Raw genomic sequence first — 57,055 nt, 5'->3', positions numbered from 1 at the left:
GCGCAGGTCGATGACGAAACCCTTCAGCTTGTCCGCCGGGATCTTGGAGACGATCTCGTCGATGCCCTTCTGCAGGCCGTCAAAGGTCTGCTCGTTGAACTGGGTCACGCGGACATAGCCAACGTCGCCCTCCTCGCGCCAACGCACGGAGCGGATCTTGATGACGTCGCGGGTGATCTTCAGAACCAGCGGATCGGCCCGGCCCTCGCGGCGCAAGGTGACCTCGATGTCGGTCTTGACGGGACCGCGCATCTTTTCCACGGCCTCGTTCAGGGTCAGGCCCTGAACCTGTTCACCGTCGATGTGGGTGATGAAGTCGCCAGACAGAACACCAGCCTTGAAGGCCGGAGTGTCGTCGATCGGGGAGACAACCTTGACCAGGCCCTCCTCCATGGTCACCTCGATGCCGAGGCCACCGAATTCGCCGCGCGTCTGCACCTGCATGTCGCGGAAAGTCTTCGGCGACATGTAGCTGGAGTGCGGGTCAAGCGAGGTGAGCATGCCATTGATGGCCGATTCGATCAGTTCGGCATCATCGGGCGCCTCGACATAGTCCGAGCGGACACGCTCGAACACATCGCCGAACAGATTGAGCTGGCGATAAGTGTCCGACGCGGCCGCATTGGCTGCACCACTCAGCCGCAGAGGCAGATTGGAGGCCGTCGTTGCGACAATAGCGCCGACCAGGATACCGGTGCACAGCAGGGTAGCTTTCCGAATCATCCGCGTACCTTTTCTTCCTCCGTGCGGGCCCACCAGGGTGTGGGGTCGATCGCACTGCCATCTTTTCTGAATTCTACATACAGGACAGGATCTGCCGATCCCAAGGCAATCGTCGAGGCGCTTGCCCAATGCGTGGAACCCATCACGCCCACCGGCTCTCCTGCCAGCACAAACTGCCCCGGTTCCACATCGATCCTGTCCATCCCAGCCAGGAGGACATGATAGCCATCGCCGGCATTCAGGATCAAGAGTTGGCCAAATGACCTAAAGGGACCCGAGTACACCACCCAGCCATCGCCGGGCGCTGTAATGCGCGCACCGGCCCGGGTGGCGATGGACTGGCCTTCGGTCACTCCGCCAAAATCATCCGCCTGGCCGAAATCCTTCAGCAAGGTGCCGGAAACCGGGCGCGGAAGCTGGCCTTTTGTGTCGGCAAAGGCGATGGCCGGGGCCAGTCGTCCTGCGTCGGCAAAGGGGTCGGTGCTTCGCCGGCCACCGGCCGCGCGCTGTTCACTTGCCCGGGCTGCAGCTTCCGCAGCCTCACGGGCAGAGGCGATTTCAGCTTCAAGGCTGGCGATCAATTCCTTGAGAGATCCAGCCTTGCCGGCCAGTTCCTCGGCACGCTTCTGTTCGCCCGTCAAAACGCCGGCCGTCGCCTCACGCTGCTGACGCTTGGCGGCAATCAGCAGTTCAAGACGGGATTGCTCTTCCGCAAGCCGCGTCGAATCACCGACCAACCGTTCCTTTTCGGAGACAATGGAGATCTTCAGACGCGTCAGTTCCTCGAGGTCGGAGGCAAGCGCCTCGGCCTCGATGCGCAGATCCGGCATGACGGCGTTCAAGAGGATCGCCGATCGGACCGCAGCCAGGGCATCGGCAGGCCGCACCGCCAGCGCCGGCGGCGGACGCCGACCAATGCGCTGCAGGGAGGCCAGCACTTCGGACAGCGTTCCCCGCCGCTCCCAGAGGGAGACACGCACCGCGTCCTCGTTTTCCGCCAGTCGTTGCAAGCGCCGCTCCGTGTTGGCGAGATCCGCCTCTAGTCCCTTGATCTTGGCCGCCGTGCGCAGGACGGCAGCATTGATTTCGGCACTGTCGCGGTCAATCGCGGCGATTTCTTGGGCGATCTCGCGCTGACGGGCCGCAGACAATTCAATATCGCGTGACAGCGCGGCAAGTTCAGCTTCCCGCTCGGCCTTGCGCTGGCGCGCCTCGATCTCGACCGGCGTCAGGCCGGGCTGGGTTTCAGACGCTGTGGTTTGCGGCGCTGTGGTTTGAGGCGCCGTGGTTTGCAACTCAGTCGCTTGGCCGGGACCGCCGGTTGCAAAGATGCAGGCAAGTCCCAGGAGCGCAGCAAGTTGTCTTGCGCGGCTCCCGCCGATGCCCCGCCCTTGTCCCCTGCCTAGCACGCGTTGCTTGTCCCGGCCTTGCGCCATCCGGACAATCCCGGAGGCGCGCATCACATCCCCCAAGCATCAGGCGGGGGCGTTAAGGAAGTGTTTACCAAGGTAACCACAGCGCCAAGCTTTGCGCCGTTTTCCCCGCAGAAGAGTGATGCAGGTGAAATACGGCAGCATGCAGGCAGACCACCTGCCTCGAACGGCCAGATGCCGCATGGGCAAGTCTTGTGCCCAAGGCGCTGGGATGCTGGCGCATCGCGCCCTGGCGAGGCTCAGACGCCGCACGGGCAAGTCTGATACCCAAGGCGCTAAGATGCTGGCGCATCACGCCCTGGCGAGGCTCAGACGCCGCACGGGCAAGTCTGATACCCAGGGCGCTAAGATGCTGGCGCATCACGCCCTGGCGAGGCTCAGACGCCGCACGGGCTCAGTCAGACCCGATGATAGGGATGACCGGACTGGATGGTGAAGGCGCGGTAGATCTGCTCGGCAATGAGAATGCGGACGATCTGGTGCGGCCAGGTCATCGCCCCGAGCGCCAGCACCACGTCGGCGCGGGCGCGCATGTCGGGTCCATGACCATCAGCGCCGCCGATGGCAAAGGCGATTTCCGGCGCGCCTTCATCCATCCAGCCGCGCAGACGGTCGGACAAGGCGGGACTGGTCATCGTCTTTCCGGTCTCGTCCAGCACAACAAGTCTGGCGCGTTGCGACAGGGCCGCGAGCAGGGCGGTCGCTTCCTCGGCCTTGCGGTCCTCGGGCCGTGCCGCGCGGCTTTCAGGCAGTTCGAGCATGTCGACGGAACTGACGCCCAGCCCTTTGCCGGTCTTGCGGGCGCGGTCAAGATAGCGGTCGAGTAGGTCCCGGTCGGCGCCCGCCTTCATGCGGCCGACAGCGGCAATCATATAGCGCATGAAAGATCAGCCTCCGGCGGGAGCAGTCCCGCCGGCCCAGGGCCGCACGTCCGGCAAATCAGCCGACGTAGTGCGGCGTTTCAGTCGAATCGGCCGCCCACATCCGTTCCAGGTTGTAGAACCCGCGAACTTCCGGGCGGAATACGTGGACGATCACGTCACCGGCATCGACCAGCACCCAGTCACAATGGGACTGGCCTTCGGCGCGCGGGTTGCCGTAGCCGGCTTCCTTGATATCGCGCAGAAGATGATCGGCGATAGCGCCGACATGACGGTGCGACCGGCCGGAGACGATCACCATGTAATCGGCCAGGGCGCTCTTGCCAGCAATCTCAAGGGAGACAACGTCTTCCGCCTTCGCGTCATCAAGACTGGCGAGGATCGTTTCAATCAGCGTGCCCTTGGCTTTGTCGCCGAGTGCGGACTGAAGAGGAGCGGTCGGAGCCTGCCCCTCGCTTTCAAAGGTCATGTTCAGGTGTTCTGCCTTTCAAAAACAGTTGTGGCGGATGCGCACGCCTTGCCGCCGTTCACCAACAGGGTGGCAGTGTTTCAGACCTTGCCTGCCACCTGCCAACAAGAATAGCTGCCGGGACCTTACAATTTCAAGACAGATGCCTTGCCATCGTTAATGCCCGTTTACGGCAACTGTGCAGATTGCGCCAGTCACCGTTGCCCGGCTTCCCGTCGCAGGACCGTCGAGGATGTCGGATCCAGAGGCGCATGCAGGAAAACCCAGGCCGGTGCCGGGCATCGCATCAACAGTCCGGCCTCGTTTTCCGGAACCCGGGCCCGACTGTAAACTTGAGCCATAGGGGCAAACAGCGGCGAAAGCGAGGCGCCCGGGCGGTTTACCACCGCTATCGGTACGGTTTCGACAATGTCGCGCCAGTTTTGCCAGCGGTGGAAGCCGGCAAGATTGTCGGCCCCCATGATCCAGCAGAAGGAAACGCCCGGCCGGCGATGCAGGATTCCGGCCAGCGTGCTGGCGGTGTAGCTGGTGCCCAGAACCGCCTCATAGGCAGTCACTTTCATGCGCGGATGACTGGCAATTGCAGACACCAGCTCGATGCGGCGCTCCAGCGGCGCCAGATTGCCATGGTCCTTGAGCGGATTGCCGGGCGTAACGAGCCACCAGACCTGGTCCAGCCCCAGCCGCTGCATCGCGGTTTGCGCGACAAGCTGGTGACCGGAATGAGGCGGATTGAAGGACCCGCCGAACAAGCCGATGCGATTGCCCGCTTCGGCATGCGGCAGGTTCATCCACGCGGGGTGGACCCCAGAAGGGCAGTTCAGCTCATGCATCGACGGGGTCATCCTTCCCGCGGGCCAGCCTCACGGCCGTGTCTGTCCCTCGCCGCGCACGCGGTACTTGAAACTGGTCAATTGTTCAACACCAACCGGCCCCCGCGCATGCATCCGCCCCGTGGCAATGCCAATCTCACCGCCCATGCCGAACTCGCCGCCATCGGCGAACTGCGTCGAGGCATTGTGCAGGACAATGGCTGAATCCACTTCCGACAGGAACCGCTCCGCTGCCGCCGCATCCTCGGTGAGGATGCAGTCCGTGTGATGCGATCCGAAGGTCTCGATGTGGTCGATGGCCTCGTCCAGACCGCTGACAACACGCACGGACAGGATCTTGTCGAGATACTCAGTCGTCCAGTCCGCGTCGGTTGCCGGGATGGCCTGCGGACATAGGGCCAGGACCTCGGCATCGCCACGGATCTCGCAGCCCAGGGCCGAAAGCTCGGCGACAACGCCCGGCAGAAGCGTTGCCGCGATGGCGCGGTCGACGAGCAAGGTCTCCAGCGCGCCACAGATGCCCGTCCGGCGCAGCTTGGAATTGATGATGATAGACTGCGCCTTGGCCGGGTCGGCCGCGCGGTCGAGAAAGATATGAACGATGCCTTCGAGATGCGCAAAGACCGGGACCCTCGCGTCACTCTGGACACGGGCCACCAGGCTCTTGCCGCCGCGCGGCACGATAACATCGAGATTGCCGTTGAGGCCGGCGAGCATTTCACCGACTGCGGCGCGGTCCGCCACCGGCACGACCTGAATGGCATCGACCGGCAGGCTTGCCGCGGCAAGCCCGGCCTGCAGGGCCTTGTGAATGGCCAAGTTGGAATGCAGCGTGTCCGACCCGCCGCGCAGGATGACCGCATTGCCCGCCTTCAGGCACAGGGCGCCGGCATCGGCCGTCACATTCGGGCGGCTTTCGTAGATGACGCCAATAACACCGAGCGGCGTGCGCACGCGCTCGATCTTCAGGCCGTTCGGGCGCTCCCAGGCGGCGATGGTGCTGCCGACCGGGTCCGGCAGCGCTGCAATGTCTTCCAGTGCCCGGGCAATTGCCTCGATCCGCGCCTCCGTCAGGGTGCCACGGTCAAGGAAAGCGTCGGTCTGGCCATTGGCGCGCATGGCTTCCAGATCGCGCGCGTTGCCGGTCAGAATGTCCGGCGTTGCGGCGCGAAGCGCGGCGGCCATGGCGAGCAGGGCCTGGTTCTTGGTCTGCGTGGAGGCCAGCGCAAGGGCGCGGGCTGCGGCACGCGCCTTCCGGCCCATGGTCGCCATCAACGCCGCGACATCGTCGCCCTGGCCTGCCGCATCCTTGATCTTGTCCAGCATCGTCCCCATCCCAATCTGTCAGTCGGCGGTCCGTCCGTTCAGTCTTCAGACGCGCGGCCGGATGCGCCGCGATCCCTGCTTATCCTGCCCGCTCGAACGGGGCGTCATCCAGTGCCAGGTCATCGCGGTGGATCATCTCCGCCCGCCCGGGATACCCGACGATAGCCTCGATCTCGCGGCTGTTGCGGCCGGCAATCATCCGCGCTTCCGCTGCGTCATAGGCAATCAGCCCACGGCCCAGCACCCGGCCTTCCGGCGACAAGACCTTGACGGCGTCGCCGCGCGAGAAATTGCCCGCCACTGCGACCACACCGGCCGGCAGCAGGCTCTTGCCGGACTTCAACGCGGAGACTGCACCGGCATCAAGACGAATCTCGCCGCGTGGCTCCAGATGGCCGTTGATCCAGGCCTTGCGGGCCGTTGCCGGCGTCGAGGCCGCGAGGAACCAGGTGCAGCGGGTGCCAGTGTCGATGGCCTTCAGCGGGTTCATCACCTTGCCCGAGGCAATGGCCATGATCGTGCCGGCGGCTGTGGCGATCTTGGCGGCATCAATCTTGGTCTTCATGCCACCGCGCGAGAGTTCCGATCCGGCGCTGCCGGCCATCGCCTCGATTTCCGGCGTGATGCGCGGAACTTCCGGCAGGAACACGGCGTCCGGATTGGTCGCCGGCGGGGCAGTATAAAGGCCGTCGATATCCGACAACAGCACGAGACAGTCCGCGCTCATCATCGTGGCAACGCGCGCGGCAAGCCGATCGTTGTCGCCATAGCGGATTTCCGAGGTGGCGACGGTGTCATTCTCGTTGATGATCGGCACCGCGCCCATGCGCAGCAACGTGCCGATGGTGGCGCGGGCGTTGAGATAGCGCCGGCGCTCCTCCGTATCGCCAAGCGTCAGCAGGATCTGACCCGCCTTCAGCCCCTTGCGACCCAGACACTCGGAATAGGCCTGAGCCAGCGCAATCTGGCCGACCGCGGCCGCCGCCTGGCTTTCCTCAAGCTTCAAGGCGCCCTTCGGCAGGCCGAGGACCCCGCGTCCCAGCGCGATCGAGCCGGAGGACACGACCAGAACCTCACAGCCCTTTTCGACAAGGGCCGCGATGTCCTCGACAATGGCCTCAAGCCAGGCCCGGCGCAACTCGCCGGCCTCGACCAGCAGCGCCGAACCGATCTTCACGACAATGCGCTTGTGATCGGCAAGCTGACGCAACTCTTTCACGGACGCCATCCCTCTTCAGGCCGCGCCGGAACCTCGTTGGCGGCCTGCTGCTTGTCCTTGTCGATGGCGCGGATGATCATCCGGAGCGCCGTCTCGACGTTCTCGCGGCTGGCCGAGGAGAGGATCAGCGGCTGGCGACCGCAGGCGGCGGCCAGCGAAGCAATCCGTTCTTCCCTCAGCTCCGGCGAGAGCGCGTCTGCCTTGGACAGGGCGACAATCTCGGGCTTCTCGTCAAGCCCATTGCCATAGGCTTCCAGCTCGCCGCGAATGATCCGGTAGGCATCGCCTGGGTCTTCCACACCTGATCCATCGACCAGATGCAGCAGGACGCGCGTACGCTCGACATGGCCGAGGAACCGGTCGCCGAGGCCGACGCCTTCGTGGGCGCCTTCAATCAGTCCCGGAATGTCGGCGAGAACGAAGCCGCGACCGTCCAGCTCGACCACACCGAGGTTCGGGTGCAGCGTCGTGAAAGGATAATCCGCGATCTTCGGCTTGGCCGACGACACTGACGCAAGGAATGTCGACTTGCCGGCATTCGGCAGGCCGACAAGACCGGCGTCGGCGATCAGTTTCAGACGCAGCCAGATCCATTTTTCCTGGCCTTCGAGGCCCGGGTTGGCGTGGCGCGGAGCCTGGTTTGTGGACGACTTGAACTGGGCATTGCCGAAGCCGCCATTGCCGCCGCGGATCAAGAGCAGGCGCTGGCCGACCTCGGTCATGTCGGCGATCAGGGTCTCGTTGTCTTCTTCGAGGATCTCGGTACCGACCGGAACGCGCAGCACGACATCCTTGCCCTTGGCACCCGAGCGGTTGCGGCCCATGCCATGAATGCCGGTGCCGGCCTTGAAATGCTGCTGATAGCGATAGTCAATCAGCGTATTGAGTCCATCGACACATTCGATCCAGACGTCACCGCCGCGCCCGCCGTCACCACCATCGGGGCCGCCGAACTCGATGAATTTCTCGCGCCGGAACGAGACGGCACCGGCGCCGCCATTGCCGGCGCGCACATAGATCTTGGCCTGGTCGAGAAATTTCATCGTGTGTCCGTTCCCCTGGCGCGCTCCGCGTCAGGTGTTACTTGATCCCAGAAAGTCCGCGCGCTCAAGGCGCAAGCGGACGGCCGGTACGGCGGCGCAGCGCGACAGGCTGCTGCAATCCTCCGAACCGATGATAGCAAAGCCCGCCTTGCGCAACAGCGCGACCGAAGCGGGATTTTCCTGCATGACAGACGCTTCCACTGCCGCCACCGCGCGGGTGGCAAACAGCCAGCCGAGTGCGGCCCGCACCGCTTCGCCCATCAGTCCCTGCCCCCAGTACGGGCGGCCAAGCCAATAGCCGATGACGGGTGTTTCATGCAATGCCCGGAAGGAAAACGCACCGACTAGACCACCGTCATGGTCAATGGCGAAGCCGATTTCCTCGATATCGGGCCAGCGCGCTGCGTTTGCTTCGGCACTGCGCAGTTTTTCCAGCCCGTCGTCCCGGTCATAGGGATGCGGCACCCGGGACAGCATCTTGGAGACGTCATAGTCGCCGAGATACTCCGCCACCCGGTCAATGTCAGAGGCAGCCAGCGGCCGCAAGGTCAGCCGCCGGCTGTCGATCCGGATCGTCATGCCGGCAACCTCCGGTCCTCGAAGGACGCCCGGTCGAGGCGCACCACGATGTTGCGAACCTTCCTGTTGAGCGGCCGGGCAAAGCGCTCGGTCACCGCTGTCGGCAGGAAACCTAGCCGGCGAAGAACCGCGCGCGAGGCTGCATTCTCTTCATAGACACGGGCCGCAACCGCCGCACAGCGGTGAGTCTCGAAGGCCCAGCCAAGTACCCGTTGCGCCGCCTCGGTCGTATAACCGAAGCCCTGGAACGGCCGGCCGAGCCAGTAGCCCAGCGTCGGGCATTCCGCGGCTTCCGTCAGATCGCCGGGCGGATCGATGGCAATGAGACCAATAAAGACGCCGCCAAGCGTGATTGCGAAGACCGCCGGGTCCTTCAGCGGATTGATCTTTTCCTGCCGGGCAATCAGCTGTTCCGCAGCCCCTTCCTCATAGGGCCAGGCAAAGCTGGTCATCCAGCGGGCAATCTCGAAGTCCTGACCGCCGAGACGGGCAATCGCCTCGGCATCACCCGCCTCCAACGGGCGCAGGACAAGCCGGCGTGAACGCAGAACGGGAAGGCTCATGCGACCCTCCCCCAGTGCTTGAGTGCACGCCAGACCGACCGTTCGAGCGCAAACCGTTCGATGGGAACCGAGCCGCCGGCGCCGAGCGAGCGGGCCATGCTCTGGTCCCGGTACTGGAAGCCGCACTTCACCAGCACCCGCCGCGAGGCCGCGTTGGTGACGCGGCAGTCCGCCAGCAGCTCCCGCATGTCGCCCTGGGCAAAGGCATGGTCGACAAGCATCTGCAAGGCCTCCGTTGCAAAGCCCTGGCCCCAGAACGGTTCGCCTAGCCAATAACCGACCTGAACCGGACCGCCCGGTTCGAGCGCGGACCAGGTGGCCTGGCCGATCAGCCGGCCGGTGGTCGCCATGCGAATGGCGAAGCTGGCGTGGGTGGAATTGAGAACCGCACTGCGCTGGACCATCCGCCGCGCATCTTCCAGTGTGAAAGGGTGCGGCATGGTCGCCAGATGCGAGGCAATCTTGCGGTTGTTGGCGAGAAACACGATGTCTGCCAGATCGTCCGTTCGCGGCAGGTCGAGCCGCACGCGGACACCTTCCTGCGGCATCACGGCCGCACCGAGACAGCTTTCGTCGAGATATCCTTCGCTTTCGAGAACCATGGCTTCCTCCGGTCAAAGTGAAATGAAAAAGGGGAGATGGCGTCCCATCTCCCCTTGAACTTTGAACGGATCTTTCGAGCCGCCGGGTCGATTAGGACGCCGGCGATCGATGATGCACTCGGCGTTACTCCGCTGCCACCGCTACCGGCAGCACGTTGATAGTGGTTCGGCCGTTGGATTTCGGCTGGAATACAACTTTACCTTCGACGGTTGCGAAGATGGTGTGGTCCTTGCCCATGCCAACGCCGGTGCCCGGATGCCAGGTCGTGCCGCGCTGACGCGCAATGATGTTGCCCGGAATCACGGCTTCGCCGCCGAACTTCTTGATGCCCAGACGGCGGCCAGCGGAATCGCGGCCGTTACGGGACGAGCCACCTGCTTTTTTGTGTGCCATGACGAAACTCCTCGTCTTCTCTGTTCAGTTGGAACCGAAGTGGCGGCGATTACTCGCCAGCAGCTTCCTCGGCCTTTGCCTTCTTCGCCTTCTTCGCCGGCTTTGCGTCGCCGGTCACGATGCCAGTCACCTTCACGAGGGTGTAGGCCTGACGATGACCGTTGCGGCGACGCGAGTTCTGGCGGCGGCGCTTCTTGAAAATGATGATCTTGCGGTTGCGGGCCTGGTCGACCACTTCCGCAGTCACGGTGGCGCCGGCCACGAAGGGCGCGCCAACGGTGGTTTCCTCGCCATTGCCGAGCATCAGGACCTCTTCAAAGGTCACGGTGGAGCCGGCTTCGGCGTCGAGCTTTTCGACCTTCAGAAGGTCATCCTGGGCGACGGTGTACTGCTTACCGCCAGTCTTGATCACTGCGAACATGTCTCGCACGTCCTTTTTTTCGTTCTGATGACGTATCCGACACCCTGGTCCGGCAGTCAGATATCCATCGGCGCCGCAGCGCGACGCGTCCGGGACCTGATTTTCGGGAGCTTTCAGGCGCTGCCGATCCAGCGGCAGAAGCCTCAAAGGCCAGAGTTTCGAACAGCCGATCGCCCGGGCACACGTGTCCCAGTCCATCGAGCGGTTGCTGTATACCCCTGAGAAGCCGCCGAAGTCAACGCGCTTTTGCCTTCGCCGCCAAAGGTATTTGGCCTCAAGGCAGGCAGCGCACCGCGATTACCAGACGACTGTCCAGACAACTGGCCACGCAACCAGAGAGGCTATCAGGGCGGCGCAGCCGAGGCCGACCACGGCCGCCTCGGACAACCATACCGATCACGGCCCACAGCATCTTCACCCGGCAGGCCCGAGCGTCCAAGCCACTCCAAGACAGAGCACCCAAGGCTGCGTGAGACCGGCAAGCCTCTGATGTACGCCGATTATCCACCGTTCGGGCCGACCCAGAACCTTATCCCGCAAAATTCCGAATTTGCCTCTTGCGAGCCTGAAAACCCTTGTCTATGTTCCGCGCCACTTGAGACCCATTCATCTTGAGTGCCGCGGAGAGGTGCCAGAGTGGTTGAATGGGACGGTCTCGAAAACCGTTGTGCGGGCAACCGTACCGTGGGTTCGAATCCCACCCTCTCCGCCATTATTTCTTTTCCGCTTTCCCAAACATCTGCATGAACAGCTCCTCGGAACGGCGGATGCCTTCCGGGGTGAGTGTGACGGACTTTGCGGTGTTGACCGGGTTGGCGATGAACCCTTGCCGATGCAAGCGGCTCAATGTGTCCCAGTCGAAGCTCTTCCAGGCGCGGTTGCCATCGTGCAAGGTCAAGAACAACAGACCAAGAACAGCCGCGTCGACCTTGTCTTCATCGATTTCCATCGCAGTTTCTCCCCTTCGGACCGGACGAACCGGCACCATTGTCCTTCCAGCTCGAGACTTGACTCGTTTGCAGTGACGCAAAGACATCACCTGCAGTGCATGCCACCGCAACAGGCCGTTTGAACGGCACAGCAACCGAGGCTTCAGCCTGCAAACTATAGTAAAAATTCGCCGGGGCCGGCACGATCTGGCCGCATAGGAACTGCTGCTCACTTGAACGGCAACACCCGCAGGGCCCATACTGAAGCTGCGTCGGTTTTGCCGGGTCCGCAAGTTCAGCACCCAGCCTCGCAAGCGAGGCGGAGAACTCAGCTGCCGAATTTGTTCACCCCCTTCCAATTGGGCTTCTGAACCATGTCCGCCAGCCATCCCTTTGCCGCCTTCCGCCGGGAACCTGCTGACTTCCGTGACCATGTCACCGAACATGAGCTGGTTCCGGGCGAACTCGGCGAAGGCCTGACAAATCACGAGGACTGGTTTGTCTGGCGGAGCGGACATGAAGTCCGGATTTATGACCGGATCTGCGATCACAACGGCGGTCGGCTGATCTTCAACAACAACCGCATTTCCTGCCCGATGCACGGCTGGAGCCTGGATCCGGCGAGCGGCCGCTACCTGAATGTCGACTGTGCCAAAACTCCGGTGCTCGCCACCAGAGTTGAGGACCCGCAAGCGCCCCTTCGGTTCGAGCTGCGCAAACCGTCCCGGCAGTTGAAGGGATTTACGCGCTCCATTCCGGTCGAGGTCGAGTTTCTCAACCACGCCTGCCTCTTGTTCCGCGCGCCGGGGATCTGTTTTGCCACCGACCCGTGGCTCCTCGGTCCGGCCTTTTGCAACGGATGGTGGCTGAGCCTGCCCTCCCCTGTCGATGCACTGGACCGGATCAATGCCTGCGACTTCCTGTTCATCTCGCACAACCACCCGGATCACCTGCACCGGGAGACGCTGGAACAGGTCCGGCGGGACATGCCGATCCTGACACCTGCGTTCAGCTCAGGGTCAACGGAACGCTATCTGCGCGATCTCGGCTTTGCCGATATCCGCACCGAAGGCTTCGATACCCGCCTCGTCGACGACGTGAATGAAGTGGCGATATCGATCCTCAAAAGCGGTGATTTCCGGGATGACAGCGGCCTGTTGCTCGAGATTGGCGGCTTTTCCGCCCTGCTCGCCGTCGATGCCAACTTCATCGATTTTCACCGGTTTCCGGAGGCGGTCACGCTCTATGCGTCGTCCTTTGCCAGCGGCGCCAGTGGTTTCCCGTTGTGTTTCGACAACTACAGCGATGAGGAAAAGCAGGGCATCGTGACGCGCAATCGCAATGTGGCCCGCTACAGCAACACGCAGATCCTGTCACGCCTGCGCCCTCAGGCGTTCCTGCCCTATGCCGGCTTCTTCAGCGAAGCGGCACCGCGGGATGACTATATCCGGACCAACAACAGGAAGAATTCCGTTGCCAGCTATACGGGGCCCTGCAGCGACCACGGCGTGGTGCTGCTCGATGTGACACGCCGCAACAGGTTCCTGTTCACGGGCAACAAGCTTGCCGAGCAGGGGCAGCTGGGCGTTGCCGTGATGCCGCCGTCCGATGTTGACGCGTATCTGCTGGCGGCTGCGGCCGACTACAGCGACCTCAGCCCGGACGAGGTCGAAACCTATTTCATGGAATCGGACTTCCGGCGCGCCCTGAACCTGTGCATCCGGCTCACGGACGATGCCTTCGAGACCGGAGACGAGGCGTATTACTGCCGTTTCGGGCCAGACGGTCCGGAGCAAGCCAAGACACTCGACCGGCGCGGCTTTGAGGCCCTGCTGGAACAACTGGACACGTATCTGTCGATCCGGATCCGCCGCGCCGAGTTTATCCGCGTGATCCGTCTCGGGCTCCCCTGGGAAGATCTGTCCATCGGCTTCCAGTGCCGGGTCAAGCGCCAGCCGAATGTCTATCATTCCGACTTCTGGTACCATTTCTCCAATGTCTATGTGAATGATCGGGTGCGCCGCCAGTCGCTGAACTGCGACGCCTGCCTGAGGCTGCAACACGAATTTGTGGTGTGAGCGATTGACCGATGATGCCAAGCAACTGGAATGGGACGACGCCTACCGCCGTGGCGACAACTTCCTGTTCTATCCAAATGAGGAAGTGGTGCGCTTCTTTGCCCGCCATATTGCCAAGCGGACCGGTGTTTCCGAGGTGAGCTTTCGTCAGGGCTTCAATTCCTCAAGCCGCGTCCTCGATTTCGGCTGCGGGATAGGGCGTCATGTGCGCTTCCTGCTTGACCTGACGCTTGATGGTGTCGGCATTGACCTTTCGGCGGAGGCTGTTGCGGTTGGCCGGCGCTGGCTGGTCGAGGCCGGCTATCGCGACGCGGCAGGACGCCTGACCGCCGGAGACGGACGGGAACTGCCTTATCCTGCCGCCTCCTTCGATGTTGCCTTGGCGCATGGCGTTCTTGATTCGATGCCTTTCGACATCGCACTGGCCTGCATTTCCGATCTCGCCCGGGTGATCCGGCCCGGCGGCCTGTTTTACCTGGACCTGATCAGCGGCGATGACAGCGACTGCGAACCGGGTTTTGCCGGCGAACTGGTCGTGGACAAGGCACATGAGCGTGGCACGGTTCAAAGTTACTTCGACGAGGCGAAGATCAACCGATTACTGGACGGAAACTTTACAGTGCGTGAACTCGTTTTCGTGCATCGATCCGTCCTGACAAGCTCAAGTCATGGCAGCCGATACCATGTCATTGCCGAGCGTCTGGCCAGCTGAACAGGCAAAGACTGACCGCCAGGCGTCAGGGCTCCCAGTTGCTGCCAGCTTCGCAAGGTCTTGCCAGAACCGACCCTGTGCCCGCTTCAATTTCCCGATAAAACCGGCTGGCCCTTCGCAAATTGCGCAGGCTATTGCGCAACAAGCCAAGCAGCGGCGGTTCCCCGTCTCAAGTACAACGTGCATGGTCTGCGGCTGTCGCCGAAATATCTGCGTGCAAACGCCTCCCGCAAATCCAGCGCTGGCGACGCGGCAGTCTGCGGAACTTGCCCACCTAAGCATTCCTGCGAAGGGCCGCGCCTCAAGTTGCCTGCACGACCGGCGGGCGCCACCGTTCCTGCCGAAGGTTTGGCTTGGCACTATTGCCTATGCTTCAAAAAACTCACCATACGGCAGTCTTAACTTTTTTGCATCGCATCATTGCCATGTGCTTAAGAAATTTTAAACCATGACAAACTCAAAAATTCAATAATACATCAGGATTAAATCTTAAATACTACATATAAAATTTCTGCCTAGGTGAAATTATCCTAGAGTTCTTTTATTTTTAACACATCAGTAACCTCGTTTATTGGATTCATTTTTACGTTTTGCGGCAAGTCTGCGTTAACGCTCAAGCCTTTCGGGCGGCATTGCGAGAGTTCCGCATCATGGATTTGTTCAAACGTTTGATCCCCTGGCTCCTGTCCGCAGGACTGGTCGCTTTTCTGGTCACGCTGCCGCTCGGAACCCAGTCCCAACTGGTGCTTGGCCTGGTGCTGATTGCAGCGCTGTTGTTTGTCTGGCGGGTCTGGCGCGGTGCGAACCAGCGCATGATGATGATGTCGATCGGCACGCTGCTGGTGTTGCGCTACCTGTATTGGCGGGCCACCAGCACCCTGCCATCGATGGGCGACATGGCGGATTTCATCCCGGGCATGATCCTGTTCTCTGCCGAGCTGTTCTGCATCGGCATGTTGTTCATCAGCCTGTTCGTCGTGGCCAATCCACTGGAGCGGGCACCGGCGCGGCGCCTTTCCGATGACGAGTTGCCCAGCGTCGACGTTTTCATTCCGACCTACAACGAGGATGTCCATCTTTTGTCAGCAACGCTGGCAGCAGCGCGGGCGCTCGACTATCCGGCCGACAAGCTGAAAGTCTATCTGCTGGATGACGGCGGTACGGACCAGAAATGCACCCAGGAGAATGTCATTGAGGCGGCGGCGGCCCGTCGGCGGCGGGCCGAGTTGATGTCCCTGTGCGTGGAGCTTGGTGCAAGCTACCTGACACGGCAGAAGAACCTCTCGGCGAAGGCCGGCAACCTCAACAACGGCCTCGCCCATTCGACAGGGGAACTGGTGGTCGTGTTCGATGCCGATCACGCCCCGGTGCAGGAGTTCCTGCGCGAGACCGTTGGCCATTTCCGGGAAGACCCGCGCCTGTTTCTGGTCCAGACGCCGCATTTCTTCCTCAACCCGGATCCCGTCGAGAAGAACCTCTCGACCTGGCTGCGGATGCCATCCGAGAACGAAATGTTCTATTCCGTCATCCAGCGCGGTCTGGACCGCTGGAATGCTGCGTTCTTCTGTGGCTCTGCCGCGGTCCTGCGCCGGGCGGCACTGGTGGAAGCAGGCGGCTTTTCCGGAGTTTCGATCACCGAGGATTGCGAGACCGCCCTGGAGCTGCATTCGCGCGGCTGGAACAGCCGCTATGTCGACCGGCCGATGATCGCCGGCCTGCAACCGGAGACCTTCGCCTCGTTCATTGGCCAGCGCTCGCGCTGGTGCCGGGGCATGATGCAGATCCTGCTGCTGAAGAACCCGCTGCTGAAGCGTGGGCTCAGCCTGCCGCAACGCCTCTGCTACCTGTCCTCGGCGCTGTTCTGGGCCTTCCCCTTCCCGCGCCTGACCTTTTTGGTGGCACCGCTCCTGTTCATCTTCTTCGATCTGAAAATCTTCATCGCCAATGGCCAGGAGTTCGTCGCCTATGCGGTGACCTACCTGATCGCCAACATGATCCTGCAAAACTATCTGTACGGACGTGTCCGCTGGCCCTGGGTGTCGGAGCTCTACGAATACATCCAGTCCTTCTATCTGGCGCCTGCCATGTTGTCGGTATTGCTCAATCCGAAGAAGCCAAGCTTCAACGTGACGGAAAAGGGCGTGACCACCAACCGGGACTTCCTGTCCTCGCTCGCCACGCCTTATTTCGTCAGTTTCGCAGTGCTGGTGGTCGCCATGGCCTATGCGGGCTGGCGCTATGCAACGCAGACCCTCGACAATGACCTCCTGGTCGTGGTCTGCATCTGGAACGCCATCAATCTCGCCCTTGCGGCCGTCTCGCTGGGTGTTGTCTCTGAACGGTCTGAACGGCGGCGCAACCAGCGCCTCACAGTCAACCGGACCGGACGGCTGGATCTTCCCGGTGGCAGTCTGGCGGTGCATATCCAGGACGCGTCAACGACCGGCGCCAGGGTCAAGCTGCTGACGCCGGGGATTGACCTTCCTGCCGGCGAGGGCCTGCTGGTCGGCCGCCTGCATGTGGAAACGCTGGATGGACAGAACGTGACAGGTGGCATCCCCGTCGCCGTCCGCCGCACCATTGCCGAACCGGACAGCCTCGCGGTTGGCCTGCAGTATCTGAAGCCCGCGCCGCATCACTACACGATCATTGCCGAGCTGATGTATGGCCAGGGCAAGCCCTTGTCTGATTTCTGGAACCTGCGCCGTGCGGGCAAGGGCGTGCTGCGCGGCACCTTGATGTTCCTGCGCATGTCGCTGGGTCAGACGATCCGCGGGCTGCAGTTCGGATGGCTGGCCCTCAACCGCCCGGAACCTGCCGCCGCGGAGCCACCGACGCACCCGCCCCGCGCCCAGGACGGCGGGGGCAAGGTGGCCGCTTTCAAGACGGTGGAGGGATAACATGTTGACCTCCCTGAAAACCCTCCCCGTCCCCGGCAGCCTTCTCCTGCTGCTGCTGCTCGCCGGCACAGCCTTGCCATTGCCTTCAGATCACGCGCTGGCTGAGGCGATGGCAGCTACAGCCCCGGCACCTGACCGGACCTTGCGACCCTTGCCGGCCCTGGCATCCGGCTTGCGGCTGGCCGGTGAGAGTGATCATCGCGAATGGCCGGTGTATCTGACGCGCAAACAAGCCGGACAGGCTGCCGTGTTTGAACTGGCGCTGACATCGGCGGTTTCGGTGATGCCGGAAGGCTCCAGCCTGCGCCTTGTGGTCAATGGCCAGACGCTGGCCGAACGGCCGATCCACGCTTTCGGACAGCCACAAAAGATGCTGTTCGAACTACCGTCGGGCGTGCTTCAGCCCGGGCTGAACGCAGTGCGGCTCTCCGTCAGCCAGCGGCACCGAGTTGCCTGTGATGCGGCGGCGACTTACGAACTGTGGAGCGACATCGATCCCGCACGAACCGGCCTGAGGTTTCCCGACAGCGCGCTCGGACTTGAAAGCCTGCCAGATCTGGCCGCCCTCGCCCCGGACGGTCGCGGCGCAATCCGCCTGCGGATCGTGCTGGCAGATGCCAGCGACATGAAGGCCCTGTCGCGCTCGGTTGCCGTCCTGATCCGGATCGCCCGGGAGACCGGCATCACGCACCCGATCGTCGAAGTGACCGGCAGTGCGCATCACAGCGACGGCCTGACCGTGATCATGGGAACGCCGGACGAGTTGCGTGCCCTCGGCAGTCCGGCCATGCCGCAACCCGGCAACCTGACCCTGGTGGAGAACGGGGGCGGTGTCACTCTCGTTGCAGCGGAACTGGATGCGGCGGGACTCGACAACCTTGCGCAGCGGATCGGCAGCGGTGATCTGTCGGTTGCCGCAAGGACCGGAACGCCGGACGGACTTGCGGCCCTGCGACGGCTGCGTGCAACTGCGGTTGAGCCAGGCACCACGTTGACGCTTGCCGATCTCGGCGCCCGCACCAGCGAATTCAACGGACGCCTGCAGCGCACCCGCTTCGACCTGCGGCTGCCGGACGATTTTTTCCCTGCGGAGACTGGCAGCATCAGCCTGTCCCTGGCCGGTGGCTATGCGGCCAATCTTGAGCAGACAAGCCAGATCGTCGTGCGGGTAAATGGCAAGGTAGCGGCCGGGTTGCCGTTGGCCGACCCAAAGGGGGACGTGTTCTCGGACAAGGTGCTGCGGCTGTCCCTGAAGGCCTTCCGGCCCGGGCTCAACACGGTGGAAATGACCACGCAGACTGATACGCAGGCAGACCGGCACTGTGACACGCTCGCCGCGCTGCAGGATCCGCCACGTTTCCTACTGGTCGAGGAAACACGGATCGACATTCCATCCTATCCGCGCCTGCTCGGCCTGCCCTCGCTCAACGCCAGCCTTGGCGGCGGACTGGCGCGGCAAGCGAAAGGCAATGTTCCGATCTATGTCCCCTTTGCAACGCCGGACATGCTGTCCGCTGCCGCCACGTTTGCCGTGCGTCTGGGCATCGACATGGACGGTTCGGCAAGGACCACGGTGAAAGTCGGCCGTCCATCTGTTGCCGAAGAGGCAGCGATCCTGATCGGTGCATTCGGGGACCTGTCGCCGGCGGCGCTTGCCGCATCCGGGCTTGATGCCGAGCGGTTGCGCGCCGCCTGGACCGGCCAGAACATCGATGGTGCCGCGCCACAGATGGTCAATGCCACCAATCCGCTGCAGCGACGGGTGGTGTCGCTGCAATCGATCAGCCGCAATGAACCCGTGATGACCGGCTCGATCCGATCACCGCAGGACCCCTTACTTCAAATCATGCCGGGAGCGCCCGGACCTAGCCCCGCTGCTGGCCCTGAAGGGTTTTCCCTGCCCCAGGGACCGTCAGGGACCGAGGTGATGCGGCGGTGGGAAGAACAGCAGCAGGGCCGTGACCCTTTGCGCAACACGCTGTCAAAGATGGAGAACGCCGTGTCCGGCCTGTTCTTCGCCCCGCCCATCCCGCACAGGCACCTGGCGCCGGGAACAACCCTTGTCCTTGCGCAAGGATACCCTCAGACCGGCAGCGACAGCTTCTGGACCATTGTGACAGCGCCGAGCACGACAGCACTGGCCATAGCGGTCGAGGATATCGTGGCGCCGCAGAACTGGCGTCAGCTGGTGGGCCAGGAGGCCCGGTACGACATGCAGAGCGGCCTCATCGAAGCCGAGGACAGCGCGCCGCATTTTCACGTCGTCACTCAGCCCGGATCCCTCGCCAACTGGCGGCTGGTGGCTGCCGGCTGGCTGTCGGGCAATCCGCTGATCTATGCCGGCTTGTTGCTGCTCGCAGCGCTCCTTCTGGCCGTGACGACCGGCCGCGCCGTGCGCCACGACGGCAAGGGGACGACCTGATGCGCAAGATGCTTCTTGGGTTTGCGGCTGCCGCCCTTGCTGGTGCAGCCATTGCCGCATGGTGGCTCGGCAACGGGCCGGAAGACAAGGTTGAGATCGCCGCAATGGACACGGCAAACCCGCACCAGACGAAGCCAGGCATGACAGCCGTCGCCGCCACCTTGAAGATCCTGCCTCGCCCGTTGCCCGGCAGCCTTGATGCTCCGGACCTCTGGGCCGACTACAAGCGCCGTTTCATTTCACCGCAGGGCCGGGTGATCGATACGGCCAATGGCGGCATCAGCCATTCCGAAAGCCAGGGCTATGGCCTGCTGCTGGCTGTCGCAGCTGATGACCGGCCGGCCTTCGACCTGATCCGGAGCTGGACCATCGCCAATCTCGACGTGCGCGACGATGGACTGGCGGCCTGGCGCTGGGAGCCGCGCGCGCCCCATGTGCGCGATACGAACAATGCCACCGATGGCGATCTGCTGATTGCCTGGGCTCTGGCCGAAGCGGGACGACACTGGAACGACACGGCCCTGAGGTCCGAGGCCATTGCCCGCGCGGGCGCCCTGCGCCGCCTCGCGTTCCAGGACAGTTCGGGCCGCCCGATGCTGTTGCCAGGCGCGAGCGGTTTTTCCGCAGACGAGCGGCCAGACGGGCCCGTGGTCAATCCGTCCTACTGGGTTTTTCCGGCGTTTCCCGTACTTGCAGCGCTGGATGGTGGACCAGATCAGTCCGTCGACTGGTCTGGCCTGCGCGAAAGCGGGCTGGCCCTCTTGGCAAACAGCCGGTTCGGGCGCCAGGACCTGCCTGCTGAATGGGTCGCTCTGGGAAGGGGCACCCCGCGTCCGGCCGACGGATTCCCGCCCCTGTTCGGCTATAACGCCGTGCGCATTCCGCTGTATCTCGCCTGGGCAGGCCCGAGCGAGCGCCAGCAGCTGGCCCCCTTCGCCGCCGCCTGGAGCCAGCGCACACCCGAAGTTGTCGATCTCGTCACCGGACAGGTCGGCGACCCGCTGGCGGATCGCGGCTACCGCGCCATCGCCGATCTCGTCAGCTGCGCCATGGACGGCACACCGATGCCGAAAGATGTGCTGCTGCCGTCGGACGAACCCTATTACCCCGCCACCTTGAGAGCCCTCGCCCTCATTGCCGTCAAGCAGAGGTATCCCGAATGCTGGTGAGATCCCGTTTTCTCGTGGGCGCTGCAGTCCTGCTGCAGGTTTCGGTCGGAATGAACACATCGCCTCGCGCCCAGAGCCTTGCGAGCGCGCCGGAAACCCTGCCCGATCCAACGCTCGCAGCCAACGCCCTGCCGACAGTCGACGAGAGCGCGCTGCGCTATTATGCGGCACAGAACAACCGGGAACGGGTCGAGGCGGAAATCCGCCGGCTGCGCACCCTGCATCCGGGCTGGAGTGCACCAACCGACCTTTACACCGGCGCAAACCGGGCCAACCCGCATCAGGACCTGTGGGACCTGTTCGCGCAGGACCAGCTGGACATGCTGCGGGCCGAAATCGCCCGCCGGCAAGCCGGCGACGCCGGGTGGCAACCGCCGGCGGAACTGATCGAAAAAATGGCCCGCAAGGAAACCCGCCTGCGCCTGATCCAGGCCTCGGACGCCCGGCGGTCGGCCGATGTCATCGCCGCCGTCGAGACCGATCCCATGCTGCTCAGCGTCGCGGACCTCGACGTGCTCTGGCGGGTGGCGGAGGCCTATGCGGCCTCCGGTGCGACAGCTGAAGCCTTTGATCTGTACCAGTTGCCCCTGCGGGCCGGCGACGTCAGTGCCGACCACAAGCGTGCCAGCGTGCAAAAAGCGGTTGCAAGTCTGCCGCTGAGCGAGGCGGTTCGGCTGCTGGAAGGGATGCAGGCGTCAGGGGGTGCACCGGGGTTGCGGCTGGAAGATGTCGAAATCGATCTCGCCCGGCGTTGGGCCTCGGACTATCTTGAGCTTCGCCAGGATGTGGCGCCGCCGGAGCGGCAGGTGGCTGTCCTAGAACGTGCCGCGGACACTGGCCCGGACATGACCAACACACGCCTGCTTGGCTGGCTTGCCCGCCGCGCCGGGCGCCATCAGGAAGCGCTGACGCTGTTCGAGCGGGCACAAGCAGCAGTTAGCGGACCTGCCGCCGCCGACGTGGCCCTTGGCCGGGCGCTGTCGCTGGCCGGGCTTGGGCGCGGCGCGGAAGCTGAACAGATTGCCCGCAGCAACCGGCTGGCCCTGCCAGCCCTGGAAGAGCTGTTCATCGGACTGGTGGCGGAGGACCTGGCTTCGCCCCACCCCCGCCCCGCTGACACCGGTCGCCTGGAAGACTTTGCCGAGGCCGTGCGAAACCGCCAGTCCGTCGCCGGTGCCTCGGCGCTGGCCTGGTATGCCTTTTCGCTGAAACAGCATCAGGCCGCAGCCGCCTGGTTCGAGACGGCCCTCCACTGGGGCGGTGACGACAAGGCGGCGGAAGGGCATGTCCTGGCCACGCTTGGCCTTGGCGACGTCAAGGCGGCGCAGGCTCTCCTGACCGGCTATGTGCCGCGCTATCCGCATCTAGCGAGCCTGTCGCTGACCGGACCAGGACAGGCCAGATCTGCCAGTTCAGGTGGCTCCGGTATCCTTGCCCGCGCGGAAAAAGCCCGCAAGGCCCGAAATCCTGCGGCCTGCCTGCGGCTCGTCGAGACCGCAGCGGGTGCCGAGGCAGCCCTGATGCGCGGCTGGTGCCTGATGGATCTGAACCGTCCTGAAGAAGCGGCGCTGGCCTTTAATGCGGCGATGTCCGGCCCTGGCAGGGTGTCGCGTGATGCGGCCTATGGCAAGTCGCTGGCTATGCTGCGGGTCGGTCGCTCGTTCGATGCGGTGGAGGCCGCGCAAAGCGTGGCCCAGCCGCAGGAGCGCCGGCAGGAGATCGCCAGCGCCGCCCTGGCCCAGGCCGCAGCAAGCGCGTTTGATGCTGGCAATTACCCCAGCACACTGGCGGCACTCGACCGGCGCCGGCTGCTGGTGCCCGAGCCGCGTGACCTGATGCTGTTGCGTGGCTGGGCCCTGATCCACACGGGGCAAAAGACGGCCGCAAGGCAAGTGTTCACCCTGCTCGACCGGCAGCTCTCGTCCAGGGAGACGCGCGCAGGCCTGCAGGAACTCGACCCGATCCTGATCGTGGACAGCGAATGATGACGAAGACCGCACACTCCCTCTGTTTCGCGCTGTCACTTGCCATGCTTGGCGCCGCTGGTTGCGCGCAGGTGCCTTCAACTGTGACGGCCTATCATGACGCGGCCCTGTCTGCGTTAACCGACGCCGCGCCGCGCGATGTCGGAACCGCAATGGCTCTGGCGCGCCTGCCAGAGGCCGCCGGTCAGGTCATCGCAGTGACGCAGAGCCGCTCCGGCGGCATCGAACGGCAACGCATCACCCTGGCCGGTGACGCCGGCACGCTTGGCGAGAATGCCATCGAAATCCGGCTTGTGCCTGGGAAAGCGCAGCCCGCGCCCTCGGCCGCAACGCTGCAGCAGGAAATGGCAGCAGCCTTTCCGGGCCGCACATTGCGCCTGTCCACGCGCTTACCGGTCAACGCCTATGGACCCTTCGGCATCGCCAGTGACAATTCCGGATGCAACTACCTGTGGCAGGATCTCCAGCGCAGCTCGGGCGAAGCTTCACTCTTCCAGCCGCGCAAGGACGGGTTGGCCGAGATTCGTGTTCGGCTGTGCCGGTCAGGCCTCACAGAAACGGTTGCCGTGGACCTGATGCAGCGGCTGCAGCTCGCCGTCCCGGGCATCTCGTCCGCCAACCTTCTGTCGAGCCTGCAAGCGCCGGGCATGAGCCTGTCACCAGCACTTGCCAGCGTCGACACCTTGCTCGCTGCGCCAAACCAACCGGACACAGCCATATCGCCGGCCCGGCCGATGCGGCCAGCCTCAACCGCGCCAAAAGCGCAACGATCCCCATCTCCGGTGCAAGTAGAGGTTCCGGTTGTGGCCACGGCATCTCCGGTGCCCGTCACCGTTCCGCTTCCAGCGAAGGTGGCCCCGGTAGCACTGCCGACCTCGGTCGTGCCGCCGGTCGCTGCCACGGTTCCGCTGCCTGGACCGATCGTCGCGGCTCAGGCTTCAACGAATTCCTTGGTGCGACCGATTCCGCTGCCTTGACGGTCAATGCTGGCTGGCAGGCAAATGCACCACAAGTCCGTCCTGCGCCGCAGTGAGCTTCACCTGGCAGGACAGACGGCTTTCAGGACGCGGGTCGATCACACATTCGATCATCGCCGTTTCCGCTTCATCAGCCGGCGGCAGCAGGGCGAGCTGGCTGGCCTCGATGTAGCAGTGGCAGGTGCCGCAAGCACAGGCCCCGCCACACTCAGCCGCGATTTCTTCGATGCCATGGGCCACGGCGGCGGCCATCAGCGTCTGGCCTTCCGTGGCCTCAACGTCCTGCCGCGCGCCGTCGGCAGAAATGAAGGTGATGCGGGGCATGGGTCTCTGGCTCCGTTTTCCGGGGTCTGATGTCTGTTTGCTTTGGAAGCTGTACGCGGCAGGCGGTCCGGGGATCACCTGCCGCGCGCAATGGGGCAAAAGAGGTAGAGGCTATCAGGTGGGGTGATGCCCCGGGCCGCAGGGGAGGCCGCCGCCCTTGTTTCCTCTCTTGTCCCGATCAGGAACTTGCCTTGTCGGCAGGTTTCACGCCGGCGTCAGCCGCAGGTCGAGCCGCTTCGGCCCGCGCACCGACAGGCCGCGCTTGTAGGTGACGGCCGGATCGGCCAGCTCGATCGCGCGGGTGCGCGCCAGCAGCGAGCCGAAGATGATCTCCATGTCGAGGCGGGCGAGATGGTTGCCGAGGCAGAAATGCGCCCCGCCGCCGAAGGCCAGGTGCCGGTTCGGCTTGCGCCCCACGTCAAAGCGATCCGCCGCCTCGAAGGCGGCCAGATCGCGGTTGGCAGCGCCATAGAGCAGGCCGAATTTGGTGCCGCGCGGATAGGGCGTGCCGGCGATGGTCACATCCTCGGTGGCATAGCGGTGGAAGAACGGCAGCGGCGACTCGTAGCGGAACATCTCCTGCACCGCCGTCGGCAGCAGGGCCGGCTCGGCCTTCAGCCGCTCCGCCTCATCCGGGAACTTCAGGAGGCAATGCATGCCAGATCCCAGTACGTCGATCGTGGAGCCGTGGCCGGCCATCAGGATCAGCATGCAGGTGGAGATGAATTCGTCCTCGCTGAACTGGCCCGCGGCCTCGGCCCTGATCAGCTCGGAGATGAGATCGGCGCGCGGGGCCTTCAGCCGCTCTGCCTTCAGTGCGATCAGATACTCATAGAACTCCGTCGTCGCGGTTTCGGCGATTTGCTTGCGCGCATCCGAGCGGTCGATGTCAAAGAACTGGACGATGTTCTCCGACCAGATGCGCAGCTTCGGGCAATCCTCATCCGGCACGCCCAGGAGGCGGCCGATGATGTGGCCGGGCACTTCGGCGGCCAGGTCCTCGACGAAATCGATATCGCGCTGCTCGAGCAACCGGTCGAGGAGGCGCGTCACATAGGCCTGAATGTCATCGCGGAGCTTGGCCACCATCGCCGGCGTGAACAGCCGGAAGACCGCCTTGCGCAGCCGGTCATGCACCTCGCCGTCGCTGTCGAGCAGGCTGAACTGCACGAAGCGCGAGTGATGCGGCATGTCATGCCAGTTGGCCGCACGCTGCTGCGCCGCGATCTCCTCCGGCGACACCAGCCCTTCGAGGGAACGCACCATCGTCTTGTCCATGACAAGGGCAGAGACATCCGCGAAGCGCGACGCCAGATGGATGTCGAAATCCGCGAAATAGGTCAGGCCATCCCGCGCGCGCAGACGGGCATAGGCAGCATAAGGATCGGCGGCAAAGGCCGGATCCAGCGGTGCGAAGTTGAGCCCCTCGCCCGATGCGTCGGCGGGTGCGGTGAGATGCGGCATGATCGAACTCTCCCTCGATTGACGAAAGATAGCGTCCACTTCCATCAGGGAAAATGCAGACCTCTCGCATAAACTGGACAAAACTCGCATCTTCTCACATTGTGGCGGCCATGGTGAACACGCCGCCGGAACAGACCAACGAGGAAATCGTCTTCCATACGCCGGGCAGACTGGCCGGTGCCCTGCCTTATGCGTTGCAGGTCGCCGGGCTTGGTGCCGCGCACCCGGGGCAAGAGCCCGTGCGCAAGCGCTACCACGACCACGTGCTGCTCTATGCGCTTGCGGGCAAGGGCCGTGTCGAGATCGGCGGCGCGGTGCATGTGGTCGAGCCAGGTCAGGTGCTCTGGCTTGACACTGCTCGCCCCTACGCCCATGGCGCAACTGGTGAGGCCCCCTGGCGCTATCTCTGGATGGGACTGCGCGGAACCGGGCTCGATGCCCTGTACGGGCTGCTGGAAGTGAGCCGGCTGCCGCTGTTCGCTCCCGAGCCTGGAACGCACATGGAGGCGGCCTTTGCGAGTGTTCTCAGACTGGCCAGAGAGGGCGGACCTGCCACGGACGTGCTGGCAAATGCGGAGGTTGCGCTCATCGTCGCGCGGCTGGCGGCGGGGCGGCCTGTGCAGGCGCAAGGACCAAACGACCGGCGCATCGCCGCGCTGACGGAGCAGATGCGCGCCAACCTTGTCCATCCGTGGCGGGTCGAAGACCTGGCAGGCTACAGCGGCCTCAGCCCGTCGCAATTGTTTCGTGCCTTTCGCGCGGCCACAGGCACGTCGCCGATGGATTTTCTGCGCCATGAGCGTATCACGGCGGCCAAGCGCACCCTGACGGACAGCACACTGTCCGTGGCGGACGTGGCCGCCGCCTGCGGCTATGCCGACCCCTACCACTTCTCTCGCGATTTCCGGCGTCTGGCCGGGACTACACCTACCCGGTTCCGGAGCTGGTTCCGTTAACGGCGGGCAATCTGGTGGCCAAGCTGCCGCGATCAGGGATCTGGTTTCAGGCGGTCCCGGCCGTTGCGGCCCGGCCACGGCGGCGCATCTGTCCGACGCGGGTCAGCACGGGGATGCTCAGAAAGATGACCCATTGCGGCATGTCCGTCAGATTGCCAAGGCGCATGAGCCCATAGCCGATGAACAGCGCAGCAAAGCCAAGCTGAAGTCCAGACAGAACCGCCTCCAGCGCCGTGTCGCAGCGGCAAGCCAGAACGGCAAGCCCGGCGGCGAGCGCGACCAGCACCACCGTCACTGCGTGCCACAGCACCGAAACGAAAGCATTGAGCTTCGGGTCGACTGTCGCCGCCAGCAGCGGATCATGCACCTCCGGCCCACCGCCGACAACATGGAGGACAACGGTGGCGGCCATGAGGACGGCGGCGCCCATCGTCGGGGCGGACGGACGGGCGGTGTGAGAATATGATGGCGACATGCGGCTCTCCATTCCATACGGATGCGTATGGTTTGCGCTTTGATCTTGCCGATGTCAATACGCCGCCGTATGGTCGCGTCATGACGACGCAGCGCCCCCCTGAACAACCGACTGGTCAATCCGGTCGGCTGACGCCCGAAGCCTGGATCCAGGCGGGCTTCCGGGCCTTGGCCCGCAAGGGCCCTTCTGCCCTCAAGGCGGAAGCGCTGGCGCGGGATATCGGGACAACAAAAGGGTCCTTCTATTGGCACTTTGCCGATATCGCTGACTTCAAGATGCAGATGCTGCGTCATTGGGAAGAGCGCGCATTTGACGATATCGTCGGCGAGCTGAACGCTTTGCCCGATCCGCGACAAAGGTTGCGGCACCTGTGTGCGCTGGCGGTCAGCTTTCGTGACCCGGCGTATGGCGGGGCCGCCGGGGAACCAGCTCTTCGGGCTTGGGGTCGCGAAGACGGCAATGTGTCAGAAGCCGTTTTACGCATGGATGCCCGGCGGCTCGCATATCTAGAGGCCCTGTGCAGAGACTGCGGCCTCATGCAGCCGGACGCCGCCGCCATCCTCTATGCTGCAACCCTTGGCTACGAAAGTCTGGTCGATGCTGCGCCGGAGGCGGCGGTGCGCGGCATGATGACCCTGCTGAATGCGCTTGGGCTGCCGCGCACCTGATCCGATGCCATCGCTCCGCCGCAGGGTTGCCTCACATCACCGCACCGACCTGCCACGGCACGAATTCATTGTCGCCAAGGCCCAGCGCTTCAGATTTCGATTGTTCCCCTGAGGCAATAGCGATGAGGAGTTCGAGGATCTGTTGCCCCTTGTCAGTCAGAGGAACACTCTCGCTCAGAACATCGCCGCAGTTCAGGTCCATGTCCTCAGGCATGGACGCGAACAGGGCATCGTTTGTGGCGAGTTTCACGGTCGGGGCGGGTTTGGAGCCAAAGGCGGAGCCGCGCCCGGTGGTGAAGACCACGATCTGGGCCCCGCCGGCAATCTGCCCCGTTGCCGAGACGGGATCGTAACCGGGCGTGTCCATGAACACGAGGCCCGGCGCCGTCACCTGCTCGGCGTAGTCGTAGAAGGCGGTGAGCGGCGTCGAACCACCCTTGGCGACGGCGCCAAGCGACTTTTCCAGGATGGTGGTGAGGCCGCCGGCCTTGTTGCCGGGACTGGGGTTGTTGTCCATGCTGCCGCCGTTCATCGCGGTGTAGCGCTCCCACCAGCCAAGGCACTCGATCAACCGGTCGGCAACCACCTGGTTCGCTGTCCGGCGCAGCAGCAACTGCTCGGCGCCATAGATCTCGGGGGTCTCCGACAGGATCACAGTTGCCCCGAGACCAACCAGCCGGTCGCAGGCAACGCCCAGCGCCGGGTTGGCGGTGATACCCGAAAGGCCATCGGACCCGCCGCATTGCAGCGCGACCTTCAGCCCCGACACGGGCACCGGCTCGCGGCGGACCGCGTTCACGGCGGGCAGGATCTCCAGCACCTTGGCCTTGATCGCGGCAATCGTCTGGCGGGTGCCTCCGGTGTCCTGGATCGTGAGCCCGTGGAAATGGTTGGCCCCGACCGCGCCGAATGCCGCCTTCATGCGGGCGATCTGCATGACCTCGCAGCCGAGCCCGACGAACACTGCCGCCCCGACATTGGGATGGGTGGCATGCCCCCACAGAACCCGCTGAAGAATTTCAAAGCCGCGCCCCTCGCTGGCCATGCCGCAGCCGGAGCCGTGCGCAAAGGCGACAATGCCGTCGACGTTCGGATAGTCGGCGAGCACCCCCGAGGTTTCCAGTTCGAAGGCGGCACGGCGGATGACGGTGGCCGAACAGTTCACCGTGGCACAAAGGGCGACGAAGTTGCGGGTTCCGATCCGCCCGTCAGACCGCAAATAGCCGGCAAAATGACGTGGCGCCTCGTGCGGCACCGCAGCCTTGGCACGGGCCAGATCCTCGCCAATCGCATAGGCGCGGTCATGCGCGCTGAAGGCGCAGTTGTGGGTATGGACATGCTCGCCGGCAGCGATGTCCATCTTCGCAGCACCGATGATCTGGCCGAATTTGAGGATAGAAGCCCCCTCCGGGATCGGTCGCAGCGCGATCTTGTGCCCGGCAGACAGCGACTGCGGCAGCGGCCGCCCGAGCCCGAGCGGATCCACGCCGCCGGCAACCCGCTCCCGCAGAATGCAGACATTATCCGCCGCATGCAGGATGAGTGCGGCGGAGCCTGGCCGGTCAGCGTGCAAGCCACCCTCCATCCACGTTGAGCACCGCGCCATGAATATAGCTGGCTGCCGGCGAGGCCAGGAAGACGGCGGCTTCGCCGATGTCCGAGGCCTGGCCCCAGCGACCGGCCGGGATGCGTTCGAGAATGGCGCGGTTGCGATCCGGGTCGTCGCGCAAGGCCTCGGTGTTGTTGGTCTCGATATAGCCCGGCGCGATGGCGTTGACGTTGATGCCCCGCGCCGCCCATTCATTGGCCATCAACTTGGTGAGACCCGCGACGCCATGCTTCGACGCCGTATAAGAGGGCACCCGGATGCCGCCCTGGAACGACAGCAGCGAGGCGATGTTGATCACCTTGCCCTCCCCGCCACGCGCGAAAGCGGACCGGGCAAAAGCCTGGCTCGTGAAAAAGACGGCCTTCAGGTTGATGTCCATCACCTCATCCCAGTCAGCCTCGGTGAAGTCGACAGTGTCAGCCCGGCGGATGATGCCGGCATTGTTGACCAGAATATCCACGGCCTCGGCATTGAAGACATCCCTTGCAGCCAGCGGGTCGGACAGGTCCAGCTCCAGGTCCCGCGCGTGGCCGATCAGGGCCACGGTTTCCGCCGAGGTGCTGCGTCCGGCGCAAATGACCTCTGCGCCAGCCCGCCCGAGAGCGACAGCAATCGCCTGGCCGATGCCGGTGTTGGCCCCCGTGACCAGCGCGACCCGACCCTCCAGCGAGAACGGGTTCACCGCAGGTCCTCCATCGCCACCATTTCAACGTCCTTGTAGTCGACATTGTCGCCAGCCATGGCCCAGATGAAGGTGTAGCTGCCCGTGCCTGCGCCGCAATGGATCGACCAGGGCGGCGACACCACCGCGTCCTCATTCTGCATCACCAGGTGACGGGTCTCATCCGGACGGCCCATGAAGTGGAACACGCGCTGCTCCGGCTTCATGTCGAAATAGAGATAGGCTTCCATGCGTCGATCATGCAGATGGGCGGGCATGGTGTTCCAGACCGAACCGTTATGCAGCTTGGTGTAGCCGACAACGAGCTGGCAGGAGGTCATCACGGCGGGATGCACGAATTGGTAGATGGTGCGGTCGTTCGAGGTCTCGCCGGAGCCGAGTTTGACGACAGCGGCCTCCTCAAGGCGGATCAGACGCACCGGATGAGCGCTGTGAGCCGGTGCGGACAGGATATAGAAACGTCCCTCGCCAGCGAATGTCACCGGACCTGAACCAAGCGGCAGGTAGAGGACATCGCCACGGCCCAGCGCATGGATCAAGCCGGCAGCTTCAACAGTGCCTGCTTCACCAACGTTGACGACAGCCATTTCGCGGCGATCGAGAATACTCGGCGTGCCACATTCCTTCACGTGGTCCAGCGTCAGGGGGGCACCGGCAGGGACAGCACCACCGACAATCATCCGGTCATAGTGGGTGTAGACAAGGCGGATCTCGCCAGCGCGGAACAGGTCGCCAAGATGGAAATTCTGACGCAGTTCAGCGGTGTCCATCCGCTTTGCGGCGTCCGGATCGATGGCATGGCGGGTTTCAACGGTCAGCATGGCAGGGTCCTAGAGGTCGGAAGGGTCAAGAAAGTCGGCGCGGCGCGGCGTGAACGCGTCGATCAGCGTGCCAGGGGCGAGACAGACGCAGCCGTGCATGGCGAGGGACGGAATGACGAAACTGTCACCGGGGCCAACCTCGACGGCCTCCCCGGCTACGGAAAAGCGGAAGCGGCCGCTTTCCACGTAGGTCGACTGGATGTGCAGGTGGTTGTGCAGCTTGCCCTCCGCGCCGGCATGGGCAAAGCGAAACGCCACGACCATGAGTTCCGGGCATTCGGAGAGCACCTGGCGTGTCACGCCAGGATCCGTTGCAACGACGGGAAAGCTCTTCAGCATCGGGGCCTCATCGGAACAGGGAGGGGAGCCACAAGGACAGGGCGGGGATGTAGGTCACCAGCAACAGCGCCGCGAAAGCCGCGCCATAGAAGGGCCAGATCGTCTTCACCGCCTCCCAGACCGTAATACGCCCGACGGCGCAGCCGACGAACAGCACCGAGCCGACGGGCGGCGTACACAGGCCGATGCCCAGATTGAGGATCAGGATCACGCCGAAATGCACCGGATCGACCCCATAGGCGGCCGCGACCGGCAGGAAGATCGGCGTCGTGATGACGATCAGCGGCGACATGTCCATGAAGGTGCCGAGAAACAGCAGAATGACGTTGATCAGCAGCAGGATGATGATGGGGTTGTCTGATATCCCGCGCAGCAGCGCGACCATCTCGGCCGGAACCTTCAGGAGGGCCATCAACCAGCCAAACGAGGCTGCGCAGCCGATCACCAGCAGCACCATCGCGGTGGTGCGGACCGCCGCCATGGTGGAGGCGACAAAATTGTCCCAGGTCATCGTGCGATAGGCCAGGACGGTGACCAGCAGCGCATAGACCGCAGCAATGCAAGAGCTTTCCGATGCGGTGAAGACACCGGAGCGCACGCCGAAGAAAATGATGCCGATCAGCATCAGGCCGGGAATGGCATTGGCGAACAGGAAGCCGACCGCCCCCCAGCCGGGAAAGGCTTCGGTGGGATAACCCCGGCGCTTTGCCACCCACCAGGCTGCGGACATCAGCGACAGCGCCAGCAGCAGGCCGGGGATGATGCCGGCGGTGAACAGGTCGGCGATCGAAATGCGGCCGCCGGCTGAGATCGAGTAGATGATCATGTTGTGCGATGGCGGGATCAGCAGCGCGATGATCGAGGAGACCACGGTGACGTTGACCGCATAGTCCACGCCGTAGCCACGCTCCTTCATCTGCGGGATCATCAGGCCGCCAATGGCGGAGGCATCGGCAGCCGCCGAACCCGAGATGCCGCCGAACATGACGGAGGCTGCGATGTTGACCTGACCGAGACCGCCACGCATGTGCCCGACGGCGGCTCCGGCAAGCGCCACGAGACGGCGCGCAATGTCGCCGCGCACCATCAATTCGCCGGCAAAGATGAAGAACGGGATCGCCATCAGCGCAAAGACCGAAACGCCGGAATTCAGCCGCTGGAACACGATCATCGGCGGCAGGCCAAGATAGACGACGGTGGCGAAGGACGAGATGCCGAGGCAGAAGGCGACCGGCATGCCGATCAGCAGCAGGAAGCCGAACGTCCCGAAAAGAACCCAGAACTCCATGTCACGCCTCCGCGCTGTCAACTTCGCCGAAGCGGGCGGTGGGGAGGCCGGCGGCCCGGCGCAACAGACGTTCAACCGAGAACAGGAAGATCAGCACGCCGCCACCAACCAGCGGCATGAAGTCGACCGCCCCGGAGAGGCCGAGCGAAGGCAGCTTGACGTTCCAGGCAGAAACGCAGAGCTCCAGCCCGTACCACGCCATCCCTGCCCCGAAGGCCCCGACCAAGGCGTCAGACAAGCTGAACAGCGCAAGCTTGACCCGCGGCGGCACGACGTAGAGCAGGATGTCGAAGCTGAGGTGATAGCCCTCCCGGATGCCGACAGCAGCACCGAAAAAGATGAACCATCCCATAAGGATAACGGCAAAGGGCTCGCTCCAGACAATGCTGTCGTTGAGCACATAGCGAAAGAACACCTGCGCCGCGATGATCGCGGTCATCAGGGAAAGGCCCACTCCGGCGATCCAGAGGGCCAGGCGGGAGATCGTCCCGCAAATCTGGGCAAGCGCGTGCATGATGACCTGAAACCAACAGCGAAACAAAAAGCCCGCGCCGGGACCCGGCGCGGGCATGCGGGCTCAGGTCATTCGGTGGCCTGGATCCGGGCAACGAGATCCTTCAGCTTGTCCGAGGTGACATGCTTCTCGTAGACCGGCTTCATCGCGTCGATGAACGGTTGCTTGTCGATCTCGGTGATCACCTGGGCACCGGCGGCGCGGACCTTTTCCTCTGACGCCTTTTCACGAGCGACCCACAGGTCACGCATCAGCGGAACGGCATCCTTGGCTGCCTGACGGACCGTCGCCTGATCTTCGGCCGACAGCTTGTCCCAGCTGGACTTCGACATCACCAGGACTTCCGGCACCATCAGGTGCTGGTTCAGGGTGTAGTATTTGGCGACTTCGAAGTGACCTGAGGATTCAAACGAGGGCCAATTGTTCTCGGCCCCGTCGATGACACCGGTCTGGATCGAGGAATAGACCTCGCCATAGGGCATCGGCGTGGCATTGGCGCCAAGGGCCGTCATCATGTCGACGAAGATGTCGGACTGCATGACGCGGACCTTCATGCCCTTGAGATCGTCGACCGAGGTGATCGGCTTCTTTGAATTGTAGAAGCTGCGCGATCCGCCATCGAAGAAGGCCAGGCCGACATAACCGTGCTCTTCGAAGGCCTTGAGAATGTCTTCACCGATCGGGCCGTCCATAACCTTGTGCATGTGCTCGGTCGAGCGGAAAATGAAGGGTAGCGAAACGACCTTGGTCTCCTCGACCAGGTTGTTGAACGGGCCCATCGAGACGCGGTTCATGTCGATGACACCGAACTTGGTCTGCTCGATGGTGTCCTTCTCCTGCCCCAGCTGGGCGGAGTGGAACACCTCGATGCACAGCCGGCCGTTGGTCCGCTCCTCGAGCAACTTGCCCATCGCCTTGACCGCCTCGACGGTCGGATAGCCATCCGGGTGGGTGTCGGACGACCGCAAGGTGGTCTCGCAGGCCATGGCCGACCCGGTCATCATCACGCTCGCCAGGAGCGCTGCCTTCGCCAGTTTCATAAAAGTCATGGTTTCTCCTCCCATCAGTAAAACCGGTCAGAGCCGGTAGGCTTGCCGCGCAAGCCGGTAGGCAAGGTCGTGTGCGACCTCGCGCGCCTCGTCGCCATCCAGCCGCCCGGAGGCGACAAGACCGGCTAGGAAGGCACAATCCACGCGCCGCGCCACATCATGGCGGGCGGGGATCGAACAGAACGCCCGGGTGTCGTCGTTGAAGCCGACTGTGTTGTAGAACCCGGCCGTTTCCGTGGTCATCTGGCGGTACCGCGACATCCCCTCCGGACTGTCGAAGAACCACCAGGCGGGGCCGAGCCGCAGTGCCGGATAGACACCGGCAAGCGGAGCGAGTTCCCGCGAGTACGCCGTCTCGTCCAATGTAAAGACGATGACGGTCAGATCAGCCCGCATCCCGACGGCGTCCAACAGGGGGCGCAGGGCGTGAACGTAGTCGGTGCGTGTTGGAATATCGAAGCCCTTGTCTCGCCCGAAACGGGCGAGCACATCTGCGTTGTGATTGCGTGCCGAGCCTGGATGGATCTGCATCACCAGCCCATCATCGAGACTCATGCGGGCCATTTCCGTCAACATCTGGCCACGAAAGGCATCGGCCTCCCCAGCCGTACAACGGCCTTGCATGGCCTTGTCAAACAGGGCGGCGGCTTCGGCCTGCGGCAGATTTTCAGTGCGGGCGGTGGGATGGCCGTGGTCCGTCGAAGTCGCGCCGAACTGCTTGAAATAGGCCCTGCGTGTTCTGTGTGCCTCGAGATAGCCGTCCCAGCTTGTCGCCCGGGTTCCCGCCAGGGCGCCGAGTTGCTCAACCGCCGCGGCAAAACCGGGCATTTCCGGATCCACGACCTGATCAGGGCGGTATGCAGTGATCACCCGGCCCATCCAGCCGCTGTCACGGATCATCGCATGCCAGCGCAGATCATCCAGCGCGCCTTCTGTCGTCGCCAGCACCTCGATGTTGAAACGGTCGAACAACGCACGCGGACGGAACTCAGGCCGGACAAGGCAGTCGGCGATCTGGTCGTAGATCTCGTCCGCCGTTTCTGCGCTTAGGCGGCGGGTGACACCAAACACATCGGCAAAGGCATGATCGAGCCAGAGACGGGACGGCGTGCCGCGAAACACATGATAATTCTGCGCGAACAAGCGCCAGATGCTGCGCCCATTGGTTTCGATCCAGCCACCATCGACGCGTGGAACACCGAGCTTTTCCAGGGGGATACCCTGCGAGCACAGCATCCGGAAGACATAATGATCCGGGGTGACGAAGAGCTGCGCCGGATCCGGAAAGGCGGCGTTTTCAGCGAACCAGCGCGGGTCCGTATGGCCATGCGGACTGACGATCGGAAGGCTCTGGATGTCGGCATACAGATCACGCGCCAGGGACCGGGCTTCCAAGTCCAGCGGGAAAAGTCGGTCCGGATCCGGTATCGTCACTCTTGTTCTCCTCCCTGAGGCCGACTATTGCGGTTCTTTGACTGCTTGGTAGTCGGCAACAAAACTAATATGCTAGTATGCAAAGCGAGTCAACGGAGGTACGGATGTCAGGATCAGTGCAACTTCGGGCCATCGAGGCCCTGAACCGGCCGTCGGTCGCCGATGCCGTTTTTGATGCGCTGCACCGGCAGATCCTGTCGCTTGAACTGCCGCCGGGCACGAAGATTTCCGAGGTGGATGTTTCAAAGGCTTCCGGCGTCTCGCGCCAGCCAGTCAGAGATGCTTTCTATCGCCTGTCCAAGCTCGGCTTCCTCACCATTCGCCCGCAACGGGCGACCTGTGTCTCGGTGATCTCGGAAAGCGCCGTGTTGCAGGCCCAGTTCATCCGGACGGCCATCGAGGCCGAGACCGTGCGTATTGCCTGCAGCAAGCTGACGTCTGCGGACCACGCCGTGCTGGACGGGTTGCTCGACCTGCAACGCAAGGCGATCCAGGAGGGACGTCCGCTCGACTTCCAGGCGCTGGATGACCAGTTCCATCGGGAGATCTGCGAGCGGTCCGGGCATGGTCATGCCTGGGAGATCATCCGCGAGAACAAGGCGCATATGGACAGGGTGCGCTACCTGTCCCTCGCCTTTGCCTCGAATGAAGCGTTCGAGGATCATTGCAAGGTCATGGATGCGATCCGCACCCGCAACGCCGAGCTGGCCGTGAGCGACATGCGCACGCATCTGGCGCGCATTCGCACCCAGATCATCCGCATCCGCGCCGAGCACATGCAATATTTTGCACAGGAGCCGGTGGAAGACTGAACGGCCTGGCCGCAGTCACCTCACCGCAGTGAAAAAGGAACGATGCCTCGGGCACGCTGATCGACGAGGAGTTCCTTGTCGAGCGCCGGGAAGGCGCGGTCCTGACAATCGCTGCGCGGACAGATCCGGCAGTTGATGCCGATGCGCGCGGGATTGACCCGGTCGGTCAGGCCGAGCTCGTCTGCATAGATGATCATGTCGGCGTATTTCAGCTCACACCCCAGCCCCAGCGCATAGCGCCGCTCGCGCTCGCCGAACCGGGCGGCCGGCTTTGAGATGGAGCGGGCGAGGCAGAGATACTGGCTGCCGTCAGGCATCTCGCCGACCTGCGCCTGCAGCCGCCCGTCGCGATTTTCGAACGCCTCATGCACGTTCCAGACCGGACAGGCCCCACCGTAACGGGCAAACTGGAACCGCGTCGCGCTGTGCCGCTTGATCACATTGCCTGCGCGGTCAACTTTCAGAAAATAGAATGGCACGCCCTTTTCGCCGCTGCGCTGGAGCGTCGAGAGCCGATGACAGATCTGCTCGAGACTGGCCCCGGTCGTCACCATCAGCCGGTCGAGATCATGGCGGTAGGACTTGGCCAGCGCCAGGAAGCCGCCATAAGGCAGCAGCAACGCGCCTGAAAAATAGTTGCGCAGGGCCAGACGGCAGATGTCGCGCGCGGCCTGGCTGCGGAACCCAGCCTTTGACACATGCCCGGAAATCAGCGGGTCGGCAGTCAGGTCCGCGATCAGGCACCCAAGCTGGAACTCCATCGCCGCCCGTGGCAGCGCCCGGTCCAGCGTCACCGTTTTGCTGCGCGGGTTGAAGGCGGTGATCGGGCCATCCGGCCGGGTGCGCTCGGCCACATCCACCCGCACGCCATGCGTCTCGAGCAGGAAGCCGGCGAGGACGGCGAACCGGTCCGGATGCCAGGCAAGACCGAGGCGGTCGGCGAGGGTTTCCGCGCTGACATCCAGGGCGTCGACATAGTTGTCGATGTAGTGGAAGTGATCGCGCACCTCATCGAAGGGCGGCACCATGCGCGGCCCCCGTCCAGCCGCTTCCCCTTGCGAATCCAGGGCATCGTCAAAGGACGCCTGCTGCTCGCTCATGCGCCGCAGCCCGCCATATAGGCCAAGCACGGCGCGGGCGAAATCCGGCGTATGGGTGGCAACGCTTTTCAGGTCCTGCAGGCCGACGCTGCCATCGTGGAAACGGGTATCGGCAAAAGCCTCGCCGAGATCGGCGACGAGCCGGTCAAGGTCGCTGGCCTCGAAACTGGCAAGATCAGCGCCGAATTCGCGGCTGACGGCAATCAGAACCGAGGCCGAGACCGGACGAATGTTGCTTTCGAGCTGGTTGACATAGGAGGGCGACAGATCCAGCCGGCTGGCGAAGGCGACTTGTGTCAGCCCCGCGCGCTCGCGCAGCTTGCGCAGCACATGCCCGGCAAAGAGTTTCTTGGCCATGCCTATTCGCGCCCCCTCAAATTGCGAAGAATTTGCAATTTAACATATCACTTCTTTGCATATCGCTACAACCCGTCAAAACGGCTAGGGTCTTGTGAACCGGACGTGACCACACGCAAATCCGGGGTGAAGGCAAGTGAGCCATTGGCGGGAGAGAGACATGCTGGATACCGTTTCTGAGAACTGGCATCGCGCGGCTGAATTCACGGCTCGCCCGGCGGGCGTCATTCAGGCGGAGGAGCGGGTGTCGCTGCTGACCGACCGGCAGAAGGACGTGATGCGCATGCTGGCCGAGGGCATGATCAACAAGCAGATCGCCCATCGCCTCGACATCTCCGTCGCCACCGTGAAGACCCATATCGCAGCGGCCGTGCGCCGGATGAAGGCCCGCAACCGCATCCACGCGGTCGCCATGCTGATCCGCGCCGAGACTTTTGCCTGAGTGACAGCAGTCCAGGCCAGGCAACTCGGCATGACTCATGGCGCGGCACCTCCATGTGCCGCGGCCATTGCCGCCAACTCGGCGGCCAGTCCGGCGCGCAGCGCCTCAGGCGCGATCAGTTCGGCCCCAGGCCCCAACCAGCGCAGCAACGGATAGAGCCGTTCGGCGGACGTATCTGCCAGCCGCACCCGGACGGCCCCAGTGCCATCCGGCGTGAACAGCGCGTGGCGATAAAACCAGTCCTGCGACAGGCGCCGGGCCTGTTCTGCAGTCACGCGGAGCTCTGCAAGGCCGTCCTCCTGCGCCCAGCGCCGCATGGCGCGGGACAGCCAGGCGCCGCCGAGCAGGGATTCGACCGAGAACTCCTTTGGCGCGCGAAAGCGCAGGCCGGTGACCGTCAGATTGCGCAGCCGGTCCGCCCGATAGATGCGCAGGTCATCGGCATCGACAGAACGGCCGGCAAGATACCAGAGATTGCGGTCAAACAGGATGCCATAGGGCTCGACTTCGTGTTCGCGGATCTCGTCCCGCGCCGGATTGCGATGTTCGAAGCGGACACGGCAGCCGGCCAGGATCCCTTCCATGAACCCGTCCAGCGCCGCCTGCCATTCGCCCACCGGCGGCGCCTGGGTTGCGTGATGAAACACATCCACCGCCATGGGCTCAATGCCGATGATGCGCTCGGCCCGGGACAACAGATCCTTGGCGCTTTTCGGCAAGGCGGAAATCAGCTTGCTCTCCGCCGTCTCCAGTTCGCTCGCCAGAGGCGTCGCGCGGATGCCGCGAACAAAGGCCAGGGCGACGAGCAGCGCCGCCGTCTCCTTGCGGGTCAGGGCAACGGGCGGCTGGTGATAGCCGCCGGCGAGCCGATAGCCGCCCTCCGCCCCCCGCTCGGCCTCGACGGGCACGCCGAGGGCAATCAGCCGGTCGACATCCCGGTAAATGGTACGCAAGGACACGGTGAAGCGTTCGGACAAGGTGGTGGCACTCACCAGCTTGCCGGCGGACAACACCAAAAGGATGCCAAGCGCGCGGTCGATCGGGTTCATGGATCCGGCTTGTTCTTGAGGCCTTGGGACGATTCGAAAAAAATCTATACGCTAGGAACAAAACAAGATCAAAGCTGACTCGCAGCTGTCAGGATTGACCTGTCAGTGTCTCCTCAAGGCGGATCACCCGCCGGACAGGAGAAACACAATGCACGCAGGACAGGACGCAGCCCAGGCCCAGGCTACACCGGGACACCCATCCGGCTTCCGCACGCTTATTCAGCTGATCATCGGCAGCATCCGGCGACACGGTGAAATCCGCCGGGCACAGCGCGAACTGTCGGCGCTGGATGCACGCATGCTGAAGGACATCGGCCTGATGCGCGGCGACGACGGCGGGTGGCAGGTCGACCGAACCGGTGCGGAGCCCTTGCAACGCCACAGGACACTGAAGCGGTAAAACAAAAACAGGATCACAGCCGGTCCGGGCTGTGATCCTGTTCGCAAGTGGGCGCAGCTCCGTCGGAGCACTGCCTCAGGCGAGGCGGTGCGCGTCGTACTGACCGCGCTCGCGGAACCGGTCGAGATAGGTCGGCAGCACGGCTGCCAGCGAGGACGGGTTGATGCCCATGCCTGCCAGCGTGCGGCCGGCCTGCTCAGCCTCTGCGGAGACGACATTGTCCACCTTGAGCATGCGGACCTGATCGGTGGTCAGCAGCTTGCCCGGCAGCCGTTCCAGAATGCCGGCCTGAAGGCCTGCAATCCCGAAAGGTATCGGCAAAAGCAGGCGCTGGCGCTGGATGACCTCGAGCATCAGTTCCATGCACTCCTTGAAGCTCTTCACTTCAGGGCCGCCCAGCTCATACACAGCGCCCGGCGTCAGCTCACCGTCGACAGCCTTGGCAACGGCTTCGGCGACATCACAGACATAGACCGGCTGGAACTTCGTCATCCCGCCGCCGATCAGCGGCAGGGCTGGAGACATCCGCGCCATGGCAGCAAAACGGTTGAAGAACTGGTCTTCCGGGCCAAAGACAATGGAAGGCCGCAGGATCACGCTGTCCGGCAGCGTTTCCAGCACCGCCGCCTCGCCGGCGGCCTTGGTGCGGGCATAGTCCGCATCGGAAGCCGCATCCGCACCGATGGCGGAGAGATGCGTGATGGCGGAGAGCCCGGCGCCGCGGGCCGCTTCTGCGATGGCGCGCGGACCAAAGGCCTGCACTGCGTCGAAGGTTTGCTTGCCGGAAGCCGCCAGAATGCCGACCAGGTTGACCACCGCATCCGCGCCTTCAACCGCCCGGTCGACCGACCAGCGATAGCGCAGATTGGCCTGCACGGGCATGATCTGCCCGACGCCGCCGAGCGGCTGCAGGTGCTCGGCCAGGTCCGGCCGGCGCACGGCCGCGCGGATCCGGTAGCCACGGCGCGCCAGCGCCTGAACCACATGGCGGCCGATGAAGCCCGAACCGCCAAACACTGTTACGAGTTTTCCGTTGAGCGCCTTGGACATGCCTGCCGCTCCCTGTCGCGTCGCTTGAGAAATCCGAATGCCGCCCCACAGCGGCTACCCGAGGGTTCTTAGCCCTTTGCCAGCCCAGTGTGAAGGCACGATGTACACAAACACATTTTTCCTCAAAAGCCCGATTGACAACCCCCCGGGCCATCCTTAAAAGCCCCTCTCACAGCCCAGGTGGCGGAATTGGTAGACGCACTAGCTTCAGGTGCTAGCGCTCGAAAGGGCGTGGAGGTTCGAGTCCTCTCCTGGGCACCAAATCTGCTTCGGATCACTACCAGATCCGAATGAAAAAGGTCCGGTTCGCCGGACCTTTTTTCGTTTTGGCTTTTCTTTTCAGCTGCTTGACGATTGGTCCACGCACCGCGCGCGCCTTTGTCCGACGGTTTATGGCACCCCGCGCTCCCGCTGCAGGACATCCGCAAACCGTTTGCCGGCTTCGTGCCTGAAGGTCTCGCCGGTCGGCTCTGCCGACCGGATGAGATCGACGCGCAGATGTCTGAAATCCTCAGCCCGTTCACACCAGATTGTGAGAAGCCAGCTTTCATCGAATGCGGTCAGTCCAAGCGGCCTGGCAAGGCGGGAGGACGGCTGTCCGCTTCGGCTGACATAGTCGATCCGCAGCCTCTGTCGATCGCGAATGGCAACACGAAGCCTGTCATGCCGGTTCCGCTCTTCCGGTGAAGACACGAGCGAACTCGGCCCGGCTTCAAGCGGGGTCGAAATCATCGTCTCGCGGGCGTCCTCGCCAATCGACGAGGCGATCTTGGCCGACACACGTCCTGCTGCTTCAGCCAGATGGGCTCCGCCTCGCTCGGCCACCAACCGCATGCCGAGGGCAATTGCCTCAAGTTCGTCGGTATCAAATCGCAGCGATGGCTTGAAATAGCCGCGTTCCATTACGTAGCCGATGCCGCCCTCCCCACGAATCGGGGCACCCATCGCCTGCAGATCGGCGATGTCCCGGTAAACCGTGCGCACCGAGACGCCCAGGAGCTGCCCGAGTTCCCGCGCCGTTGTCGGCCGCAGGCGCGAGCGAAAATGATCCATCAGCGAAAAGAGCCGGAACAGGCGCATGCGAACCGCCACTGCCAGAAACTGTCACTCCCTCCCTTGATACACGACGGGCCGACAACAACGGAGGTTCAAATGCGCAAGCACTGCGCGGCAGCGGCGATGGCAGTCCTTTTCGGCCTGACCCCTGCTTCCCTTCATGCAGACACCGGAGCCACCCGCATGACAGAAGACATTCACGAAACCATCACCCGCATGACAGACGCCTTCGCAAGGGGCGATGTTCCTGGGATCCTGTCCACCTATGAGCCAGACGCCGTCGTCGTCCCGGCACCGGGGGCGGCGCAGAGCGGTACTGTGGCGACAGGCACAGCAGAACTGGCAGCCATGTTCCGTCAGTTTGTTGATGCGGGTGTCGCCTTCTCCTACGGCGGCCACGAGGTGGTTGTCGCCGGTGACATCGCCCTCCATCTGATGCAATGGACAGCCCCTGGTCCGGGTGGACGCACAACGGCACTGTCTGTCGCCGTTCTGCGCAAGCAGCCGGACGGGACATGGAAAATGGTTCTTGACCATCCTTTCGGAGATACGGTGATGCACCAGGCGAACTGACGGCTATCGCCGGGTGCGCTCCCGCACCCGGCGAAGCGGCGTCCTGTCCATCCTTCCTTTACCCCGTTCCCAGCTTTTCGAACGGGATATAAAGAAAGCTTTATATCTGAATTGCAGGGGCGGGCGGCGCGGGGTATAAGGGCGGCGGTTGCTGCAGGGGGACCGGCCGGATCGCGGCTGGCGCGCCTTGTGGCCAGATGCGTTTTCCGCCCCGCGCCGGGCCACCGGCCCGTCAGACACAGGACATTTTCATGACCGACTATATCGTCAAGGACATCAAGCTCGCCGACTGGGGCCGCACCGAGATCGAGATCGCCGAAACCGAGATGCCGGGGCTGATGGCCTGCCGCACTGAATTTGGCGCTTCCAAGCCGCTGAAGGGCGCCCGCATCGCCGGTTCGTTGCACATGACGATCCAGACGGCTGTTCTGATCGAGACCCTGGTCGCCCTTGGCGCCGACGTCCGCTGGGCCTCGTGCAACATCTTCTCGACCCAGGACCAGGCCGCTGCCGCGATTGCCGCTGCCGGCATCCCGGTGTTCGCCACCAAGGGCGAGACGCTGGAAGAATACTGGGACTACGCCGACCGCATCTTCGACTTCCCGGAAGGTGCCAACATGATCCTCGATGACGGCGGCGATGCCACCCTCTACATCCTGATCGGCGCCCGCGTTGAAGCCGGCGAGACCAGCCTGATCGAGAACCCGAAGTCGGAAGAAGAGGAATACCTCTTCGCCCAGATCAAGAAGCGCATGGCCAAGAACCCGGGCTGGTTCACCAAGCAGCGCGACCTCATCCAGGGCGTGACGGAAGAGACCACCACCGGCGTGATGCGTCTTTATGAGATGCAGAAGAAGGGCCAGCTGCCGTTCCCGGCGATCAACGTCAACGACAGCGTCACCAAGTCCAAGTTCGACAACCGCTATGGCTGCCGCGAATCGCTCGTCGACGGCATCCGCCGCGGCACCGACGTGATGATGTCGGGCAAGGTCGCCGTGGTCTGCGGCTACGGCGACGTCGGCAAGGGCTCGGCCCAGTCGCTCGCCGGCTCCGGCGCCCGCGTCATCGTCACCGAAATCGACCCGATCTGCGCCCTGCAGGCCGCGATGGACGGCTTTGACGTCAAGACCCTCGACCAGGTTGCCGGCACCGCCGACATCTTCGTCACCGCCACCGGCAACAAGGACATCATCACCCTCGACCACATGCGGGCGATGAAGGACATGGCCATCGTCTGCAACATCGGCCACTTCGACAACGAGATCCAGGTTGCTGCGCTGAAGAACTTCCAGTGGCGTCCGGTCAAGGACCAGGTCGACATGGTCGTGTTCCCGGATGGCAAGCGGATGATCCTCCTGTCGCAGGGCCGCCTCGTGAACCTCGGCAATGCCACCGGCCACCCGAGCTTCGTCATGTCGGCGAGCTTCACCAACCAGGTGCTGGCCCAGATCGAACTCTTCACCCGCGGCGACCAGTACCAAAACGAGGTCTACGTCCTGCCGAAGCACCTCGACGAGAAGGTTGCGCGCCTGCATCTCGACAAGCTCGGCGTCACGTTAACCGAACTGTCCGACGATCAGGCCCAATACCTGGGGATTGCGAAGGCCGGTCCGTTCAAGTCGGAACACTACAAGTACTGATTTGGCACTAGCCAGACACTACATATGGTAAGGATCCGCAGTCTTACCCTGCGGAAAAGCACGATACACAGGCCCCGCCCCAAAGCGGGGCCTGTTAACTTTTCAGCAACAGACTCTTTAGCGTGATTCTCGAACGCGGTATGGTCAGGACGAATCAGGGGAAACGAGGCATTTCCTTGAGGACTCCGGCCTCCGGCCGGACTTACAGGCGGCGAATGAGGATCACGAAATGCCGGCAGTCGGCGTGTCACGCTTGCGCATCAGCGCAGGGCGACGGAAGCGGATTCTGAAAAGGATATCCCTTTCCGGCGTCAGCATCCTGGCCATGCTGGCCAGTGGCGGCGACGCACTGGCGGCGGCGGAGGCCGCTGTCGTTGCACCGGCGCAGATGGTCTGGCTGGCCGCACTTGGCGGCGCCTGCGTCTTTGCCATCACGGCCTCGCTCGCCTATGTCCGCAACCGCCGGATATCTGCCGAAAAGATCGCGGGAATGTCGGCAGAGATGCTGGACCTGCGCCTCACTGTCGACCGCCTCGAATCCATGCTCGATACCGACGGCCAGCGCATCATCGCCTGGACCGACGCCGGTGAAAGCCATGGCACCCGCATCGGCACACGCCCTGGCGTGTGGGGCGTGCTGCCGGAGAGCTCCGGCGTTCCGCGCGCGCCGGCACAACTGCTTGCCTTTGGCAGCTGGCTCGAACCGAAATCGGCCGAGCAGCTCGAGGACCATCTTCTGCGCCTGCGCTCAGCCGGCGAAAGCTTTTCCCTGACCCTTGAGACCCGCGAACAGACCTTTGTCGAGGCGGTAGGCCGCACGGCGGGTGCCTCGGCCGTTCTGCGCCTCAGTGACCTGACCGGCGACCGGCAGGCGCAAGCCGAACTCGGCGCGCTCAACGCACGCCTGGCTGGCGAGCTGGCAACGCTGCGGGCCCTACTGGAAGCGATGCCGGCCCCGGCCTGGCAGAGCAACAGCGAGGGCCGGATCACCTGGGCCAATTCCGCCTATGCCCACGCCGTGGATGCTGCCGACCCGGCGCGAGCCGTCGAGGGCAACATCGACTTCCTGGATGCTGCCGCGCGCGAAGCGATCCGCCGCGACCGCCAGGCAGACGGCGCTTTTTCCGCCCGCATGCCCATCGTGGCAGCCGGCGAGCGCCGGATCTTCGAAGTCACCGATGTGCGCAACCTGCAGGGCGGCGCTGCGCTGGCCATCGACGTGTCGGAACTTGATCGGACGCGCAAGGAACTGCTGCGCACCGAGGAGTTCCACGGGCGCACGCTGGATCAGCTTGCGACGGCGGTTGCCATCTATGGCGCGGACCGGAAGCTTCAGTTCTACAACGCAGCCTTCCGTGCGCTGTGGGATCTCGACCCGGCCTTTCTCGATGCGAACCCGGAAGACGGAACCGTTCTCGACACGCTGCGCGCCGGCCGCAAGCTGCCGGAACAGGCGGATTACCGCGTCTGGCGCACCAAGATGCTGGAGAGCTACCAGTCGCTGGCGGCGCGCGAATTCTGGTGGCACCTGCCGGACGGCCGCACGCTGCGCGTCATCGCCAACCCGCATCCGCAAGGCGGTGTCACCTATATCTATGAAAACGTCACCGAACGGCTCGACCTGGAAAGCCGCTACAACGCGCTGATCCGGGTCCAGGGCGAAACGCTGGACAACCTGTCTGAAGCCGTCGCCGTGTTCGGCTCCGATGGTCGCCTGCGGCTGTGGAACCCGGCCTTTGGCCGGATCTGGCATCTGCCGGAAGAGAACCTTGCCACCCTGCCGCATGTCAACGAAGTGGTCGACAACTGCGCGGCCACGTCCAACGAGGCCGAGGCCTGGCGGCAGCTGGCCGGTTCTGTCACCGGTCTGATGGACAGCCGGACGCATCTTGCCGGCCGCATGGAGCGGCGCGACGGCATGGTCCTCGACTATGCCACCGTGCCCCTGCCGGATGGCGGAACGCTGGTGACCTTCGTTAACGTTACCGACAGCGTCAACGTCGAGCGCGCCCTCGTGGACAAGAACGAGGCGCTGCAACAGGCTGATGGCCTCAAGAACGCCTTTATCCAGCACGTGTCCTATGAGCTGCGCTCGCCGCTGACCAACATCATCGGCTTTGCCCAGCTTCTGTCCGACCCGAAATTCGGCGATCTGTCCGACAAGCAGTCGGAATATGCCGACTATATCCTGTCGTCCTCCTCGGCGCTGCTTGCCATCATCAACGACATTTTGGATCTGGCCACCATCGACGCCGGCATCATGGAGCTGGATCTCAGCGAAGTGGATGTAGGGCGCACCGTTTCCGAAGCCGTCGAAGGCCTCAAGGACCGGCTGGCGGAAGCCAACATCACCCTGCGCACCCATGTGCCGGACGACATTGGCACAATGCTGGCGGATGAGCGCCGGCTGCGCCAGGTGCTGTTCAACCTGATTGCCAATGCTGTGCGCTATTCCGAGGAAGGCGGCGTGGTCGACATCACCTGCGGCCGGCGCGGCAGCAGCATCGTGTTCACGGTGAAGGATCGCGGCTGCGGTATTCCGCAGGACATGATAGAGGCGGTGTTCAACCGTTTTGTCGGCCATGATTCCGGGGCCCGCAGGCGCGGAGCCGGTCTCGGCCTTTCCATCGTCAAGAGCTTCGTCGAGCTGCATGGCGGGGAAGTGGAGATCGAATCCCGCGAAGGCGCCGGAACCACGGTCACCTGCATCTTCCCGGCCCGGCCGGAAGCAAGCGGCCGCGTTGCCGCCGAATAAGGACTTTCATGGCGCCTGTTTCCGCCACCGAGCTTTTCAGCCTCGATCTCGTCAATGAAGCCGCGACTATCCGGCTCGCGGAAGATCTGGCCGCCCTCCTCTCCGCCGGTGATCTGATCGCCCTGTCCGGGAACCTCGGAGCCGGCAAGTCGACCTTCGCCCGTGCCCTGCTGCGCGCCTTTGCAGCCAACAGCGCGCTGGAGGTTCCAAGCCCGACCTTCACGCTGGTGCAGACCTATGACCTGCCGCGCCTGAGCGTGTCGCATCTCGATCTCTACCGGCTGGAAGATCCGGAAGAGCTGCTTGAACTCGGGCTCGATGAACTGGTGGCCTCCGGCGCCGCTCTGGTCGAGTGGCCGGAAAAGGCCGGGCACCTGCTGCCTTCCGGTGCCCTGTTCCTGACGTTCAGCGCCGGCCACGACGACGACGGCCGGCATGTGGTGTTTTCGGCCGACGAGGCCGGGACGGCCGCCCGCTGGGGCGCAAGGCTCGAGCGCACCATCGCCATCCGCAGCCTGATGCATGCGGCCGGCTGGGGCCAGGCCTCCCGCCGCTACCTGATTGGTGATGCTGCCGCCCGCACCTATGAACGGCTGCATTACGACGGCGCCAGCGCCATCGTCATGAATGCACCGCCGCTCTACACGCTGGCTGCACCTGGTGAAACGCCGAGCTATGGCGAGATCGTCCACCGCGCCCGCACCATCGCGCCGTTTCTCGCCCTGACGACGGAACTGCGCCGACGCGGCTATGCCGCCCCCGAGATCCTTGCCGCCGATGAAGACCGCTGCCTCATCGTGCTGGAAGACCTGGGCACCGATACCATGGTGCACGACCACGCGCCGATCCCGGAGCGCTACGAGGCTGCAGCCCTGCTGCTCGCCGACATGCACGCGAGTGCGCCCTGGTCCGAGACGCTGCCTTTGCCCGGAGGCGGCAGCTACACGATCCCGGCTTATTCCCGCCGTGCCCTTTTGACGGAAGCGGACCTGTTCCTCGACTGGTACGTGCCCTGGCGTGCCGGTGTTCCGGTGTCGCCGGACTTTGTTCCCGCCGATGTCCGCGAGGAGTATCACGCGCTCTGGCACAAGGCGCTGGATGACATCGCGCATGCGGAAACCGGCTGGGTGCTGCGCGACTATCATTCGCCCAACATCATCTGGCGCGAGCAGCGGCACGGCATCGACCGGCTCGGCCTCATCGACTATCAGGACTGTGTCATCGGTCCGCTGGCCTATGACGTGTCGTCGCTGGCGCTCGATGCCCGTGTCGACATGCCACACGAGCTGGAACGGTATCTGGTCGACCTTTATGTCACCGCGCGCCGCACGGTCGACACGCGGTTCGATCCCGAACCCTTCCATGCCGCTTATGCGGTGACGGCCGCCCAGCGCGTTGCAAAAATTCTCGGCCTGTTCATCCGCCTGAACCTGCGCGAGGGCAAGCCGGGCTACATGGCGCATCTGCCACGCATGGCCGGCTATCTCGACCGGGCGCTGGCCCATCCGGTGCTGGCCGACCTGAACCACTGGTTCCACAAGCGGATCGGCGGCTGACACGGCGATAAGACCCGGCGACAGCTGCAACCGTCTGCCGCTGCGCGGCGCACTTGCACTCCCTCCGCGAAGCAGTCACAGCTAGGGCAGCATGGCTTGAGACCATGCTGCCCTTTTCTTACTTTCTGGCGAACCGTCGTTCGCACTCCAGTCAGGTTCCTGTCATGTCTGCCCGCCCGTTCCGCCCCCACACCGCCATGATCCTCGCCGCCGGTCTCGGCAAGCGCATGCGACCGATCACGGCGACGACGCCGAAGCCGCTGATCGAGGTGAACGGCAAGGCGCTGATCGACCACGGGATGGACAAGCTGGCAGCTGCGGGCGTGAAGCGCTGCGTCGTCAACGTGCATTACCTCGCCGACCTCGTCGAGGTGCATGCCCGGCGGCGTCAGGACATGGAAATCATCATCTCCGACGAACGCGACAGTGTGCTGGAGACGGGCGGCGGCGTGGTCAAGGCCCTGCCGTTGCTTGGCAATGACCCCTTCTTCCTGCTCAACGCCGACACGGCCTACTGGATCGAGGGCGTGAAGCCCAATCTCGAGCACATGATCGACGCCTTCGATCCCGAGCGCATGGACGGCTTGCTGCTCATTTCCGATCTGATCAATTCGGTCGGCTATGAGGGGCGCGGCGACTTTCTGATGGACACGGAAGGCCGTCTCACCCGTCGCCCGGAACGTTATGTCACGCCCTTTGCCTATGCCGGGGCCGCGATCTTCTCGCCACGCCTGTTTGACGGCGCGCCGGAGGGCAAGTTCTCGCTCAACCTGCTGTTTGACCGGGCCATTGCCGAAGGCCGCCTGCATGGCGTCCTGATGGAAGGCATCTGGCTGCACGTCGGCACGCCGAAGGACATTGCCGCCGCCGAGGCCGCCGTCCGCGAAAGCGCCGACTGATGCCGGCGGCGCGGCGGATCTTCACCATCCCGGCCTCTGCGGATTTCTCCCGCGAGTTGATCGTGGCGCTGGCCGAAGGCCGGCTGATCGAGGGCTTCCGGCCGCTGGACGATCCGCTGCTCCTGTCCACCGTCACGCTCTACCTGCCGACACGGCGCGCGGCGCGCAATCTGCCGGCGCTCGTGCAGGAAATCTTCGGCGGCCGTCCGGTGCTGTTGCCACGCATCCGCCCGCTCGGTGATGTCGACGAGGAAGCGCAGGTGCTGGAGGCGGTGGCCGATGGCGAGGCACTGCCGCCTGAGCTGCCGCTGCTGGAACGCCGTCTCGCCATGACCCGGCTGGTGATGAGCTGGAAGGCGGCCCTGCGGCGTGAGGTACTGCGGCTTTCCGCCGACGAACCGCTTGGCCTGCCGGCCTCCGCCGCCGACGCCGCCTGGCTGGCGGGAGATCTCATCACGCTGATGGACGAGCTGGAGACGGAGGAAGCGGACTGGTCCGACCTCTCCCGCCTGGTGCCGGATGACCACGCCCGCTACTGGCAGGTGACGCTGGAATTCCTCGACATCGTGCGCAAGGCCTGGCCGGCCTATCTCGAGGAATGCGGCGCGATGGACCCGAAGGCACGCCGCTCTGCGCTCATCCGCCGCGAGGCCGCGCGGTTGCACCAGTCGCCCCCACAGGGCCCGGTCATCGTCGCCGGCTCCACAGGATCGGTTCCGGCCACGGCCGAGCTGCTCGCCGCCGTCGCCGACCTGCCGCGCGGGGCCATCGTCCTGCCGGGGCTCGATCTCGACATGGATGACGCCTCGTGGGAGGCGCTCGGCGACGCGCCGCAGCCGCGCCTCAGCGCGAAACATCCCGCCCCCGCCTTTACCGAAGGCAGCGTCAGCGGCCATCCGCAATATGGCCTGAAGCTGCTGCTCGACCGGCTGAAGGTGCTGCGCCGCGACGTGCTGGCGCTCTGCCCGCCGGAAAGCCCCCGGCTTGTCGCCCGCGCGCGCCTCGTCAGCGAGGCCCTGCGCCCGGCTGCCACCACCGACCGCTGGACCGGCTATCTTGCCCGCGTCTCGCCCGAAGAGCGGGCGGAGGCGCTGGCCGAAGTGGAACTGCTCACCGCCCGCAACGAGGCCGAAGAGGCGCTGGCTGTCGCCATTGCCCTGCGCGAGGCGCTGGAGCGCGGCGAGACGGCTGCCCTCGTCTCGCCCGACCGCCTGCTCGCCCGCCGTGTCGCCGAGGAGCTGGGCCGCTGGTCGATCACCGTGGACGACAGCGCCGGGCGACCGCTCGACCAAACGCCGCCCGCCGTGCTCGCCATGCTCGCCGCCCGGCTGGCACTGGAAGGCTGCGTGCCGCTGGATCTCCTGGCGCTCCTGAAACACCCGCTTGCCCGTCTTGGTTTGCCGGCAAAGGAAATCCGCGCCGCGGCCCGTTCGCTGGAACGCGGCGTCCTGCGCGGTCCCTTGCCGCGCCTGGGCTCCGGGGGGCTGGTCGAAGCCATCGCCGCCGCGCGTCTGGCATCCGAGGGCGCGCATGTGCCGCGCTGGAAGAAGCTGGTCGAGGCGGACTGGACCGCCGTGGAGGATCTCGTCGCCCGCCTGCGCACTGCCCTTGAGCCGCTGGAGCGCCTGGCCGGGCAGGTGGAACCCGTGCCCGTTGTCGAGCTGGCCAGCGCCCATGCCGAGGTGCTGAAGGCCATCGCCGGCGACGAGACGGGCAGCGAGGCGGAACTCTATCGCGGCGAGACCGGCGACGCGCTGGCCCTCGCCCTCGCCGGCCTGATGGAATCGGGCCGCGCCGGGCTTGCCGTGCCGGCGCGCGAGTGGCCCTCCGTGTTCTCGGCGTTGATTGCGGGCACAGCCGTGCGCCGCCGGCTACCGGGCGATCCGCGCATCCAGATCCTCGGGCCGATGGAAGCGCGTCTGCAGCGGCCGGATCTGGTCATCCTTGGCGGCCTCAACGAGGGCGTCTGGCCGCAGCGCACCCGCAACGATCCCTGGCTGAACCGGCCGATGAAGCGCGACCTCGGGCTGGAACCGCCGGAACGCCGCATCGGCGCCGGCGCGCATGACTTCGTGCAAGGGCTGGGCGCGCGGCGCGTGATCCTGTCCCGCGCGGCCCGTGCCGATGGCGCGCCAACAGTAACCTCGCGCTGGCTGCAAAGGCTGCTGACCCTGGCCGGACCGCAGGCAGAGGCGGAGATGGCCGCGCGCGGCCGCCGCTGGCTGGACCTCACCACCCGTCTCGACCGCCCGGACGGACCGGTGACCCCTGCGCCCCGACCCGACCCGAAGCCGCCGCTGCCCGCCCGGCCGCGCCAGCTGTCGGTGACGGAGATCGAGCGGCTGGTGCGTGACCCTTACGCCATCTTCGCCCGCCGCGTGCTGGGTCTCGAGCCGGTCGATCCGGTTGGCGGTGCACCGGGGGCGGCAGACAAGGGCACGATCATCCACGACGCGCTGGCGCGTTTTCTCGCCGACTGGGATGGCCCCTTCGATCACACCGCCGTCGCCCGCCTGACGGAAATTGGCGAGGAGGTGTTTGCGCCGCTGGATGCCTTCCCGGCCGTGCGGGCGCTGTGGTGGCCACGCTTCCTGCGCATCGCCGAAGGTTTCGTCGCCTGGGAGCGTGCGCGCGACCCCCGTGTCTCCAACCGCTTCGTCGAGATCGGCGGCGGGGCGGAGCTGGTGCTGCCGGGTGCGGACTTCCGGCTGACGGGCCGCGCCGACCGCATCGATCTCCTGACCGACGGCACCCTGTCGGTCATCGACTACAAGACCGGCCAGGCACCGAGCCAGAAGCAGGTCGATGCGCTCCTGTCGCCGCAGCTGCCGCTGGAAGTGGCGATGATCGCCCGTGGCGGCTTCGCCGGCATTCCCTCCGAGCGGCCCGTGTCCGAGCTGCTTTACCTGCAGCTGAAAGGCGCGCGCGAGGCCTTGAGCGAACAGGGACGCACGCCGAAGGACATGAGCGTCGGCGAACTGGCGGAAGCTTCGTGGCGGCGGCTGGAAGCCCTCATCGCCGCCTATCAGGATGAAGCGAAGGGCTATCTGTCCCGCGCGCGTGTGGAAAAGGAACGCGACATGAACGGGCCCTACGACCATCTGGCCCGTGTCAAGGAATGGGCGATTGGCGGAGGAGAGGGCGAATGAGCAAGCCGCAGATCCCGCTCGCCACCCGCCAGCGCCAGGACCTTGCCTCGCGGCCCGGCGCCTCCGCCTGGGTGAGCGCCAACGCTGGCTCCGGCAAGACCTTCGTCCTGTCCCGCCGCGTCGTGCGGCTGCTGCTGGGCGGCACCGACCCCTCGCGCATCCTCTGCCTCACCTTCACCAAGGCGGCTGCCGCGGAAATGGCGACCCGCGTGTTCCGCCTGCTAGGCGAGTGGGTCGGGCTTGATGATGCCGCACTTTCCTCAGCGCTCACCGACATCGACGGCACGGCCCCCTCGGCCGCGCGGCTCGCCACGGCCCGCCGGCTCTTCGCCAAGGCGCTGGAGACCCCGGGCGGCCTGAGGATCCAGACCATCCACGCCTTCTGCGAGGCCTTGCTGCACCAGTTTCCGCTGGAGGCCAATGTCGCCGGGCATTTCTCGGTGCTCGACGACCGGCTCGCCGCCGAACTGATGGCGGAAGCGCGCGCGCGCGTCCTGCATGCCGCCGAGACGACGCCGGACAGCGCCCTTGGCCAGTCGCTGAGCCTGCTGATCACGCAGATGGGCGACAGCACCGTCGAGGAACTGATGGCAGACGCGATTGCCCGGCGCGACGCGCTGGCGCGCTGGCTGGTCGACGCGGGCGACCTGGAGCTGGCGCTCACCGAATTGCGCCAGAGCTTCGGCATCCCTGTTGGAGAGAGCGAAGCCGCGATCGCCGACGAGATGCGCAACGCTCGGCTGATCCGCGATCCCCTTGCCGTGGCCGAGGCCCTGCGCTACGGCTCGGCCAACGACCTCAAGGCTGCCGACAAGCTGGTGGCCGCCGCTGCGACGCTGAAGCCGGGCAGTCCGGGCCAGGCGAGCTTCGAGGCGGCCTGGCTCTCGGTGTTCTTCACCCAGAAACTGACCCCGACGAAGAGCCTCGCCACCAAGAAGGTGGCCGACCGATTCCCGGACGTGCTGGAGCAGATGCAGGCCGAACAGGAACGGCTCATGGTCCTCCTCGACCGGCGCCGCGCGCTCAGGGCCTTCGAGGTGACGGCTGCCATCCTGCGGCTTGCCGATGGCGTCATTGCCGACTACGAGGCGGGCAAGGCGCGGCGGGGGATGCTCGACTTCGAGGATCTGGTGGTCCGCACCGCCAATCTCCTCTCCAACTCCGATGCGGCCCAGTGGGTGCAGTACAAGCTGGACCAGGGACTCGACCACATCCTCGTCGACGAGGCGCAGGACACCAGCCCGCGCCAGTGGCAGGTGGTGACGGCGCTGGCCGAGGAGTTCTTTGCCGGCGTCGGCGCCCGACGCGGCCCGCGCACCATCTTTGCCGTGGGCGACGAGAAACAGTCGATCTACTCGTTCCAGGGCGCAGTGCCAGCCTATTTCGACGAGATGCGGCGCTATTTCGACAAGCGGGCAAGTGAGGCGCAGCAGCCGTTCCACCCTGTCGAGCTGCAGCTTTCCTTCCGCTCCACGCCGGATGTCCTCCGCGCCGTCGACAAGGTGTTCGAGGCGCCGGAGGCCCATGCCGGCCTGTCGCAGGACCTGAAGGCGCCGGTGCACGAGGCGATCCGCCGCGATCCGGGCCTCATCGAGATTTGGCCGCTGGAGGAAGAGCTGGACACCGAGGAGCCGGATGACTGGACGCTTCCGGTCGACCATCTCGGTGCCGGCTCGCCGATGCTGCGCGTTGCCCGGCGGATTGCCGAAACGCTGCGCCAGTGGATGGACGAGGGCACCGCCGGGCCGGGTGACGTCATGGTGCTGGTGCGCAAGCGCGGGCCCTTCGTCGAGGCGTTGAACCGCGAAATGAAGCGGCTCGGCGTGCCGGCCGCCGGCAGCGACCGGCTGGTGCTGACCGAGCACATCGCCGTCATGGACCTGGTCGCGCTCGGCCGCTTCATCTTGCTTCCCGAGGACGACCTGTCGCTGGCCGCCGTGCTGAAGAGCCCCCTGTTCGGCCTGGACGACGACGCGCTGCTGACGCTCGCCCGCGAGACCCCGGAGCGCCTGCGTGCGGGGACCCTGTGGCAGGCGCTGCTGAAGCGGGCCGATCAGGATGCCGCCTGGGAGGCCGTGCGGCGGCAGCTCGAGACCTGGCGCGCGCGGGCGGACTTCATGCCGCCCTTCGAGTTCTACGCCCGCCTCCTGTCGGTCGATGGCGGTCGCCGGGCCTTCCGCGCCCGCATGGGGGCGGAGGTGGATGACGTGCTGGACGAGTTCCTTGCGCTGGCCATGGGCTACGAGCAGACCGGCATTCCGGGGCTGGAAGGCTTTCTCGCCTGGCTCGCCGCCGCGCCAACCGAGATCAAGCGCGAGCTGACCAACGCCAGCGGCCTCGTGCGCATCATGACGGTGCATGGGTCGAAGGGACTGGAAGCGCCGATCGTCATTTTGGTCGATCCAGGCAGCGCACCGGCCAGCGCCATCCATGACCCGAGTTTCCTGCCCTTTCCGCGTGGGCGCGATCCGCTGACGCCGCCCGCCCTCGTCTGGCTGCCGCCGAAGGACGAGCGGATGGCCTGGCAGGACGACGCAATTGCCAACGCCCGGCAGGGAGCGGAAGAGGAATACAGGCGGCTCTTGTATGTCGCCATGACCCGCGCCGAGGACCGGCTGATCGTCTGCGGCTGGGCGCCGAAGAAAGGCCCAAAGGACGGCTGCTGGTATCAGCTGATCGCCAGCGCGCTGAAGCCGGAGGCCGTCGAGCGCAAGGGCCCGGACGGTCAGGTGATCGCCTGGGACTGGCGCAAGCCCGGAACGGCAGCCGACGCCGCGCCCGTCGCCCGGCCGCATGCGACGACGGTTGCCACCGCCCCCGCTCCCTCGCCTCTGCCCGACTGGCTCCTGCGACCTGTCGAGAGCCCGAAGCGGATGCCACGGCTGCAGCCCTCTCGCGTCTTCGAGGCCATGGAGATGAAGGAAGGCATCGAGGCGACGCCGGGCCTATCGGTGCTGGAAGCACGGCGTCAGCCGGAGGCCTGGCCGCTGGAGCGTGGCCGTCTGCTGCATCGCCTTTTGGAAACCCTGCCGGATTTGCCGGCCGGCGAGCGCGCTGCCGCTGCCGGGCGGCTCATCGCCTCCGGCCTTGCCCCCCGCTTTGCCAACCGGGCCGACGAACTCACGTCAGAGGTCCTGCGCATTGTCGAGGATCCTGCGTTCGCCGAGCTATTTGCGGAAGGGGGCCTCGCCGAAGTGCCGATCACCGGGCAGCTTGTGGCAGCGGACGGCATCACCGTGCAGGTCACCGGACAGATCGACCGGCTGGTGGTCACGGCAGAGCGGGTGCTGATCCTCGACTACAAGACCAACCGGCATGTGCCGGAGGATGCCACAGGCATTCCGCCCGACTATCTTGCCCAGCTTGCCGTCTACCGGGCATTGCTCCTTGAGATCTATCCGAGGCATGATGTCGAGGCGGCGCTGCTTTGGACATCCGTGCCGCGACTGATGCCGGTGGACAATACTGCATTGGACGCAATCCTGATGCGGCTCAAGAGCACGGCCTCCCTGACTTGACGGACGGCTTCGGCCTACCTACGTTCCAAACAACGCAACAAGGGCGAGTCTCCCCGTCGCCCGCACGTGAAAGTGACTGTCATGGCAACCAGCAAAGTGACCGACGCCAGCTTTGACGCGGACGTCCTGAACTCTTCCGAGCCCGTCGTTGTCGACTTCTGGGCGGAATGGTGCGGTCCGTGCAAGATGATCGCTCCCGCGCTCGAGGAAATCTCCGAGGAGATGGCCGGCCAGGTGAAGATCGCCAAGATCAACATCGACGAAAACCAGGCGATGGCCATGAAATATGGCGTTCGCTCCATCCCGATGCTGATCCTGTTCAAGAACGGCGAGCCGATGGCCACCCAGGTGGGCGCAGCTCCGAAGGGCAAGCTGGCCGACTGGATCAAGAACGCGCTTTGATCTGAAGCGCTGCCCCATGCATCTGCCGGTTGGCAGACAGCACCGGGCGAGGTAAAGACCACCAAGGGCCGGTTCCAGCCCCGGGCAAGCCGCAAGGGTCAAGCTGCGTGATCGCACTGCCCCGATGCCCGGCTGGCCTGCGGCGAACCGGCCTTTGCATGTGTTCCCGAAACTCAGGGATTTTGAATGATGACCGACGAGACCAACACTCCCCCGGCGGATGATGCTGCCACCGCTGCCGACACCGGCGCGGGCAACGAGGCTGGCCTTGATCCCGTCGAGGCGCTCCGGGCCGAGAACGCCGAACTCAAGGATCGCGCCCTGCGCGTGATGGCGGAAATGGAAAACCTGCGCCGCCGCACCGAAAAGGAAATCAAGGACATCCGCCAGTACGCCGTAGCAGGCTTTGCCCGCGACGTGCTGACCGTCTCCGACAACCTGCGCCGCGCGCTCGAAGCGCTGCCGGGTGATGCGCGTGACAGCGCCGATGCCGGCCTGATCGCGCTGATCGAAGGCGTGGAAATGACCGAGCGCGAGTTCTTGAACCAGCTCGACAAGCACGGCGTCAAGAAGCTCGATCCGATGGGCCAGAAGTTCGACCCGAACTTCCATCAGGCCATGTTCGAGGTGCCGAACCCGAACGTGCCGAACAACACCGTCGTCCAGGTGGTACAGGCTGGCTACGCCATCGCTGACCGCGTGCTGCGCCCGGCCCTCGTCGGCGTTGCCAAGGGCGGCCCGAAGGACGCCCCGGCCCAGGACGCCAGCGTCGACACCACCGCCTGATCGGCTGCCCGGCTTTGGTGCCGGGACGCAAGCCCTTTGCGGCCATGTCGAGACCTCTCCACTCCCCTCCCCCTCGTGGGGAGGGGTAAGGGGTGGGGGGCATGGGAGGCCGTTGAATCTCAAGGCGTCGGAAGTCAGCCTGGTCAGGAACATTAGAGCGTGTCGTATCTGACCAGATTCGGGATTCCCTTTGGTGTTGATCCGTGATTCCCTGTTTTGCATCGAAACAG

The 57,055-nt window shown here is 64.6% G+C and carries 50 protein-coding genes and 2 tRNA genes (1 of these 52 cut by a window edge); 23 read left to right on the top strand and 29 right to left on the bottom strand.

Annotated elements, in window-relative coordinates:
* The 13 genes from ACTIFE_RS10290 to rplU all read right to left on the bottom strand — a co-directional run.
* Nucleotides 1-723: the 5' portion of a S41 family peptidase gene (locus tag ACTIFE_RS10290; RefSeq protein ID WP_439529063.1), read on the bottom strand. It extends 618 nt beyond the left edge of the window; only the first 723 of its 1,341 coding nucleotides appear in the window; it begins with the start codon at nt 721-723; its stop codon lies beyond the left edge, outside the window.
* On the bottom strand, nt 720-2,018 hold the full coding sequence (locus ACTIFE_RS10285; RefSeq protein ID WP_439529062.1) for a murein hydrolase activator EnvC family protein: 1,299 nt from the start codon (nt 2,016-2,018) through the stop codon (nt 720-722). Before ACTIFE_RS10285 ends, ACTIFE_RS10290 begins: the two co-directional genes overlap by 4 nt.
* 536 nt (nt 2,019-2,554) lie before the next feature.
* The gene (gene rlmH / locus ACTIFE_RS10280) at nt 2,555-3,037 is read right to left on the bottom strand and encodes a 23S rRNA (pseudouridine(1915)-N(3))-methyltransferase RlmH (protein WP_439529061.1); all 483 of its coding nucleotides are present in this window, start codon (nt 3,035-3,037) and stop codon (nt 2,555-2,557) included.
* 58 nt (nt 3,038-3,095) lie between these two features.
* Nucleotides 3,096-3,506 (bottom strand): ribosome silencing factor, encoded by a 411-nt coding sequence (rsfS, locus tag ACTIFE_RS10275; protein WP_439529060.1) that lies wholly within the window; start codon nt 3,504-3,506, stop codon nt 3,096-3,098.
* A 194-nt stretch (nt 3,507-3,700) separates the two neighbouring features.
* Nucleotides 3,701-4,297: a nicotinate-nucleotide adenylyltransferase gene (locus ACTIFE_RS10270; RefSeq protein WP_439529059.1), complete on the bottom strand. Its 597-nt coding sequence runs from the start codon at nt 4,295-4,297 to the stop codon at nt 3,701-3,703.
* A 72-nt stretch (nt 4,298-4,369) separates the two neighbouring features.
* Complete coding sequence (locus ACTIFE_RS10265; protein ID WP_439529058.1) at nt 4,370-5,665, bottom strand: glutamate-5-semialdehyde dehydrogenase; 1,296 nt, start codon at nt 5,663-5,665, stop codon at nt 4,370-4,372.
* Between the two features lie 79 nt (nt 5,666-5,744).
* Nucleotides 5,745-6,893 carry a glutamate 5-kinase gene (gene proB / locus ACTIFE_RS10260; protein WP_439529057.1) on the bottom strand — a complete coding sequence of 383 codons (1,149 nt, stop codon included), beginning with the start codon at nt 6,891-6,893 and terminating at the stop codon, nt 5,745-5,747.
* Nucleotides 6,881-7,927: a GTPase ObgE gene (obgE, locus tag ACTIFE_RS10255; protein ID WP_439529056.1), complete on the bottom strand. Its 1,047-nt coding sequence runs from the start codon at nt 7,925-7,927 to the stop codon at nt 6,881-6,883. Before obgE ends, proB begins: the two co-directional genes overlap by 13 nt.
* Nucleotides 7,928-7,957: 30 nt before the next feature.
* On the bottom strand, nt 7,958-8,506 hold the full coding sequence (locus tag ACTIFE_RS10250) for a GNAT family N-acetyltransferase (RefSeq protein WP_439529055.1): 549 nt from the start codon (nt 8,504-8,506) through the stop codon (nt 7,958-7,960).
* The gene (locus ACTIFE_RS10245) at nt 8,503-9,069 is read right to left on the bottom strand and encodes a GNAT family N-acetyltransferase (protein WP_439529054.1); all 567 of its coding nucleotides are present in this window, start codon (nt 9,067-9,069) and stop codon (nt 8,503-8,505) included. Before ACTIFE_RS10245 ends, ACTIFE_RS10250 begins: the two co-directional genes overlap by 4 nt.
* Nucleotides 9,066-9,671, bottom strand: coding sequence for a GNAT family N-acetyltransferase (locus tag ACTIFE_RS10240; protein WP_439529053.1), 606 nt, complete (start codon nt 9,669-9,671; stop codon nt 9,066-9,068). The genes ACTIFE_RS10245 and ACTIFE_RS10240 overlap by 4 nt, the downstream gene beginning before the upstream one ends.
* Nucleotides 9,672-9,795: 124 nt before the next feature.
* A complete protein-coding gene (rpmA, locus tag ACTIFE_RS10235) occupies nt 9,796-10,065 on the bottom strand; it encodes a 50S ribosomal protein L27 (protein WP_106752607.1) in 270 nt (89 codons plus the stop codon).
* 49 nt (nt 10,066-10,114) lie between these two features.
* A complete protein-coding gene (rplU, locus tag ACTIFE_RS10230; protein WP_439529052.1) occupies nt 10,115-10,486 on the bottom strand; it encodes a 50S ribosomal protein L21 in 372 nt (123 codons plus the stop codon).
* Nucleotides 10,487-11,108: 622 nt separating this feature from the next.
* Here rplU and ACTIFE_RS10225 point away from each other — a divergent pair.
* Nucleotides 11,109-11,198 (top strand) — tRNA-Ser (locus ACTIFE_RS10225).
* Here the strand turns inward: ACTIFE_RS10225 and ACTIFE_RS10220 are convergent.
* Complete coding sequence (locus tag ACTIFE_RS10220) at nt 11,199-11,435, bottom strand: DUF6429 family protein (protein WP_439529051.1); 237 nt, start codon at nt 11,433-11,435, stop codon at nt 11,199-11,201.
* Between the two features lie 354 nt (nt 11,436-11,789).
* On the opposite strand from ACTIFE_RS10220, the gene ACTIFE_RS10215 reads away from it, so the two are divergent.
* The 7 genes from ACTIFE_RS10215 (at nt 11,790) to bcsN (ending at nt 23,658) form a co-directional block, all read left to right on the top strand.
* Nucleotides 11,790-13,493, top strand: a complete 1,704-nt coding sequence (locus tag ACTIFE_RS10215; RefSeq protein WP_439529050.1) for a Rieske 2Fe-2S domain-containing protein — start codon at nt 11,790-11,792, stop codon at nt 13,491-13,493.
* A 4-nt stretch (nt 13,494-13,497) separates the two neighbouring features.
* Complete coding sequence (locus ACTIFE_RS10210) at nt 13,498-14,205, top strand: class I SAM-dependent methyltransferase (RefSeq protein WP_439529049.1); 708 nt, start codon at nt 13,498-13,500, stop codon at nt 14,203-14,205.
* Nucleotides 14,206-14,855: 650 nt separating this feature from the next.
* A complete protein-coding gene (bcsA, locus tag ACTIFE_RS10205; protein WP_439529048.1) occupies nt 14,856-17,105 on the top strand; it encodes a UDP-forming cellulose synthase catalytic subunit in 2,250 nt (749 codons plus the stop codon).
* Between the two features lies 1 nt (nt 17,106).
* Nucleotides 17,107-19,527 carry a cellulose biosynthesis cyclic di-GMP-binding regulatory protein BcsB gene (locus tag ACTIFE_RS10200; protein WP_439529047.1) on the top strand — a complete coding sequence of 807 codons (2,421 nt, stop codon included), beginning with the start codon at nt 17,107-17,109 and terminating at the stop codon, nt 19,525-19,527.
* The gene (locus ACTIFE_RS10195; protein ID WP_439529046.1) at nt 19,527-20,696 is read left to right on the top strand and encodes a glycosyl hydrolase family 8; all 1,170 of its coding nucleotides are present in this window, start codon (nt 19,527-19,529) and stop codon (nt 20,694-20,696) included. The genes ACTIFE_RS10200 and ACTIFE_RS10195 overlap by 1 nt, the downstream gene beginning before the upstream one ends.
* A gap of 50 nt (nt 20,697-20,746) precedes the next feature.
* Complete coding sequence (locus ACTIFE_RS10190; RefSeq protein WP_439529045.1) at nt 20,747-22,681, top strand: tetratricopeptide repeat protein; 1,935 nt, start codon at nt 20,747-20,749, stop codon at nt 22,679-22,681.
* Nucleotides 22,681-23,658: a cellulose biosynthesis protein BcsN gene (bcsN, locus tag ACTIFE_RS10185; protein WP_439529044.1), complete on the top strand. Its 978-nt coding sequence runs from the start codon at nt 22,681-22,683 to the stop codon at nt 23,656-23,658. The genes ACTIFE_RS10190 and bcsN overlap by 1 nt, the downstream gene beginning before the upstream one ends.
* A 3-nt stretch (nt 23,659-23,661) precedes the next feature.
* On the opposite strand, the gene ACTIFE_RS10180 is transcribed toward bcsN, so the two are convergent.
* Nucleotides 23,662-23,982: a 2Fe-2S iron-sulfur cluster-binding protein gene (locus ACTIFE_RS10180; RefSeq protein WP_439529043.1), complete on the bottom strand. Its 321-nt coding sequence runs from the start codon at nt 23,980-23,982 to the stop codon at nt 23,662-23,664.
* A 204-nt stretch (nt 23,983-24,186) separates the two neighbouring features.
* Nucleotides 24,187-25,446, bottom strand: coding sequence for a cytochrome P450 (locus ACTIFE_RS10175; protein ID WP_439529042.1), 1,260 nt, complete (start codon nt 25,444-25,446; stop codon nt 24,187-24,189).
* Nucleotides 25,447-25,556: 110 nt separating this feature from the next.
* Here ACTIFE_RS10175 and ACTIFE_RS10170 point away from each other — a divergent pair, with 110 nt between their 5' ends.
* Complete coding sequence (locus ACTIFE_RS10170) at nt 25,557-26,402, top strand: helix-turn-helix domain-containing protein (protein ID WP_439529041.1); 846 nt, start codon at nt 25,557-25,559, stop codon at nt 26,400-26,402.
* 46 nt (nt 26,403-26,448) lie between these two features.
* Here ACTIFE_RS10170 and ACTIFE_RS10165 read toward each other — a convergent pair whose 3' ends face one another.
* Nucleotides 26,449-26,877, bottom strand: a complete 429-nt coding sequence (locus ACTIFE_RS10165; protein WP_439529040.1) for a hypothetical protein — start codon at nt 26,875-26,877, stop codon at nt 26,449-26,451.
* An 80-nt stretch (nt 26,878-26,957) separates the two neighbouring features.
* Here ACTIFE_RS10165 and ACTIFE_RS10160 point away from each other — a divergent pair, with 80 nt between their 5' ends.
* Nucleotides 26,958-27,545, top strand: a complete 588-nt coding sequence (locus ACTIFE_RS10160) for a TetR/AcrR family transcriptional regulator (RefSeq protein WP_439529039.1) — start codon at nt 26,958-26,960, stop codon at nt 27,543-27,545.
* Between the two features lie 31 nt (nt 27,546-27,576).
* Here the strand turns inward: ACTIFE_RS10160 and ACTIFE_RS10155 are convergent, their stop codons facing one another.
* From ACTIFE_RS10155 to uxaC, 8 genes are all read right to left on the bottom strand, one after another.
* The gene (locus ACTIFE_RS10155) at nt 27,577-29,118 is read right to left on the bottom strand and encodes a UxaA family hydrolase (protein WP_439529038.1); all 1,542 of its coding nucleotides are present in this window, start codon (nt 29,116-29,118) and stop codon (nt 27,577-27,579) included.
* Nucleotides 29,108-29,836: a 2-dehydro-3-deoxy-D-gluconate 5-dehydrogenase KduD gene (gene kduD, locus ACTIFE_RS10150; RefSeq protein WP_439529037.1), complete on the bottom strand. Its 729-nt coding sequence runs from the start codon at nt 29,834-29,836 to the stop codon at nt 29,108-29,110. Before kduD ends, ACTIFE_RS10155 begins: the two co-directional genes overlap by 11 nt.
* The gene (kduI, locus tag ACTIFE_RS10145) at nt 29,833-30,657 is read right to left on the bottom strand and encodes a 5-dehydro-4-deoxy-D-glucuronate isomerase (RefSeq protein WP_439529036.1); all 825 of its coding nucleotides are present in this window, start codon (nt 30,655-30,657) and stop codon (nt 29,833-29,835) included. Before kduI ends, kduD begins: the two co-directional genes overlap by 4 nt.
* A gap of 9 nt (nt 30,658-30,666) precedes the next feature.
* Nucleotides 30,667-30,996: a cupin domain-containing protein gene (locus ACTIFE_RS10140; RefSeq protein WP_439529035.1), complete on the bottom strand. Its 330-nt coding sequence runs from the start codon at nt 30,994-30,996 to the stop codon at nt 30,667-30,669.
* Between the two features lie 7 nt (nt 30,997-31,003).
* Nucleotides 31,004-32,284, bottom strand: a complete 1,281-nt coding sequence (locus ACTIFE_RS10135; protein WP_439529034.1) for a TRAP transporter large permease — start codon at nt 32,282-32,284, stop codon at nt 31,004-31,006.
* A gap of 1 nt (nt 32,285) precedes the next feature.
* Nucleotides 32,286-32,798, bottom strand: coding sequence for a TRAP transporter small permease (locus ACTIFE_RS10130; RefSeq protein WP_439529033.1), 513 nt, complete (start codon nt 32,796-32,798; stop codon nt 32,286-32,288).
* Between the two features lie 68 nt (nt 32,799-32,866).
* Entirely contained in the window at nt 32,867-33,847 is a 981-nt protein-coding gene (locus tag ACTIFE_RS10125) for a TRAP transporter substrate-binding protein (protein WP_439529032.1), read from the bottom strand.
* A gap of 27 nt (nt 33,848-33,874) precedes the next feature.
* Nucleotides 33,875-35,281 carry a glucuronate isomerase gene (gene uxaC / locus ACTIFE_RS10120; RefSeq protein WP_439529031.1) on the bottom strand — a complete coding sequence of 469 codons (1,407 nt, stop codon included), beginning with the start codon at nt 35,279-35,281 and terminating at the stop codon, nt 33,875-33,877.
* A gap of 104 nt (nt 35,282-35,385) precedes the next feature.
* Here uxaC and ACTIFE_RS10115 point away from each other — a divergent pair, with 104 nt between their 5' ends.
* Nucleotides 35,386-36,093 carry a GntR family transcriptional regulator gene (locus ACTIFE_RS10115; RefSeq protein WP_439529030.1) on the top strand — a complete coding sequence of 236 codons (708 nt, stop codon included), beginning with the start codon at nt 35,386-35,388 and terminating at the stop codon, nt 36,091-36,093.
* 20 nt (nt 36,094-36,113) lie between these two features.
* On the opposite strand, the gene ACTIFE_RS10110 is transcribed toward ACTIFE_RS10115, so the two are convergent.
* Nucleotides 36,114-37,550, bottom strand: coding sequence for a helix-turn-helix domain-containing protein (locus ACTIFE_RS10110; RefSeq protein WP_439529029.1), 1,437 nt, complete (start codon nt 37,548-37,550; stop codon nt 36,114-36,116).
* 160 nt (nt 37,551-37,710) lie between these two features.
* Here ACTIFE_RS10110 and ACTIFE_RS10105 point away from each other — a divergent pair, with 160 nt between their 5' ends.
* On the top strand, nt 37,711-37,992 hold the full coding sequence (locus ACTIFE_RS10105; RefSeq protein ID WP_439529028.1) for a LuxR C-terminal-related transcriptional regulator: 282 nt from the start codon (nt 37,711-37,713) through the stop codon (nt 37,990-37,992).
* A gap of 35 nt (nt 37,993-38,027) precedes the next feature.
* Here the strand turns inward: ACTIFE_RS10105 and ACTIFE_RS10100 are convergent, their stop codons facing one another.
* Nucleotides 38,028-39,041, bottom strand: coding sequence for a helix-turn-helix transcriptional regulator (locus ACTIFE_RS10100; protein WP_439529027.1), 1,014 nt, complete (start codon nt 39,039-39,041; stop codon nt 38,028-38,030).
* 148 nt (nt 39,042-39,189) lie between these two features.
* Here ACTIFE_RS10100 and ACTIFE_RS10095 point away from each other — a divergent pair, with 148 nt between their 5' ends.
* Nucleotides 39,190-39,441, top strand: a complete 252-nt coding sequence (locus ACTIFE_RS10095; RefSeq protein WP_439529026.1) for a DUF1127 domain-containing protein — start codon at nt 39,190-39,192, stop codon at nt 39,439-39,441.
* Between the two features lie 75 nt (nt 39,442-39,516).
* Here the strand turns inward: ACTIFE_RS10095 and ACTIFE_RS10090 are convergent, their stop codons facing one another.
* Nucleotides 39,517-40,491, bottom strand: a complete 975-nt coding sequence (locus ACTIFE_RS10090) for a complex I NDUFA9 subunit family protein (protein ID WP_439529025.1) — start codon at nt 40,489-40,491, stop codon at nt 39,517-39,519.
* 174 nt (nt 40,492-40,665) lie between these two features.
* On the opposite strand from ACTIFE_RS10090, the gene ACTIFE_RS10085 reads away from it, so the two are divergent.
* A tRNA-Leu gene (locus ACTIFE_RS10085) sits at nt 40,666-40,752 on the top strand.
* Between the two features lie 129 nt (nt 40,753-40,881).
* Here the strand turns inward: ACTIFE_RS10085 and ACTIFE_RS10080 are convergent.
* Complete coding sequence (locus ACTIFE_RS10080) at nt 40,882-41,571, bottom strand: helix-turn-helix transcriptional regulator (protein WP_439529024.1); 690 nt, start codon at nt 41,569-41,571, stop codon at nt 40,882-40,884.
* A 159-nt stretch (nt 41,572-41,730) separates the two neighbouring features.
* Here ACTIFE_RS10080 and ACTIFE_RS10075 point away from each other — a divergent pair, with 159 nt between their 5' ends.
* The 9 genes from ACTIFE_RS10075 (at nt 41,731) to grpE (ending at nt 56,825) form a co-directional block, all read left to right on the top strand.
* Nucleotides 41,731-42,120 carry a YybH family protein gene (locus ACTIFE_RS10075; RefSeq protein ID WP_439529023.1) on the top strand — a complete coding sequence of 130 codons (390 nt, stop codon included), beginning with the start codon at nt 41,731-41,733 and terminating at the stop codon, nt 42,118-42,120.
* Between the two features lie 251 nt (nt 42,121-42,371).
* Entirely contained in the window at nt 42,372-43,760 is a 1,389-nt protein-coding gene (gene ahcY / locus ACTIFE_RS10070; protein ID WP_439529022.1) for an adenosylhomocysteinase, read from the top strand.
* Nucleotides 43,761-44,085: 325 nt separating this feature from the next.
* Complete coding sequence (locus ACTIFE_RS10065; protein ID WP_439529021.1) at nt 44,086-46,515, top strand: ATP-binding protein; 2,430 nt, start codon at nt 44,086-44,088, stop codon at nt 46,513-46,515.
* Nucleotides 46,516-46,523: 8 nt separating this feature from the next.
* Entirely contained in the window at nt 46,524-48,071 is a 1,548-nt protein-coding gene (gene tsaE, locus ACTIFE_RS10060; protein ID WP_439529020.1) for a tRNA (adenosine(37)-N6)-threonylcarbamoyltransferase complex ATPase subunit type 1 TsaE, read from the top strand.
* Nucleotides 48,072-48,235: 164 nt separating this feature from the next.
* The gene (locus ACTIFE_RS10055; protein ID WP_439529019.1) at nt 48,236-48,970 is read left to right on the top strand and encodes a nucleotidyltransferase family protein; all 735 of its coding nucleotides are present in this window, start codon (nt 48,236-48,238) and stop codon (nt 48,968-48,970) included.
* On the top strand, nt 48,970-52,119 hold the full coding sequence (gene addB, locus ACTIFE_RS10050; RefSeq protein WP_439529018.1) for a double-strand break repair protein AddB: 3,150 nt from the start codon (nt 48,970-48,972) through the stop codon (nt 52,117-52,119). The genes ACTIFE_RS10055 and addB overlap by 1 nt, the downstream gene beginning before the upstream one ends.
* Nucleotides 52,116-55,637 (top strand): double-strand break repair helicase AddA, encoded by a 3,522-nt coding sequence (addA, locus tag ACTIFE_RS10045; RefSeq protein WP_439529017.1) that lies wholly within the window; start codon nt 52,116-52,118, stop codon nt 55,635-55,637. The genes addB and addA overlap by 4 nt, the downstream gene beginning before the upstream one ends.
* Nucleotides 55,638-55,718: 81 nt before the next feature.
* Nucleotides 55,719-56,039 carry a thioredoxin gene (gene trxA, locus ACTIFE_RS10040; RefSeq protein ID WP_106752638.1) on the top strand — a complete coding sequence of 107 codons (321 nt, stop codon included), beginning with the start codon at nt 55,719-55,721 and terminating at the stop codon, nt 56,037-56,039.
* Between the two features lie 189 nt (nt 56,040-56,228).
* Nucleotides 56,229-56,825 carry a nucleotide exchange factor GrpE gene (gene grpE, locus ACTIFE_RS10035; RefSeq protein WP_439529016.1) on the top strand — a complete coding sequence of 199 codons (597 nt, stop codon included), beginning with the start codon at nt 56,229-56,231 and terminating at the stop codon, nt 56,823-56,825.
* The last annotated feature ends 230 nt before the right edge of the window (nt 56,826-57,055 follow it).

Source organism: Pannonibacter sp., from assembly GCF_051860505.1.
Classification (GTDB): domain Bacteria; phylum Pseudomonadota; class Alphaproteobacteria; order Rhizobiales; family Stappiaceae; genus Pannonibacter.
Note: the sequence above shows the minus strand (reverse complement) of the source record. Positions and strands in the feature narration are given on the sequence as shown.

Coding starts and splice junctions, on each gene's coding strand:
- rlmH (WP_439529061.1), bottom strand. CDS start 3,037: ATGCGCTATATGATTGCCGCTGTCGGCCGCATGAAGGCGGGCGCCGAC.
- rsfS (WP_439529060.1), bottom strand. CDS start 3,506: ATGACCTTTGAAAGCGAGGGGCAGGCTCCGACCGCTCCTCTTCAGTCC.
- ACTIFE_RS10270 (WP_439529059.1), bottom strand. CDS start 4,297: ATGAACCTGCCGCATGCCGAAGCGGGCAATCGCATCGGCTTGTTCGGC.
- ACTIFE_RS10265 (WP_439529058.1), bottom strand. CDS start 5,665: ATGCTGGACAAGATCAAGGATGCGGCAGGCCAGGGCGACGATGTCGCG.
- proB (WP_439529057.1), bottom strand. CDS start 6,893: ATGGCGTCCGTGAAAGAGTTGCGTCAGCTTGCCGATCACAAGCGCATT.
- obgE (WP_439529056.1), bottom strand. CDS start 7,927: ATGAAATTTCTCGACCAGGCCAAGATCTATGTGCGCGCCGGCAATGGC.
- ACTIFE_RS10250 (WP_439529055.1), bottom strand. CDS start 8,506: ATGACGATCCGGATCGACAGCCGGCGGCTGACCTTGCGGCCGCTGGCT.
- ACTIFE_RS10245 (WP_439529054.1), bottom strand. CDS start 9,069: ATGAGCCTTCCCGTTCTGCGTTCACGCCGGCTTGTCCTGCGCCCGTTG.
- ACTIFE_RS10240 (WP_439529053.1), bottom strand. CDS start 9,671: ATGGTTCTCGAAAGCGAAGGATATCTCGACGAAAGCTGTCTCGGTGCG.
- rpmA (WP_106752607.1), bottom strand. CDS start 10,065: ATGGCACACAAAAAAGCAGGTGGCTCGTCCCGTAACGGCCGCGATTCC.
- rplU (WP_439529052.1), bottom strand. CDS start 10,486: ATGTTCGCAGTGATCAAGACTGGCGGTAAGCAGTACACCGTCGCCCAG.
- ACTIFE_RS10220 (WP_439529051.1), bottom strand. CDS start 11,435: ATGGAAATCGATGAAGACAAGGTCGACGCGGCTGTTCTTGGTCTGTTG.
- ACTIFE_RS10215 (WP_439529050.1), top strand. CDS start 11,790: ATGTCCGCCAGCCATCCCTTTGCCGCCTTCCGCCGGGAACCTGCTGAC.
- bcsA (WP_439529048.1), top strand. CDS start 14,856: ATGGATTTGTTCAAACGTTTGATCCCCTGGCTCCTGTCCGCAGGACTG.
- ACTIFE_RS10200 (WP_439529047.1), top strand. CDS start 17,107: ATGTTGACCTCCCTGAAAACCCTCCCCGTCCCCGGCAGCCTTCTCCTG.
- ACTIFE_RS10195 (WP_439529046.1), top strand. CDS start 19,527: ATGCGCAAGATGCTTCTTGGGTTTGCGGCTGCCGCCCTTGCTGGTGCA.
- ACTIFE_RS10190 (WP_439529045.1), top strand. CDS start 20,747: ATGAACACATCGCCTCGCGCCCAGAGCCTTGCGAGCGCGCCGGAAACC.
- bcsN (WP_439529044.1), top strand. CDS start 22,681: ATGACGAAGACCGCACACTCCCTCTGTTTCGCGCTGTCACTTGCCATG.
- ACTIFE_RS10180 (WP_439529043.1), bottom strand. CDS start 23,982: ATGCCCCGCATCACCTTCATTTCTGCCGACGGCGCGCGGCAGGACGTT.
- ACTIFE_RS10175 (WP_439529042.1), bottom strand. CDS start 25,446: ATGCCGCATCTCACCGCACCCGCCGACGCATCGGGCGAGGGGCTCAAC.
- ACTIFE_RS10170 (WP_439529041.1), top strand. CDS start 25,557: ATGGTGAACACGCCGCCGGAACAGACCAACGAGGAAATCGTCTTCCAT.
- ACTIFE_RS10165 (WP_439529040.1), bottom strand. CDS start 26,877: ATGTCGCCATCATATTCTCACACCGCCCGTCCGTCCGCCCCGACGATG.
- ACTIFE_RS10160 (WP_439529039.1), top strand. CDS start 26,958: ATGACGACGCAGCGCCCCCCTGAACAACCGACTGGTCAATCCGGTCGG.
- kduI (WP_439529036.1), bottom strand. CDS start 30,657: ATGCTGACCGTTGAAACCCGCCATGCCATCGATCCGGACGCCGCAAAG.
- ACTIFE_RS10140 (WP_439529035.1), bottom strand. CDS start 30,996: ATGCTGAAGAGCTTTCCCGTCGTTGCAACGGATCCTGGCGTGACACGC.
- ACTIFE_RS10135 (WP_439529034.1), bottom strand. CDS start 32,284: ATGGAGTTCTGGGTTCTTTTCGGGACGTTCGGCTTCCTGCTGCTGATC.
- ACTIFE_RS10130 (WP_439529033.1), bottom strand. CDS start 32,798: ATGCACGCGCTTGCCCAGATTTGCGGGACGATCTCCCGCCTGGCCCTC.
- ACTIFE_RS10125 (WP_439529032.1), bottom strand. CDS start 33,847: ATGACTTTTATGAAACTGGCGAAGGCAGCGCTCCTGGCGAGCGTGATG.
- ACTIFE_RS10115 (WP_439529030.1), top strand. CDS start 35,386: ATGTCAGGATCAGTGCAACTTCGGGCCATCGAGGCCCTGAACCGGCCG.
- ACTIFE_RS10110 (WP_439529029.1), bottom strand. CDS start 37,550: ATGGCCAAGAAACTCTTTGCCGGGCATGTGCTGCGCAAGCTGCGCGAG.
- ACTIFE_RS10105 (WP_439529028.1), top strand. CDS start 37,711: ATGCTGGATACCGTTTCTGAGAACTGGCATCGCGCGGCTGAATTCACG.
- ACTIFE_RS10100 (WP_439529027.1), bottom strand. CDS start 39,041: ATGAACCCGATCGACCGCGCGCTTGGCATCCTTTTGGTGTTGTCCGCC.
- ACTIFE_RS10095 (WP_439529026.1), top strand. CDS start 39,190: ATGCACGCAGGACAGGACGCAGCCCAGGCCCAGGCTACACCGGGACAC.
- ACTIFE_RS10090 (WP_439529025.1), bottom strand. CDS start 40,491: ATGTCCAAGGCGCTCAACGGAAAACTCGTAACAGTGTTTGGCGGTTCG.
- ACTIFE_RS10080 (WP_439529024.1), bottom strand. CDS start 41,571: ATGCGCCTGTTCCGGCTCTTTTCGCTGATGGATCATTTTCGCTCGCGC.
- ACTIFE_RS10075 (WP_439529023.1), top strand. CDS start 41,731: ATGACAGAAGACATTCACGAAACCATCACCCGCATGACAGACGCCTTC.
- ahcY (WP_439529022.1), top strand. CDS start 42,372: ATGACCGACTATATCGTCAAGGACATCAAGCTCGCCGACTGGGGCCGC.
- ACTIFE_RS10065 (WP_439529021.1), top strand. CDS start 44,086: ATGCTGGCCAGTGGCGGCGACGCACTGGCGGCGGCGGAGGCCGCTGTC.
- tsaE (WP_439529020.1), top strand. CDS start 46,524: ATGGCGCCTGTTTCCGCCACCGAGCTTTTCAGCCTCGATCTCGTCAAT.
- ACTIFE_RS10055 (WP_439529019.1), top strand. CDS start 48,236: ATGTCTGCCCGCCCGTTCCGCCCCCACACCGCCATGATCCTCGCCGCC.
- addB (WP_439529018.1), top strand. CDS start 48,970: ATGCCGGCGGCGCGGCGGATCTTCACCATCCCGGCCTCTGCGGATTTC.
- addA (WP_439529017.1), top strand. CDS start 52,116: ATGAGCAAGCCGCAGATCCCGCTCGCCACCCGCCAGCGCCAGGACCTT.
- trxA (WP_106752638.1), top strand. CDS start 55,719: ATGGCAACCAGCAAAGTGACCGACGCCAGCTTTGACGCGGACGTCCTG.
- grpE (WP_439529016.1), top strand. CDS start 56,229: ATGACCGACGAGACCAACACTCCCCCGGCGGATGATGCTGCCACCGCT.